General features: G+C 31.6%; 39 protein-coding genes and 1 pseudogene (1 of these 40 running past the window's edge). 37 read left to right on the top strand and 3 right to left on the bottom strand.

From position 1 onward, the window contains the following. The first annotated feature begins 409 nt into the window (after positions 1-409). From CN692_RS07295 to kynA, 8 genes and pseudogenes are all read left to right on the top strand, one after another. Complete coding sequence (locus CN692_RS07295; RefSeq protein ID WP_098118492.1) at positions 410-1354, top strand: nucleoside hydrolase; 945 nt, start codon at positions 410-412, stop codon at positions 1352-1354. Positions 1355-2609: 1255 nt separating this feature from the next. Then, positions 2610-3392 (top strand): hypothetical protein, encoded by a 783-nt coding sequence (locus CN692_RS07290; RefSeq protein ID WP_098118491.1) that lies wholly within the window; start codon positions 2610-2612, stop codon positions 3390-3392. A gap of 382 nt (positions 3393-3774) precedes the next feature. Then, a complete protein-coding gene (locus CN692_RS07285) occupies positions 3775-4878 on the top strand; it encodes a GerAB/ArcD/ProY family transporter (protein ID WP_098118490.1) in 1104 nt (367 codons plus the stop codon). Positions 4879-4892: 14 nt separating this feature from the next. Further along, positions 4893-5010, top strand: a pseudogene (locus CN692_RS26625) (DMT family transporter); the annotation flags it as partial. 347 nt (positions 5011-5357) lie between these two features. Further along, positions 5358-5696 carry a hypothetical protein gene (locus tag CN692_RS07280; protein WP_098118489.1) on the top strand — a complete coding sequence of 113 codons (339 nt, stop codon included), beginning with the start codon at positions 5358-5360 and terminating at the stop codon, positions 5694-5696. A 204-nt stretch (positions 5697-5900) separates the two neighbouring features. Continuing rightward, complete coding sequence (locus CN692_RS07275) at positions 5901-6197, top strand: hypothetical protein (RefSeq protein WP_098118488.1); 297 nt, start codon at positions 5901-5903, stop codon at positions 6195-6197. Between the two features lie 216 nt (positions 6198-6413). After that, on the top strand, positions 6414-6665 hold the full coding sequence (locus CN692_RS07270; RefSeq protein WP_098118487.1) for a hypothetical protein: 252 nt from the start codon (positions 6414-6416) through the stop codon (positions 6663-6665). Between the two features lie 587 nt (positions 6666-7252). Further along, complete coding sequence (gene kynA, locus CN692_RS07265; protein ID WP_098118486.1) at positions 7253-8092, top strand: tryptophan 2,3-dioxygenase; 840 nt, start codon at positions 7253-7255, stop codon at positions 8090-8092. A gap of 367 nt (positions 8093-8459) precedes the next feature. On the opposite strand, the gene CN692_RS07260 is transcribed toward kynA, so the two are convergent. Next, on the bottom strand, positions 8460-8939 hold the full coding sequence (locus CN692_RS07260; protein ID WP_098118485.1) for a DinB family protein: 480 nt from the start codon (positions 8937-8939) through the stop codon (positions 8460-8462). A gap of 632 nt (positions 8940-9571) precedes the next feature. Between CN692_RS07260 and CN692_RS07250 the strand changes: the two genes are divergently transcribed. The 4 genes from CN692_RS07250 (at position 9572) to CN692_RS07230 (ending at position 11583) form a co-directional block, all read left to right on the top strand. Continuing rightward, on the top strand, positions 9572-9853 hold the full coding sequence (locus CN692_RS07250) for a hypothetical protein (RefSeq protein WP_098118483.1): 282 nt from the start codon (positions 9572-9574) through the stop codon (positions 9851-9853). 169 nt (positions 9854-10022) lie between these two features. Then, positions 10023-10259 (top strand): hypothetical protein, encoded by a 237-nt coding sequence (locus tag CN692_RS07245; RefSeq protein ID WP_098118482.1) that lies wholly within the window; start codon positions 10023-10025, stop codon positions 10257-10259. 109 nt (positions 10260-10368) lie between these two features. Next, positions 10369-10518 (top strand): YxiJ family protein, encoded by a 150-nt coding sequence (locus CN692_RS27125; RefSeq protein WP_098118508.1) that lies wholly within the window; start codon positions 10369-10371, stop codon positions 10516-10518. Between the two features lie 384 nt (positions 10519-10902). Further along, positions 10903-11583, top strand: coding sequence for a hypothetical protein (locus CN692_RS07230; RefSeq protein ID WP_257143981.1), 681 nt, complete (start codon positions 10903-10905; stop codon positions 11581-11583). 179 nt (positions 11584-11762) lie between these two features. Here the strand turns inward: CN692_RS07230 and CN692_RS07225 are convergent, their stop codons facing one another. Continuing rightward, on the bottom strand, positions 11763-12179 hold the full coding sequence (locus tag CN692_RS07225) for a hypothetical protein (RefSeq protein WP_098118479.1): 417 nt from the start codon (positions 12177-12179) through the stop codon (positions 11763-11765). A gap of 96 nt (positions 12180-12275) precedes the next feature. Further along, entirely contained in the window at positions 12276-12743 is a 468-nt protein-coding gene (locus tag CN692_RS07220; RefSeq protein WP_098118478.1) for a UPF0158 family protein, read from the bottom strand. Positions 12744-13106: 363 nt separating this feature from the next. Between CN692_RS07220 and CN692_RS07215 the strand changes: the two genes are divergently transcribed. From CN692_RS07215 to CN692_RS07095, 25 genes are all read left to right on the top strand, one after another. Beyond that, complete coding sequence (locus CN692_RS07215; protein WP_098118477.1) at positions 13107-13868, top strand: DUF2750 domain-containing protein; 762 nt, start codon at positions 13107-13109, stop codon at positions 13866-13868. A 255-nt stretch (positions 13869-14123) separates the two neighbouring features. Then, positions 14124-14591, top strand: coding sequence for a hypothetical protein (locus CN692_RS07210; protein ID WP_098118476.1), 468 nt, complete (start codon positions 14124-14126; stop codon positions 14589-14591). Positions 14592-14812: 221 nt separating this feature from the next. Next, the gene (locus tag CN692_RS07205) at positions 14813-15187 is read left to right on the top strand and encodes a DnaJ family domain-containing protein (protein ID WP_098118475.1); all 375 of its coding nucleotides are present in this window, start codon (positions 14813-14815) and stop codon (positions 15185-15187) included. Positions 15188-15375: 188 nt separating this feature from the next. Beyond that, positions 15376-16239 (top strand): helix-turn-helix transcriptional regulator, encoded by an 864-nt coding sequence (locus tag CN692_RS07200; RefSeq protein ID WP_098118474.1) that lies wholly within the window; start codon positions 15376-15378, stop codon positions 16237-16239. A 76-nt stretch (positions 16240-16315) separates the two neighbouring features. Then, positions 16316-17392 carry a Gfo/Idh/MocA family protein gene (locus CN692_RS07195; protein ID WP_098118473.1) on the top strand — a complete coding sequence of 359 codons (1077 nt, stop codon included), beginning with the start codon at positions 16316-16318 and terminating at the stop codon, positions 17390-17392. 21 nt (positions 17393-17413) lie between these two features. After that, positions 17414-18160, top strand: coding sequence for a sugar phosphate isomerase/epimerase family protein (locus tag CN692_RS07190; RefSeq protein ID WP_098118472.1), 747 nt, complete (start codon positions 17414-17416; stop codon positions 18158-18160). 43 nt (positions 18161-18203) lie between these two features. After that, a complete protein-coding gene (locus CN692_RS07185; protein ID WP_098118471.1) occupies positions 18204-18923 on the top strand; it encodes a ThuA domain-containing protein in 720 nt (239 codons plus the stop codon). Between the two features lie 20 nt (positions 18924-18943). Next, positions 18944-19912: a sugar phosphate isomerase/epimerase family protein gene (locus CN692_RS07180; protein ID WP_098118470.1), complete on the top strand. Its 969-nt coding sequence runs from the start codon at positions 18944-18946 to the stop codon at positions 19910-19912. A gap of 37 nt (positions 19913-19949) precedes the next feature. After that, positions 19950-20978, top strand: coding sequence for a Gfo/Idh/MocA family protein (locus CN692_RS07175; RefSeq protein ID WP_098118469.1), 1029 nt, complete (start codon positions 19950-19952; stop codon positions 20976-20978). Between the two features lie 269 nt (positions 20979-21247). After that, a complete protein-coding gene (gene bglX, locus CN692_RS07170; RefSeq protein WP_098118468.1) occupies positions 21248-23413 on the top strand; it encodes a beta-glucosidase BglX in 2166 nt (721 codons plus the stop codon). A gap of 48 nt (positions 23414-23461) precedes the next feature. Continuing rightward, positions 23462-26803, top strand: a complete 3342-nt coding sequence (locus CN692_RS07165; protein WP_098118467.1) for a GH36-type glycosyl hydrolase domain-containing protein — start codon at positions 23462-23464, stop codon at positions 26801-26803. 228 nt (positions 26804-27031) lie between these two features. Beyond that, positions 27032-28012 (top strand): LCP family protein, encoded by a 981-nt coding sequence (locus CN692_RS07160; protein ID WP_098118466.1) that lies wholly within the window; start codon positions 27032-27034, stop codon positions 28010-28012. Between the two features lie 47 nt (positions 28013-28059). Then, the gene (locus CN692_RS07155; protein ID WP_098118465.1) at positions 28060-28845 is read left to right on the top strand and encodes a hypothetical protein; all 786 of its coding nucleotides are present in this window, start codon (positions 28060-28062) and stop codon (positions 28843-28845) included. Positions 28846-28986: 141 nt separating this feature from the next. Next, positions 28987-29640 carry a pyridoxine/pyridoxamine 5'-phosphate oxidase gene (locus CN692_RS07150; RefSeq protein ID WP_098118464.1) on the top strand — a complete coding sequence of 218 codons (654 nt, stop codon included), beginning with the start codon at positions 28987-28989 and terminating at the stop codon, positions 29638-29640. Between the two features lie 119 nt (positions 29641-29759). Then, positions 29760-30599: an SPFH domain-containing protein gene (locus tag CN692_RS07145; protein WP_098118463.1), complete on the top strand. Its 840-nt coding sequence runs from the start codon at positions 29760-29762 to the stop codon at positions 30597-30599. A gap of 179 nt (positions 30600-30778) precedes the next feature. Beyond that, on the top strand, positions 30779-31519 hold the full coding sequence (locus CN692_RS07140; RefSeq protein WP_098118462.1) for a DUF5694 domain-containing protein: 741 nt from the start codon (positions 30779-30781) through the stop codon (positions 31517-31519). 272 nt (positions 31520-31791) lie between these two features. Beyond that, positions 31792-32991 (top strand): hypothetical protein, encoded by a 1200-nt coding sequence (locus CN692_RS07135; RefSeq protein ID WP_098118461.1) that lies wholly within the window; start codon positions 31792-31794, stop codon positions 32989-32991. Positions 32992-33267: 276 nt separating this feature from the next. Next, entirely contained in the window at positions 33268-34632 is a 1365-nt protein-coding gene (locus CN692_RS07130; protein ID WP_098118460.1) for an ABC transporter substrate-binding protein, read from the top strand. A gap of 108 nt (positions 34633-34740) precedes the next feature. After that, entirely contained in the window at positions 34741-37152 is a 2412-nt protein-coding gene (locus tag CN692_RS07125; RefSeq protein ID WP_098118459.1) for a beta-galactosidase, read from the top strand. A gap of 88 nt (positions 37153-37240) precedes the next feature. Then, positions 37241-39610 carry a beta-galactosidase gene (locus tag CN692_RS07120; RefSeq protein WP_098118458.1) on the top strand — a complete coding sequence of 790 codons (2370 nt, stop codon included), beginning with the start codon at positions 37241-37243 and terminating at the stop codon, positions 39608-39610. Positions 39611-39825: 215 nt separating this feature from the next. Continuing rightward, positions 39826-41181, top strand: a complete 1356-nt coding sequence (locus tag CN692_RS07115; RefSeq protein WP_098118457.1) for an ABC transporter substrate-binding protein — start codon at positions 39826-39828, stop codon at positions 41179-41181. 25 nt (positions 41182-41206) lie between these two features. Then, positions 41207-44185: an extracellular solute-binding protein gene (locus tag CN692_RS07110; protein WP_098118456.1), complete on the top strand. Its 2979-nt coding sequence runs from the start codon at positions 41207-41209 to the stop codon at positions 44183-44185. Next, positions 44178-45068 carry a carbohydrate ABC transporter permease gene (locus CN692_RS07105; protein WP_098118455.1) on the top strand — a complete coding sequence of 297 codons (891 nt, stop codon included), beginning with the start codon at positions 44178-44180 and terminating at the stop codon, positions 45066-45068. The genes CN692_RS07110 and CN692_RS07105 overlap by 8 nt, the downstream gene beginning before the upstream one ends. 28 nt (positions 45069-45096) lie before the next feature. Next, on the top strand, positions 45097-45972 hold the full coding sequence (locus CN692_RS07100) for a carbohydrate ABC transporter permease (protein WP_098118454.1): 876 nt from the start codon (positions 45097-45099) through the stop codon (positions 45970-45972). A 21-nt stretch (positions 45973-45993) separates the two neighbouring features. Next, positions 45994-47644: the 5' portion of a YIP1 family protein gene (locus CN692_RS07095; protein ID WP_098118453.1), read on the top strand. It continues 374 nt past the right edge of the window; the window shows 1651 of its 2025 coding nt (coding positions 1-1651); its start codon is at positions 45994-45996; the stop codon falls past the right edge of the window.

Below are 47644 nucleotides of genomic sequence, written 5' to 3'. Positions count from 1 at the left end.
TGGTATTTAAAAAAACTATTAATGATACTACTTTTCTTGGGGTTATGTATATTTTGTTTGTGTTATTTTATTTATGAGTAACGGATTGTTTTAGGGTGTTATATAAAAAAAGATTACTCAATCTTATACAACTAAAGCATGCGTTAGTTGAACGAAGTGATCGAACATTTCGTTGGTATTTTTTTGTAGTACCATGACATTGTAGTTAAATTAAATATGATAAAATATTTTTTGAATTGTTATGAAAAAAGTTCCGAAAATCACCTTATAATAAAGTGAAGAAACATCCTGTAGTGAAAAATAGGATGTTTTTTTTATACTTTTCAAATAGAAAACAACATACCATTATATCAAAGGAATAAATAATAAAGAATTGTTTTGAAGCTTTGTTATAAAGGGAGCGAAGCCAGTGGGGAAGAAAGTGTTATTCTTCGGCGATGTTGGAATTGATGATGCAATCGCTTTGGTTTATGCACGTTTAACAGAAGATATTGATATAATTGGGATTGTGGCGGATTATGGGAACGTATCTAAAAAAGAAACAACTAGGAATGTTCGGTTTTTACTTAAAAGGTCAGGGAAAGAATATGTTAAAGTCTTTGGGGGTGCCGAGAATCCAATGACGGGAGAGATCCCAACCTATTACCTTGATATACATGGCCCGTTTGGTTTAGGTCCAATCGATCCAGGTTTAGAGTTTGAGAACTTAGAAAACTTTTGTGAAGTTATTAATTTGATAGAACAATACAAGCATGAACTAATTATTGTGAATACAGGAAGGTTAACTTCGCTAGCCACTCTGTTTATCTTATACGGAGATCTGATGAAAAGTGTGAATTCTTACTATATTATGGGTGGGGCCTTTCTATATCCTGGAAATGTTACTCCAATTGCAGAAGCGAATTTTCATGGAGATCCGATAGCGGCTAATATCGTTATGAAATATGTAAAAGATGCATATATTTTTCCATTAAATGTAACGCAAAATGCCTTAGTTACCCCTTCAATGGTCAATTATATTCATAATAAAGGGAAAACTGATCTTATAAAACCACTATTAGATTACTATTATTTTAAATTTTATCAAAAGAAGGTACCGGGCATACAGGGAAGTCCAGTTCATGATGCTGTAACTCTCATGGCAGTCATACGTAGCGATCTATTTACATTTTATCAATCTGCTGTTGTAATTGATTCAACCGATGTGGCTAGAGGTCAAAGTATTGCAGATTTTCGAGTAACAGATACTCCTGAGAAATTTGATGGGAGACCTTTACAACATATTGCAGTAGGCTTAAATTATGAAGGGTTTTATCAGGATTTTATGTCAGTTATGACTGGAGAGAAATTCTAGATTAAACTTTAACAGAAAGATGTAATATTTATTGGAATCGAATTAAGTAAAGAACCACTAAGATTTTCATAAATAAAATTCAACCAATGCATGCGATTCTTCAATAACGAAGGATCGCTTTTTTATGCAGTTAAATGGCAGTTTTGTTGTAATAGAATAGTTTTTATTGCTTAAAAGTAAGTAACTAGTGAAAAAATACAAACCATTAGCTATTGAATTAATAAATTATATTAAGAAGTTTGTTTGCCATTGCTCAATAATATCACCTAAAAAAAGAGAATCCGGTTTCTCTTTTTTTATTTTAATTTATCTATTTTTTGAATTAGCTGGTGAAATTTATATTCTTGGGGTGTTAGGGATAGTATAAAGTTAGGTGATTCGAATTGTTTAGAAAGATATGGCCAACAGTAATATTATTAATAAGTACTTGTTTTGTATTATTGGAAAGGTATTCCTTTTGTTCTAAGTTTTAAATAGCAAAAGGTCTCTGTAATAGAGTCTTCGTTTTTATGTCGTTTCTACTTTCAATTAACGCATGCATTAGTTGAACAACTTTTAAGCTGCTTCGGTAGCTTTTTTCTTATTCAAGATAATGGCAGTTTAGTTGAATAAGAATGTCTGAAATTTAATGTAAAAAGGGAAAATTTTCTCAAGTTACCTCCTCCCTATTATTGGTATGATAAAAATATCATGAATCCAAACAGAAGGAGGGTTCAAATTGACCCGCAAAAAATGGCTAGTGTGCGTTATTTATATTATCAACATTAACTGCATGCCGTGTACTATACATCAAATTACATTCGACGCCTTCACTAGCAATTCGAACAAAATTGTTTTTCACGCTTCACCCAAATAGTGCGTTGAAGTCGAAGATTTCGCTACATGTAGAAGCCAACAAAGGTTTTCAACCGTATTTACATCTCCACAACGCGAAGGCGTATCGGATTAATCATCCGATAGTAACGCCGAATCCGATGAATGATAAGACGGATTTCATCGTGTATAGGAAAGGATCTTTCTATTCAGCGGAGTATTTAGATTCCGAAATATCCGAAATCGAGGGATGGTAAGCTAAATAAAAGGGTTATTAAACAATAAACCTTATGCGACTAACGCATGCTTTAGTTTGAAAACAAAAAAGGATTATCATTAATCAATCATTCTCTGTTTCACTTGTATGGAAGTTTAAATGAATTGGAAGAAGAATTTCTAGGGGGATCATGAATATTGAGATGAATAAGTTTTGGAGGTATAAGTGGGTAAACTTTATGATTATTACAAGGAGAAGTTATTAAGATTGTTTGGAGCAACACCTAAAAATATAGGATGGACTTCATATGCTACGTTAACTATTGAACCAGAATATCCAGTTGACTTAGAAAATTTAAGTTTCAAAAATATAGATTGGCTAGAACTTTATGAAAATCTTGAAGTAGTTGGAGATTATGATGAGGTCAGCACGGATTTTAGAATTAGAGAATTTATATCAAGTAAAAACCATGAGCCTCACTTTTCATTAATAACAGAATTTTATTTAATGTTAGGTAATCAATTTGAAAACGGTGAAATTTCCATTTTTGTTAATAATAAGTTGGATAAAAAGCTGATATCCGAAGTTATTTTACATTTTAATAATTGTAGAGTTGTATATGAAAATGATTTACCGACTGAGGTAATATTATCTAATCCTAAAAAGGTGTCTTTAAATGAGGTTCATAAACAAGGGATAAATCCTATTATTAGCGATCTTTATGGTAATGTTAGTGAAAGTGAACCAGAATGGAGTCCATCGTTAAGTTACAAAGTAGTTCCAGAAAAAATAGAAAAATACGAAGATCAAAATTTTGATCTATTATTCGAATATCTAATTAGTGCAAAAAAAGATAAACACTTTTTATCATTTTCGTGGTTAAGTCTTGTTTTAGATGAAACTTTAATAGAATCCGTAGCGATTAGATATTTCGCTCACAAATGTAAGAATATGTATTTATGGGTAAATAGAGAGAAAAAAATAACAATGATTCAATTAGAAATTTAAGTAAGATTTTTATTTTTAAAATACTTCTGCTTCAACTAACGCATGCAATAGTTGAACAATAAGATCGGCTTTTTAGCCGGTTTTTTTATTCAACAAAATGGCAGTTTTGTGCAATAAGGATTATCCGAAAATCAATGTGGAAAAGGCTGGATTCCCTCAAGTTACAGTTAGTGGAGATACAATTTTAAATTATAGATAATAACGCTGCGTATCTTAATCTAGGTAAATAGCATTATTTTTCTTTGTATATTAATATTTCTGTATCCAGTATCGATACAGGGTATTTTTGTTATATAAATAATAATTTAGATTCTAAATGGTGAAAATAAACATATTTAAAAAAAGAAAATAGAGGAAATAAATATTAAATGAAGGTACTATCATGAATCGTAAATTAAAAGTAAGTGGTTTTCAATTATTATGTATGATTTTTATGTTTATTAATGGTACATCGCCTCCAATTGAAATCTATTCTTTAGCCAAGCAAGATGCATGGATGAGTTTATTATTAGGACTTACTGTGGGGTGTCTATTATTTCTTGTATATATAAAGTTATATTCATTTTTTCCTGATGTACCATTTACAAAATATATACAAAATATTTTAGGTAAATATGTTGGAAAACTGTTAGCACTAATCTATATATTATATTTTATTTATATAGGTGCACGAGTTTTGCGAAATTTTGAGGAGTTAATGGTTATTACTCTTTACAATGCTTCATCACAAATTTCAATTGGAATATTAATGATGATTGTTGTAATATATGCATGTCATAAAGGATTTGAAATATTTGCACGTGCAAATGAATTTATTTTTTTATTTATAATGTTTATTAGTTTTATAATTATTGGATTAGAGATTATTTCTGGCTTAATCAATATTGATAATTTAAGACCTGTATTAGAAAGTGGATGGAAACCAGTGTTAAAGGCAACTCCGATATTAATTTCAAATCCTTTTGGTGAGATATTTACATTTTCTATGATTTTGCCATATTTAAATAAACAAAAGAAAGCAATAAATGTAGGAATAACATCATTACTATTTTCTGGGCTTATATTGACTTTATTTTCAATGTTAAATACTTCCATAATGGGTGTTTCTGAAATAGAAAGAACCATATATCCACTTCTAACAGCTGTTAGTTATATTAGTATTGCTGATTTTGTTCAAAGATTAGATACCTTTATTATAGTGATTTCGGTATGTAATTATTTCGTGAAGATTACTATATATTTCTATTGTGCGGTGTCAGGAGCAGCAGATTTATTTGGCATTAAGGAAAGTAAGCAGTTAGTTTATCCTACTTCGGTTATAATGTTAGTTTGTTCAATGTGGATGACAACGAATTATGTTGCATTACGTAATGAAGCAAGTGAAGTTGTTCCCTTTTTACTACAAATACCTCTTCAAATTATTATCCCAATTTGTTTAATACTAATAGTGCTAATAAAAAGGAAACTAAAATACCCAGCCTTTTAAAAGAAAATCCCTGAATGTTCGCCCTTTTCTCGGCAATTGGTGGAGTGGCCTCTGTTTTAATTGGTGAGTCTGATCCATCAGTGTTAGTTTGCTGGTTGCTTTTTTTGCTGTATTGGAGCAACGATTGCTTAAGGTTTTGGAACGAGAAATCAGAATATGAAATTGCCTATACAAGGCTAACTAAGGCTTTTCTTTTGTAAATAACGCAATGCTTTATTTATATAACAATGGAAAAGATTTCCATTAAGAAAGACGAATAACTAATACCATTAATAATAATTTTTATATAATAAAGTACAGTTACATTTTTCTAATTTACCAATATCACCTATTTTTTAGGGAAACTCTTTATCCTGTGAGTTTCTCTTTTTTTATTCTTGTTGAACTAAATGGCAGTTTAGTTCAATAAGGAAAAGGAAACCTATGATATAATTTTTCAAGATGTAAATTCCGTTTTTTCATGAAAGGTGGAATTATAAATGGATACAAATGAACTAAGAAAATGGGCAGAAAAACATTCTATTGAAAATTATACAATTGAAAGTTTTTGGGAAACGTTTGAATATTATCAACAGGAAGAAAATGATGAATTTCAGGAAAATTTTGGCGAGGGTTTTGATAAAGAGCAGTTGTTTATTAATATGGAAGGACTAGGTCTTTTTATAGATGCTTGGAATAAAGATGCATATATGCAGTACGGTTTTGATTACGTTACTTCTTATGTTCCAATCGTTTATAAAGATAAGAAAATTGGAGTCTATAAAATGCTTTTCAAGCTAAATGGCGAATGTTTTGATGACTTTTTTATTATTGATTAGTTAGTACTTATAGAACTAACGCACTGCAAAAGTTGAAAAAGATGGGTTGCTTCGGCAGCTCTTTTTTCATTCAACTATATGGCAGTTTAGTTACATAAGAATAATTTGAAATTCTAAGTAAAAAAGGTGAAAATCCCCCAAATTATAATACTTACTTTGATGTTAAAATCAAATTAGTATTATAAAAGATAGGGGGATAAAAAATTGACTACCAGAGAATTTATTAAAGAACAAACTTTCAACGTAACATTTAATATAACATTAATAATTTCACTTATATTGAGATACACAGGTGTATTAGAGAGAAGAGAGAACAAATCTTTAGTGATTGTTTTAATTATCTTTTTAGTCTTTTTCATAATAGCTAAGTTAATAAATAAATTATTATTAAAACTAAATCTATTAGAAGATGTATTAGAGCAAAAAAGAAAAAGAAAATATTTGCGATTAATAAATTGCTCTTATATTTTTATAGTCGTTATTGTAATATTTGGAAGGTAAATCAACTAACTCATGCGTTAGTTGAACAACCTAAAAGCTACTTCGGTAGCTTTTTCTTATTAAAGTAAATGGCAGTATAGTTGAATAAGGTGAAAAATAAAAAATGATATATTTTTGCAAAATTAGAATTATATCAATTTACCATATAATAATAATAATTAAGAGTTTGCATTTCAGCTCTTCAATAAGAAAAAGATTTTATTTAGGAGGAGTATTTTGAAATTAGGTAGACTAATTGGAATAAGCCTAACAATCCTGTTAGTTGAAATTGAAGGATTTATTAAAGATAAATTGCATTATCATTTCCAATCCGAAAATGTATTCTATCCTATAATTCTAGGTGTTTTGGCGGGATTAACTATATTTAAAATAGAAAAGATAAACCCAACTATTTCTAATGAAAAGATTAACGGCATCATTAGTACTTGTGTTTTGTTTTTTTATTATCATAGTTCCATTTTTACTTAACTTTATGTAACTAACTACTGCATTAGTTGAACAAGGAAATGTAGATATAAGAAATAGAATTAAACCCAGTATTTAAAAGCACTTTATATTGAGCAAATAGGAAGCGGAAAATTGGTCTTTATGGTACAGAAATTAAATATAAAGGTTCTTATACAATTGTAGACCGTATAGAAGGTTTAGACGTTAGACTGTATGTTCAAGAAGAAGATGGAGGTCTATCAAACTATAATAAGATACCGCTTCAAGACCTTCTTACATATTTAAATTGATTTATCCAATTGTACTTTCGATAATCCGTCAAAATTCGTAGTAAACGCTCCTTTTAAACATTACAAAGAGATCAATATTCTTACGTAACTAGCGGATGCGTCAGTTGGACATCATTTTTATTATCACTAATATAAAGCCACTTATCTGCTATAAATTTGTAAAAATAAAAGAGACTTTAAAAACAGATTTGAGATCCATAAAATTAATAATTGAGTTGTCGTTTTGTACATACAATTTTAAAAAAAGTGATTTATTTTAACTAAGCAATAAGAAAATGTATTAAAATAAAATAGATTGATTATGAGGGGGCTTATAGAATGGGAAACATAGATAATAAAAATCTCGAAAATAGTATTCAATTAGACTTTCAAAAAGAAATGTCATACGGTGATTATCTCAGCCTTGATCAGATTTTATCAAGCCAACATCGACTTTCGAACCACCATGATGAGATGCTTTTTATCATCATTCATCAAACAAGCGAGCTTTGGATGAAGCTAATTTTACATGAAATGAATTCGGCGATTGCTTGTATTCGCCGCAATGATTTAGAACCATCAATTAAAATGCTGGCACGTGTTTCCCGCATTCAACAACAGTTAATCCAGTCATGGAGCGTCCTTTCGACGTTGACACCATCTGAATATATGCAATTCCGTGACAAACTGGGCCATTCCTCTGGATTCCAATCCTATCAGAATCGCTTGATTGAATTTGCGCTAGGAAACAAAAATGCACATACGCTGGCTGTTTATCAACATCAGAAGGAGTTACATTCGATGTTGCTAAATGCTCTTCATGAACCGAGTATTTATGATGCTGCCATATCTGCACTTGTGGCGCATGGTTTATCGGTTGATAAAGAAGCTCTTGAACGTGACTGGTCACAAAGCTATGAACCAAATGAGAGTGTTGAAAATGCATGGCTGACAGTCTATCGCAATCCCGAACAATATTGGGATCTATATGAGTTGGCAGAGAAGCTAGTCGATATTGGCAACCAGCAGCAGCTGTGGCGCTTTAATCACATGTCGACGGTTGAAAGAATTATCGGCAATAAGATGGGAACAGGCGGATCTTCAGGAGTTAGTTATTTAAAAAGAGTTCTAGATCAACAATTTTTCCCGGAGCTTTTGAGTTTGCGTACAAAGCTTTAGTAGAAAAGAGGCTGACTCAGGGGAACTGAAGATGGATCAAAGTGATTAAATATAAATTTTTAATAATACTGGCACCAAATTTATGCTTCTTTCGAATTTGATTACGTTGAAAAGAAAGTAATTAAATTTGATGTGAATCTAAAAATTGGAAGGGCATATGTAGAACGTGTGAAGTGTTTATCAAAACAATTTCTAGCAAAAGGTAACTTCCTTAAAGAAGTTGCCTTTTTGAGTTTCTTGTAACGAATTTTAGGTTCGTATAGCAAATAAAGGATTCTTCTTGTTCAACTAACTAATGTTTTAGTTGAATAAAAAAAGAAAACCACCTCTTTTAAATATGGTTAAAATTCCTCTGAAAGTCCAATTGTTAAATATCGAATAAACTCCTACCAATCAAGTTTGCAGTAACTGGCTTTTTTCCAATTTCTCGTGACCATATAGATAATTGACCAATGTGGTGGATCTCATGGACGATAACATGCCGCATTACTTCACCGTATCTATGTGCTTCCTGTTTACCATCATCCAAGATATCAATCATTATGTGATCTTCAAGGCCATCGTTCCAATCGTAGATAAATGGAGCAAGTTCCACGTGACGACTGTTGGAAAAATCCTTTATTTTTTGTAGGCTGGCCACTTCCTCGAACAAAGGGATATTAATCGATTTTTCTAGAATCCCACCACATATCCAACCATACTCGACTGCCACAATGTGATAGAGCGTTGGAAGGATGTACCCTACACCACCATTGTGTCTTTTCATCAACTCTTCTACGCTCACATTTTCACACCAGTCGAACCAGTCATTGCGGACTTGCCAGTTATATTCGAATAGTTTCAACATTGTTGTTACCTCCTATAACGTTAACTTTGTCTATTTCAACTATAATTCGTCATATTAACCTGTTGATACTCCCCGTTAGCTTAACAGGGAGTATCAACACTTAGCGTGATTCTATAATTTTAAAAAGTTATGCAACTAACGGGTGCGATTCTTCAATAACGAAGTATCGTTTTTCTTATGCAGCTAATGGCAGTTTAGTTGAACAAGGAAAGGACTATTTATCATTAATATAGAATAAATAATGGTAGTTAAATATAGATAAATTGTATGAAAAGTGTGATTCAAAAAGGGGTGATATATTTGCCAACAAGCGATTCTTTTTATTTAATTTTATTAATAATTTCATTCATAATTTCATTTATTACAATTTTCACTTCTTATAAAAACAAACTAAAGAAAAATTTTATTGCTGGGATTATTCTTTCGACAATAACTGGTGGATTTTTGATATTAATTTTATTTCTAACTATTTTTGACAAATAAAAAAGAATTTGTTTCTCTATTTAAACTAGAAATTAAATTAGTACTCAATTAATCATTATCGTTTTACAACTAACGCTCTGCGATAGTTCAACTGAATAAATAAATTCAGTTATAAACATGAATTAAACCCTTCGAAGGCGAGTGGTCCTATGAATGTAATATGGATTAACGGTAGCTACAAAGAAGATAATTATATTTTCGAAACACATCGGCAAGCAGAAATGTGGGCTGATGCATTATATCCAGATTTTGGTCTGTATTTACGTTCTAATACAAATGTGGGATACTCTACACCTGATGAAAAGGTGGTAAAGTGTTTGGCAAATCTTTTACCTGAATGGTTAATGCACAATAATACAAAAGGCAGAATTTGTTTACAAGAAGAAAAAATTAACGGAAAAATGATATATAAAATATGGGTAGAAAAGTAATGGATGTTTTGCAACTAATGCAGTGCATGAGTTGAATAAAAGCTGCCAATTCAGGTGGCTTTTTCTTATTCGACAAAATGGCAGATAGTTAAATAAAAGTATGTGTAAAGGAATCCCTCATAGTAATATGAATATAATTAGTTATGGAGTTTTATATGGGGGAGAAACCATGTGGGTAGGGGGCATTTTATTAGTATTGATTATAGGGCTTATTTCAATTGTTCAATTAATATTAAATAGAAAATGGGAATTAATATATACAGCGTACGGATATGAAGACTATTTTAAGACCATTTCTAAATTGAAAGATGAAGGTGTAAAGTATAAAGTAGAATTACCAGTAAATGCTCGAAGTGATCGATTTAACGATAATACCCAATACGATATTTATGTTAAAAGGAAATAGCAAAAGTTTTGATAAAATTTTCATATGCAACTAAAGCATTGCATTAATATGCGAAAATCAACATTTTGGTTTAACATAGCCATTTAATAGTTCCTATGGATCAGGTGTAATTTTACACTTTTCATTCTTTGAGCGGTTTGCACAATATAAATTTATTGAATTTAAGATTGGTGACTATAAAAAGTTTAGCCGAGAGTTTAATGACTTTGAAGAAGTAAGGTGTTTGTTGTTGGAGTTAATTAACATTTATAGGAATTAACTAAAATAATTTTCTACTAACCTAAACATCTCCTTTCAAAAACAAGCTAACTGTTGTTATTTCTTGGGAAAAATAATATAATTATATAAAATAATAATTAAACTTAGATCCTTTGTGAAAGGGTGTTAAACAATGAATTTCACTATTTACTTTGGGAATCATGAAGATAAAGAAGTACATACAATGGATTGTTATGTAGATGTTGAGGAAGAAACTGTTTCTTAAGAAATCGATCAAATAAGCGTAATTTCAAGGATGCGAAAAATTTCGTATCCTTTTTTCATTTTTAAGATTTACATTTTAAATTATATTGTGTATGATTAAAATATAAAACACGAACTAATGTTCTACTATATATATTTTAGTATGAAAGGAACTTGCATGATGAAAAAAACTGGAGCAACTAAAAGGAATTCTAAAACGCCTATTATATCCAATACAGGTTTTATCGGGGCAAGTTTCATTGATACGGAAGAATTGCAAGAAAATACATATTATTTCACAAGGAAACATCCATTAATTATACATGAAGTATTAAACGGCCTATTACAAGCAGCGTGTACATTGTTTCAAAAGCAAAATATTCCAGCATATATAACTTGTGAATATTTACGTACGGAAAAGAAAATTGGATTAATTTTATCAAAAAAGCCATTCGAGAAAGAAGAGGGCATTCGTTATTTTATTGAATATCTTCGTGAAATTGGCCATTTGAAAAATGAAAAAACAGTAAGGGCTGAAATTTCTAATACAGGATTTATTGGGGTAATATTCGTGGATCTATCTTATGTTACAAGGTTTACATTCGAGACGGAAATGAAAATGCTTTCTGCGTTCGCTATTAATTTCATGGAGCCGTTAAAAGAAATTTATCATCAACATAAAATACATTTATACTTGTCTGGTGTGGAACTTCAAAAGGAAGATAAACTAGGATTTGTATTATCTAAGAACCCTTATGATGAGCGAAAAGAAGCGAGCTTGTACTTTAAGGAGTATTTGAGAGAAAGAGGAATGTTAAAAAATTATAAAGAAAATGTGTTTATTCAAAGACACCGAGCTTAAATATTAATCATACATATTTCAACGATCAATATTGATTTATATAATCGAATTATCGAAAAGTGAAACTGGTGGTTTTAACGGTATCTCTTTTCTTTAATTTATAAACTAAAAAAGAGGCTATCAAATTAGACAGCCCTTAATTTTAAAGAACAAAAGTATGATTTTATTCAATAAGAATTTCATGTGGATTTTTTTAGTCTAGTTCCAATAAACGTTGTAATGAATAAAGAAACAGGATAGAAAATTAAAAAGAACAACAGTATTAATCCAGCTCCGAAATTATCATCATTTAGATCATTATTTGGAAATAAAAAACCTGTTAATATAATAAACAAAACGAAATATGGAAGCCATATAACAGAAGAAAATAAAGACCAAAGTCTAGATTCTAACCATTTTTTTGTTAGCAAAGGAACTATAATAAACGATACAATCAAGAATATTAATGCTACTCCTAATAAAATGTTCCATATTAAATTTGAATTCAATCCTGTTAAATCATGGATTTGTTCGCTGCTGAATAGTGAATAAATAAATAGGCACACAAGTAACCCATAAAGAGCACTCACTGCGTTAAGTTTCAAAAAGTAATTCAAAAAATACAGCTCCAATACTAAAAGTAATTTATTTTCCAGTAATCCCATCGTCCTATTAAATTAGTACTACCTGTAACTTTTCATCTCGAACCCAAGCTACTCTATGTATTCAACTTCATTATTTTGACACCACGCTATCGCTAACTCTTTATAGCGATTGTCACGATATTTATACCAATCCATTTCAATTTCAAAATCTTTGATCGTATCTTTAAATCTTCTAAACGCTCCTTTTCCGCCGATTGTTCTTAGTAGTATTCTTTGAATTTTCTCATCAGGAATCGTCAAACAAAAATCTTCTATTATTTGATATTCATTAATTTCATATTTTGTTGGCAGTTCCTTGTAATCCTCAAAATTTTCAACAATTTCATTCGCAATTTCTAAATTTTCTATTTGCCAATCATGTAAATTATTTATTGGTTTTTCATCTTCAGCATCTATAAGATCATCTTCAGATACTGAAATTACTTCTCCAGTTCTTATATTAACGAAAGAACGATAACCATCATTTTGCATTTCCATTTCTTCAATAATATCTTTAATCTTTGCTTTATTTGCCATTTTAGAATCACCTTCTTTTTTTATATTAAGCTTTCAAATGTGTTAGATAGTTACAATCTTTCTACTATCATTTACTTTATAATTCTAATAATGGAAGCTCCATTCCTTCAATATTTTAATTTTTATCTAAACAGGTATCACATTCAGCTTCACTTATTATAACAATCACTTATGCACTTAAACTGCCATTTACTTTTTAAAAAATGTGCGACTTAATTGATGATCATGTTGTACAACTAATGCCTGCGTTTGTTGTAGAATAAATACAGGATGAATCTTCTTTTTTCGTTTGTCACAGTCGAAGAAGGTTTAAGGTGATAAATTAACGAATTTACCAATAAAAATAAAAAGGGTAAAGATGCTATGAAAAATATACAATCCCCGCGTACAGGTTTAAGAGTTAGATGCGAAAAAGGCGTAGAACCAAGTGTTAGACAATCTTGTTTAGATTTTGCTGCGTGGTTACGTTTAAAAATGAAATTTCCGATTAGAGTTGTTGTTTATCTGAAAAAAGCTTATCAAATAAAAGCAATTGATAAAGAAATGGTTAGTGCAACTTTTTTTGGACCGTATGATAAAAATGTAGAACCATTTATAAGAGTTGCAACAGGAGACTATGAAGAACTAGTTTTAGAAATTGGAGAAGAGAATGCTATTTATGCAATTCTAAATTGTATGGCTCACGAAATTATTCACTATCTACAATGGCTTAAAGATCCTAACTTTGATGTTGAAATGGCAGAAGTTGAAGCTGATAGCGGTAGTATAAAATTAGTGGATGAGTTTTATGGTTATGACTTCATAAACGAGATAATTGAACGGCAAAAAGTATGGACGATTCAAAACAATGAAGGTATTCCGACCACTTCAAGTGACAGGGAAGAATCAATGCCGTTTTGGTCGTCAAAATTAAGAACTGAGAATGTTATTAAAAGTGTACCCGTATATCATGATTATCAAGTTCTAGAGATGTCTTTCGAAACTTTCAAAAATGTTTGGTTACCTCGCCTTGATAAAGATGGACTATATATTGCAGCCAATTTAAGTGGGGAAAGTTTAGTTGGGAATGACTGGAGACCTGAGGAGTTGCTTGAACAAATACAATTTAAACTTGATGATGACTGAATGCATTTGTTCAAATTGGGATGATTTTGAAGGAGAAATAATAGAATTTAACTGAAGAATTTATCTCTAACAGAGGGTTTCATACATAAATGAGAATTGAGTATTCCTAGTAGTACAATTTTTACATAAGGATAAAGGTTTAACTATACCTAGAAAACAATTAATAATATCAAATATTCAACCATTTTCTCCTATATATTATTTTAGTTCCTTCTCGTAAGATAAAACTAGAGAATTAAATTAGGAGTGTTCATTTTGAAAGTATTATTAAAGAAAGTGTCTGCTGCAATTAGTTTTACAATGCTAGTTCCAAGTCCCATTATCTTTCCAATGTTGTTTTTTTTATTTGTGATGTCTACTGACTCCGATGGTACCGGTGCTGGTGGAGAATTATCAGGATCTTTTTACTTTACAATGTATTTATTAGGCTATTTTGTTTCGATCTTATTGATTATTTGTATTATTACAAGAATCATAATCAATAAAAGTACAAATTTTAAGCTTATTAGCTGTATTGGAGTGTTTTTTTTATACGTAATTTTACAGAAAATCCCTTACACTAGTACGTATAGTTTCTTATTAATTCCATTTGGAGTTTTCTTATTAATGACTATAGCAATCTATGACAAGCTTGATTCGTGGAAAAAGCCTTTTATATGGTTTTTAATACTCTTTCCTTATATTATTTTCGCACTTATGCTTTTTGGTAGCTTAAGTATTTAAGAGATATGAATTACATATAAACGAATTCAAATAAACCTCTTCCGTAATATGGTCGAGGTTTATTTTCTATATCCATAGTGAACAAATTATTTAAAAAAGTTCACAATTTGGTTAAAGTTATACTCTTACATAAATCATTCCAATGCATAAGATAAAGAAAGGAAATTGTTAAAAATTAACGAATTAAGTAGTGTAGGACAAACTAAAAAGGTGGCAAAAATATGACGAATAATGGAAAATATGTAGATTGGTTAAGCGAAATTGTTAAACGTCATGAAGAAGAAGGTGGGTTTGAAGATTTACCTGGATTAGGTAAGCCGTTACCTAAAGAGCTACTAAAAGATGATTTATTAACAACAGTCATTAAAAAGTCGGGTTATAAACCAGATTGGGTAGATCAGCAGAAGAAAATATATAAGAAGCTACAATCTATTTTAGAAAAATTAAAAACAGATTCTAAAAGTAAAGATGTAACAAAAATGATTTCAGAAGTAAATGATGATATTAAAAAATATAACTTAGGCTGTCCTTTTTCAATGCAAAAAAATTATATTAATAAGGATAATATAGAGAAACAATTGATTTTTTGGAATTAAGTTTGTGAAAATATGAACGATTATGTTTGATGTTTGTACTAATAGAATAGTATAAACATCTTTTATTTTTTGCCGGATAGCAATATGAATCGAATGCATGAAGATGTTAAATCTAGGAAAAAAATTTAAATTAGTGTTAATGTAAAATAAAGTACAAAAGAACTAATAGTTGTATTGGGGGAATAGATATGGGAGCTACTCTTGAAATCCGACGATTAGATCGGAATTTTCCTTTTTGTTTATTTTCAAATGACGGAGCTACTTTAGTCAGTCATCATTGGCATAAAGAGGTAGAAATTATTTATGTTCAAAAAGGTATTTTAAAAATTGGAGTAAATGATGAATTGCTTCATTTAGAAGAAGGGGAATTTTACATTATTAATAGTGGAGACATTCATTATTTTTTATCTTCACCAAATAGTATGAGATTAGTCGTGCAATTTGATTTTACAATTTTCGAAGATGTACAGTTTTTAAAGAAACATAATTTAGAATTAATTGAACTGTTTAATTGCATTCAAAAATCTAGTGTACTTTGGAATGAAGAAGTTAAACAGAAAATGATTATATATCTTAATGAACTTGAGAGTGAATTTATCACTAAAAATGAAGGTTATGAATTAGCGATTAGAGCTAGACTTTATGATATTTTACTACTAATCTATCGCGAACTACCTCATACAGAAAACAATAAGCTGAACTATCCTAATAAGAAAGCTAGTTTATTAAAATTAGAAAAAATATTTCATTATATAGAAGAAAATTATATGAATGACATTACTCTAAATGATATTGCAAATTATATTGGGTTTACGAATACGTATTTTGCTAAGTTTTTTAAAAAATACACAGGTTCGACTTTTTGTCATTTTGTTAATCAATACAGAATTACGAAAGCACAATGGTATTTATTTAATGAAGATCTGCCAATTACTGAAATTGCGTATAATGTTGGTTTCATGAATGTGAAAACGTTTAACAGATTATTTAAAAATGAGGTTGGTTTATCTCCGACTCAATATAAAAAAAAGACAATATTTGAGAAGTTTTAGGCAAGGAGTATGGAAGATTCGAACGGAATTTTTCTATAAACTGGAAATGTAAATAACATTTCTGGAGGTTTTCATATTGAAATTAAAAGTTGGAATTATCGGTTGTGGCGGAATTGCAAATGGTAAACATATGCCAAGTTTAGCAGCATTAGATAATGTAGAAATGGTAGCTTTTTGTGACATTATTGAAGAACGCGCTATTAAAGCGAAGAAGCAATTTGGTACTGAAGAAGCTAAAACTTATACAGATTATAAGGAATTATTAAAAGATCAATCGATTGATGTAATTCACGTTTGTACACCAAATAAATCTCATTCTTTTATTACAATTGATTCTTTAGAAGCAGATAAACATGTCATGTGTGAAAAGCCGATGGCAAAAACCTCTGCAGAAGCAAAAGCAATGGTAGAAGCTTCAAAACGCACTGGTAAAAAATTAACGATTGGATATCAAAATCGTTTTCGAAGCGATTCACAGTATTTAAGTCAAGTTTGCCAAAGTAATGAATTAGGTGAAATATACTTTGCGAAAGCACACGCAATTAGAAGAAGAGCGGTTCCAACTTGGGGAGTATTTTTAAATGAGGATGAACAAGGTGGAGGTCCATTAATTGATATAGGTACACATGCATTAGATTTAACGTTATGGTTAATGGATAATTATAAACCTAAATTTGTTGTTGGAAACGTTTACCATGAATTATCGCAAAATGAAAATGCTGCGAATGCATTTGGACCATGGGATCCAAAGGAGTTTAAAGTGGAAGACTCTGCTTTTGGATTTGTTACGATGGAGAATGGTGCAACCGTTTTCCTAGAATCAAGCTGGGCATTAAATACTCTTGAAGTTGGAGAAGCTCAAGCTACGCTTTGTGGAACTGAAGGTGGAGCTGATATGAAAGATGGCCTTCGAATTAATGGAGAAGCTTATGGAAGACTATATGATAAAAAAGTTGATATACATACGGGCGGCGTAGCTTTTTATGAAGGCGCAACAGATACTGCTGAAGTACTGGAAGCAAGACAATGGATTGACTGTATTATTAATGATACGGAACCGGTTGTTAAACCTGAGCAAGCATTAGTTGTAACTCAAATTTTAGAAGCAATCTACGAATCTTCAAAATCAAAGAAACCAGTATTCTTTAACTAATTAGAATTGGAGATGAAATAAATGACTCTACCAATTGCACTACAATTATGGAGTGTGAAAGAAGACGCAGAATTAGACTTTTTCGGTACATTAGAAAAAGTAGCAAAAATGGGATACGACGGTGTTGAATTTGCTGGATATTATGGTAAAAGTGCATCTGAAATAAAAGCTGTATTAAATAAGTTAGGATTAAAAGCTGCCGGAGCTCATGTAAGTGCAGATCAGATCCTTCATCAGATTGATGATGTAATCGCTTTTGAAACAGAATTAGGAAATAAATATATAGTTTGTCCATGGGCAAATTTTAATAGTTTAGAAGAATGGAAGGAATTTGCAGAACAATTACAACATTCTGGTAAGAAACTTTCGGAAGCTGGACTATCATTAGTTTATCACAATCACGCTCATGAATTAGTTGCTGTAGAGAATGAATATATTCTCGATATTCTGTTAAACGCTGTACCAAGTAATCTCTTAAAAGCAGAATTGGATACTTATTGGTTAGAATTTGCAGGTGTTGATGCCGTTGAATTTATGAGTAAGTATAAGGGAAGAACGCCATTAATTCATGTGAAGGATATGGCTCAATCCAAAGAGGAAAGTACTGAAATAGGAAATGGAATCATGAATATAAAAGGCATTGTACAACAAGCAAAGCTAAATTCAGTCGAATGGTTAATTGTTGAGCAAGAAGCGTTTACGAAACCGCAATTGGTAAGTGTTGAAATCGGATTGAATAACTTAAAGAAAATTTTAGCTGAAGCTTAAGTTGCTAGTAAAATAAGAAAATTTATCGAGATGGGTGAGTCATATGGTAAAAGTAACGGTTTGGAATGAAAATAGACATGAACAAAAAAATCCAGTTGTAAAAAGTATTTATCCAAACGGTATACACTCAACAATTGCGAGTTTTTTAGAAGGAGCAGGATATGACACATTAACTGCTACATTAGAACAACCTGAACATGGTTTAACATACGAAGTGTTAGAAAATACGGATGTATTAATTTGGTGGGGGCATCTTGCTCATAACGAAGTAGAAGATGAAATTGTTCAAAAAGTTTATGAAAAAGTATTGCAAGGCATGGGGTTAATTGTTCTTCATTCCGGACATTTTTCGAAGATTTTCAAAAAGTTAATGGGCACTAGCTGTGATTTAAAATGGCGTGAAGCAGCGGAAACCGAGAGACTTTGGGTTGTAGATCCAACTCATCCAATAGTAGAGGGAATTGGTGAATATATTGAAATTGATCAAGAAGAAATGTATGGTGAACATTTTGATATACCAACACCAGATGAACTAGTACTTGTAAGTTGGTTTAAAGGCGGAGAGGTATTTAGAAGTGGTTGTACATTTAAAAGAGGAAACGGGAAAATCTTTTACTTTAGACCAGGCCATGAAACTTATCCAACATATCATCAAAAAGAGGTTCAAAAAATCATTACAAATGCCGTAAGTTGGGCAAACAGATCCAAACGAAATTATCCTTCATATGGACATCATGAGCCAATTGAGTCATTAAAAGATTAATAGATTGGGGCGGAAAAACGATGAAACTAGGCGTATTTACAGTATTATTTGCAGAAAAATCGTTTGAAGAAATGCTTGATAAAGTTGCAGACGCGGGATTAAAGGCTGTAGAAATCGGAACAGGCTGTTATCCTGGTAATGCTCATTGTCCTTTAGATGATTTATTAGAAAATGAGCAACTTAGAAAAGAATATATTGAAAAAGTTGAAAAACGTGGATTAATCATTAGTGCGTTTAGCTGTCACGGAAACCCAATTTCACCTGATAAAGCATTTGCGAAAGAATCTCATGATGTTCTTGCTAAAACAATTAAACTGGCATCGCTATTAGAAGTTCCAGTTGTAAACTGCTTTTCTGGTACAAGTGGTGACCATGAGGGCGCTAAATATCCTAGTTGGCCTGTAACTGCTTGGCCAAATGAATATGGAGATGTACTGAACTGGCAATGGGAAGAAAAGCTAATACCTTATTGGAAAGAAATGGGTAAATTTGCAAAAGACCATCACGTAAAAATTGGCATAGAGCTGCATGGAGGATTTTTAGTTCATACACCTTATACATTATTAAAGTTACGCAATGAAACATGTGATGCGATTGGCGCGAACTTAGATCCTAGCCATCTTTGGTGGCAAGGTATCGATCCGGTAGCTGCTATTAAAATACTTGGTAAAGAAAATGCAATCCATCATTTCCATGCGAAGGATACATATATCGATCAAGATAATGTAAATATGTATGGTTTAACCGATATGCAGCCATATGGTGAAGTTCAAACTAGAGCGTGGACATTCCGTTCTGTAGGCTGTGGTCATAGTTTAAAAGAGTGGTCAGATATGATGAGCGCACTTCGTACTTTTGGATATGATTATGTCGTTAGTATTGAGCATGAAGATCCAATCATGTCAATTGAAGAAGGATTTACTCGTGCCGTTAGGAATTTACAGACTGTATTGATAAATGAAGAACCATCGCAAATGTGGTGGACTTAATAGTTAGCTAAACAATCCAAAAAAAGTTGGTGTAAAAATGAGGAAATTAAGAGTTGCGATTATTGGCTGCGGAAATATTTTCTTAATGCACGCCCAACCTGCTTTTATAAGAGAAAATGTAGAATTGGTTGCGGTTTGTGATAATAAGGAAGAAAGAGCAAAAGAGAAGGCTGGACAATTCAATTGCGCTTATTATATGAATTATCTTGAACTATTTGAGAAAGAAAATTTAGATGTAATCCATATATGTTTACCGCATTATCTACATGCACCTGTTGCAATCGAAGCGGCTAAACGAAAAATACATGTTCTTACTGAAAAGCCAATGTCTATTCATTATTCTGATGCACAAGAAATGGTGGAAACGGCTAAAAACAATGGAGTGGCATTAGGTGTCATTTTCCAAAATAGGTATAATCCAGGATCGGTATTAATTAAAGAAATGCTACAAAATGGTACGTTAGGTAAAGTGAAATCTGGAAAACTTTCAGTTACTTGGGACCGTTCGGATGAGTACTATTTGAAAAGTGATTGGAAAGGTACATGGGAAAAAGAAGGCGGCGGTGTAGTCATCGACCAGGCGATACATACGATGGATTTAATGCGTTGGTTTGTTGACGATGAGATTGAATACGTTGACGCTACGATAAGCAATCGAGCGCATGAAATCATTGAAGTGGAGGATTGTGCTGAAGGCGTTATTAAATATAGAAATGGAGTAGTAACAGCATTTCATACAATAAATTATTATTCTTATGATGCACCAGTTACGATTGAACTTCATTGTGAAAATGGCATTGCTAAAATGATCGCTGACCGTGGTATTGTTATCTTAAATGATGGTAGAGAGTTTACTGCTGATAACAACCCAAATGAAACTTTTGACTACGGAAATGGAGCAAAAGGGTACTGGGGTGTAAGCCATGTTAAACAGATTAATAATTTCTACGAAGCATTAGAAAATAAATGTGAGATTCATATAACTGGTGAAGAAGCGATGAAGACTCAAAAAATGATTTGTGCTGTATATGATTCAGGTAAGAAAAAAGAGAGAATTTATTTATAATTGATTAAATTTCCCCAAAAATTTAATCATTAGACTTATTAAAAAGTAAATGACGTGGAGCTAAATGTTCCATGTTGTTTACTTTTTTTATTTTCTTAGAGTAATCACTGACTAATTTGAAATATTAGAAGAATTTAATTTTATAGATGAAATTGGTTGACCCTCAATATGAAAACGCATATAATTTTAAATATAATCAGGTGAAACGTTTCGATAAGTGTTTTTATGCTATTTTAATTGACCAAATAGAATTCGGGGAGGAAATCACAATGGATATTGCTCAAATGGAGTCCATCATTAAAGAAATGACTTTAGATGAAAAAATATCACAATTAATGCAGTTAGCAGGAAATTTCTATTACGGATTAGCAGGTGAAATTACTGGTCCATTCGCAGAGATGGGTATTAGTGAAAATGTAATAAATAATAGTGGTTCTGTACTAGGTGTATCTGGTGCAGAGGATGTTATCAAAATCCAAAAAGAGTACTTAAAAAACAATCGCCATGGAATTCCTTTAGTTTTTATGGCAGATGTCGTCCACGGATATAAAACGATTTTCCCAATTCCATTAGCAATTGGATGCTCATGGGACATGGAATTGGCAGAAAAAAGTGCAGAAGTCGCTGCCAGGGAAGCTTCAGTTTCAGGTGTTCATGTTACTTTTGCTCCGATGGTTGATTTAGTACGCGATCCGAGATGGGGACGCGTTTTAGAGACTACTGGTGAAGATCCTTATTTAAATAGTTTGTTTGCGAAAGCTTTTGTGCGTGGATTCCAGGGAAATGACTTAACGAATGATTTGGAAAGAGTTGCAGCATGCGTTAAGCACTTTGCAGCATATGGTGCTCCTGAAGGTGGACGAGATTATAACACTGTAAATATGTCGGAACGTCAACTTCGAGAATCGTATCTTCCAGCTTATAAAGCAGCATTGGATGAAGGTTGTGAGATGGTGATGACTTCCTTTAATACGATTGACGGCATTCCAGCTACAGGGAATAAATGGCTAATGAGAGATGTGCTTCGAAACGAATGGGGTTTTGAAGGAGTACTTATATCCGATTGGGGTTCTGTGAAAGAAATGATTCCTCATGGAGTTGCCGAGGATGAAGCAGAAGCAGCTTTAAAGGCCATTCATGCTGGAGTAGATTTAGAAATGATGACTCCATGTTATGTTCATGAATTAAAATCTTTAGTAGAAAATCGAGAAGTACAGGAAGCTTTAATTGATGAGGCTGTACTTCGAATATTAAAACTAAAATCTAAGCTAGGATTATTTGAAAACCCTTACCGTGGTGCGGATGTTCAGAAAGAGAAAAAAGTGATTCTTTCAGAGGATCATAGAACGGTCTCTAGAAAACTAGCAGAAAAATCTTGCGTTTTACTAAAAAATGAAAATGTTCTTCCTCTTGATGCTAATCAAAAAATTGCATTAATTGGTCCCCTCGCTCAAAGTGGTGACTTGTTAGGTGCCTGGTCATGGAAAGGACAAATAGAAAATACAGTGCATTTATACGATGCAATGAAGTTAAAAACTCCAAATCTAACGGTTGCAAAAGGTAGTGATATTGAAGAAATTACTGAAGATCAAATTACTGAAGCGATAAAAACTGCCGAAAACTCGGATGTTGTTGTGTTAGCAGTTGGTGAATACGCTTCAATGAGTGGAGAAGCTTGTTGCCGTTCAGACATTCATTTGCCAAAAGCTCAGTTAGAATTAATTTCGCATATTAAGAAATTAAATAAACCTTTAGTAGTTGTTTTATTTAATGGTCGTCCACTTGATTTACATGGGGTGCTAGATGAAGCGGATGCTGTATTAGAAGCATGGTTTCCAGGGACAGAAGGGGCTGCTGCAGTTTCAAATATTCTTTTCGGAGAAGTCAATCCTTCTGGAAAACTGACAATGTCTTTCCCATATTCAGTTGGTCAAATACCAATCTATTACAATTCATTTAATACAGGTCGCCCATTTAATGAGTTTAGTCCTGATCATTATGTTTCTAAATATTTAGATATTCCTAATGAAGCGCTTTTACCATTTGGCTTTGGATTAAGCTACACAAACTTCTACTATAGTGAGATGAATCTATCATCCGAATGCATGACGACAGAAAATCCAATAGAAATTTCAATAAATGTAAAGAATACAGGGAAATTTACTGGTGATGAGACTGTACAACTTTACGTTCGTGATCTTGCTGGTGATGTTGTTCGTCCTGTAAAAGAATTAAAAGACTTCCAGAAAGTAAGATTAGAAGCAGGTGAAACAAAGAAAGTTACGTTTATTTTAAAGGAAGAACAATTACGTTACTATCATTCAAATTTAGAATTTGAAAGTGATAAAGGTTCTTTTGAAATATACGTTGGAACAAATAGTGTTGAAGTATTAACATCGAAATTTCATTTACTGAAAGAAGATTCGAAAATCTAAATGGTAATAAAATGAGTAAGTTTAGCTCTAAATAGAGGAGGATCCAACATGCTTAATTTGAAAAATAAAGAAAAGTATTATTTGAAATCTGGTCAAACAACAGTGACTTTTTTAAACTCTGGTGATTTGTATGAACTGACACATGGCACAACGATGATTAATCAACTTCGAGCAAATCCGATTGATGGAGCACTTAGTAATTTATACCTACGTATTTTTACGAAGGAAGGTAAAGAAGTATATCCATTATTAGGAATTCAATCGAATAGTAAAGTTAAATTTTCCAAAACTCAAGTTATTTGGGAAGGTAAAGTAGCAAATATTGACTATACAGTTACTTTCACATTAACAACTCAATCAGTTTGGTTTTGGGATATATCCTTTGAAGGTCCACAAGTTGAGTTTGATGTTATTTACGGTCAAGATATTGGACTAGCTAATCGAGGGATGATCCAATCGAATGAGGCTTATGTTAGTCAGTATATAGATCATGCAGTATTTGAGACTGAAGATATGGGATACATTGTATGTTCAAGGCAAAATCAGCCACAAGATGGAAAGTTCCCGTACTTACAACTGGGATCACTTTCTAAAGTAAGAAGTTTTTCTACTGATGGATATCAATTTTTTGGATTATCTTATAAGGAAACAGATTTACCTGAAGCTCTATTTACAGAAACACTTGCAAATGAAGTATATCAGTATGAATTTGCTTATATTGGATTGCAATCCGAGAAAATGCTATTAAATAAAAAAGTAAATCTAGTATTTTATGGTTTATCAAAGGAAAATCACGAAGCTTCTATAACGGAGCTAGAATATAAGAATGAAATTTATGAGGCTTGGAATGAAGTTATAAATTCGAATGAATTCGATGAAGTTGAAAAATTAAGTAAAAATCCAAAACTTAGCACTCCACTTCAAACATTATCAATGAGTAAAGAAGAGATAGATCAATACTTTCCAAACCGATGTCATGAAGAATTAGAAGACGATACATTACTATCATTTTTTACAGATACACATGAGCACATCGTTTTAAAGGAAAAAGAAAGATTAGTAGAAAGATCACATGGTCATATTATTTTAAGTGGCGAAAATTTAAAAATTAATGAAGAAATTATTACGTCAACATCGTATATGTATGGATTATTTAATGCGCAAGTTGTAGTAGGTAATACATCAATGAATAAAATGATGTCAAATGCCAGAAATAGTTTAAACATAATGAAAACGTCTGGACAGCGTATTTATGTTGAAATTGATGATCAATACCATTTACTCACAATGCCATCGATGTATGAAATGGGTTTTAATTATGCACGTTGGTACTATAAAACGGATGATGAACTATTTATCATTTCAAACTTCACGACAACAGAACTGCCAGAAATTCGTCTACATGCACAAACTGCAAGTGGAAAAAAATATCGATTCATTGTTACAAATCAAATTACAATGAACGGAAATGAATATGAAGTCCCATTTGGAATGAAACAAGAAGGACAATTATTATCGTTCTATGTAGACGAATCTTGTTTTGTAGCGAATACTTATCCAAATCTTTGTTACCATATGGATCTCGAAGGAGCAAAAATGGTCGTAACTGATGAACGTATGCTCATTAATGGTGCCGCGCCTTTACCTGCTTCATTAGTAGTACTAGATTTGGAAGAAACGAACGAATTTACAATAACAATACAAGGTCATATTAATGGTGGAGAATTCATTCAAGCTGATCGAAAACTAGAAGCGGAGATTAGTAAGTACCGAAATTTCTATCATAATGTAATGAATGGTTTTAAACTTTCAATAAATAACAATATTCCAACAGAATTAGGTAAATTAAACACATTAACTTGGTGGTATACTCACAATATGCTTATTCATTATCTAGTACCACATGGATTAGAACAATATGGTGGTGCGGCCTGGGGGACACGAGATGTTTGCCAAGGTCCAACAGAATACTTTATGGCTACAGGTAAATATGGAATAGTAAGACAGATCTTACTGACTGTATTCTCTCATCAATATGAAGATGATGGAAATTGGCCACAATGGTTTATGTTTGATAAATATTTTAGTATTCAAGCTAGTGAAAGCCACGGAGATATCATTGTTTGGCCATTAAAAGCATTGAGTGATTATCTACTAGCTACGAAGGATTTTAGCATTTTAAATGAAGAAATTTCATTTACCGAACGTGATTCATTTAGGTTAACTGAAAGAAAAACTAGCTTACTAGAACATGTAAAGAAAGAAATAAACTATATAAAAGATCATTTCTTACATGATACGTTCTTATCTTCATATGGTGATGGGGATTGGGATGATACGCTACAGCCAGCAAACGCCCAATTAAAAAAATATATGGTAAGTAGCTGGACCGTTGCTCTTACGTACCAAACATTAAAACAGTTCGCAGCTGTTATAAAAGAAATTGATGAAACAGAGTTTGAAGAGATAACTCATTTAGTAAATGGAATCGCAGCGGACTTTAAAACATTTATATTAAATACTGAAGTGATTCCTGGTTTTATCTATTTAGAGGATCCAAATAGTGCAGAGATGATGATTCATCCATCAGACCAAAAAACTGGCATTCAATATCGATTATTGCCAATGACGCGCAGTATGATTGCAGAATTATTTACATTAGAAGAAGCAAATTATCATTATGAAATTATTAAAGAGCATTTACAGCATCCAGATGGTGTCCGTCTTATGAATAAACCTGCAACTTATGCTGGTGGAGTGAGTAAAAACTTTAAACGTGCAGAGCAAGCTTCAAACTTCGGACGAGAAATCGGATTACAATATGTTCATGCACATATCAGGTTCATTGAAGCCATGGCAAAATTGGGGAAAGAAAATGAAGTATGGCACGCGCTTTCTGTCATTAATCCAATTAATCTAAAAGAAGTAGTTCCGAATGCTGAATACCGCCAAAGTAATACTTATTTTAGTAGTTCCGATGGTAAATTTAATAATCGTTATGAAGCGCAAGAGCAATTTACAAGTCTGAAAAATGGAACAGTTGCTGTTAAAGGTGGATGGCGAATTTATTCTAGCGGACCTGGCATTTATTTAAATCAACTAATTTCTAATAGCTTAGGTATTCGCCGTTTTGATAAGAATTTAGTGATTGATCCAGTGCTCCCTAATGAACTAAATGGTCTCCAATTTGAATTTGAAATAGATGGCTATAAAATAACCTTTAATTATTTTATAAATGATCAAGTTGAGAAAAAGGTAGTAATAAATAATAAGTTAGTAGATTTTAAAAGAACGGGGAATCGATACCGTGAAGGTGGGTTTGTCATTCAGTTGGATGATCTAATTCCGCATTTACATGATGGTATAAACAATATTGATATTTATATTTAATTTTAATCGGATGATGGGCAGCATGTATAATTGCCCATCATCCGATTTGTTTTTTATTTTCCATTTAATTTCTTATTTACTTAAATGGCAGATTTATTAAATCGGTATTGTAGCGGAATATTTAAAATATAGGAAATTCTCTTAAAAATATTGTATAATTTTGCTAGATAATCTTTGGGCTAATTAATGCAATTTAATCTAATTTGTAGAACATAAGGAGAAAGTAAAATGGAAAAACCAAAAAACTACAAAAAAACTAAAAAGAAAAGACTGCTGAAGTATCTTTCCTTATTATTTATTATTGTTCTTTGTATAGTTATTGGGTACAAAGGATTCGTTACTTATTCTGAATTACATAAGATGACTAATGGTGTTGAAATTGAATCAAAACTTAGAACTACTAAAGTTGAAATCCAAAAAGATCCGGTGTCTATTCTATTTTTAGGACTTGAAGATTATGCTACAAAAGGAGTTAATGGACGAACTGATGCGATTATCCTTGTAACATATAATCCTAAAGATAAATCGTTTAAAACTTTAAGTATCCCAAGAGATACATATGTAAATATCGCTAATTTTAATGTTACTTCCAAAATTAATGGTGCATATGCTCGAGGAGGAATTCAAACTACGATCCAAACTGTTGAAAATTTCTTGAAAGTTCCAATTGATTATTATGTAACTGTAAATTTTGATGGATTTAAAAATATAGTCGATGAAGTTGGTGGAGTGAATGTCAATGTTCCTTTCGATTTTTGGGAAAACACTGATACTAAACCAAGAAAAAAGATCTATTTTACTAAAGGGGAACAACACTTAAATGGTTTAGAGGCACTTGCATATTCACGTATGAGAAAGCGAGATATTAACAATGATTTCGGGCGACAAGAACGACAAAGACAGGTTCTTACCGCAATTATAAAAGAATTAAAATCTCCAAAGTCGATTTTAAAAACTGATACATATGCGAAAGAGTTCAGTAAAAACATTCATACAAATATAGGAATCAGAGATGCTCTTTCATTATATAGTAGCTTGCCAAAAGATATAACTTCTCATATTGAGCCATTAAATTATGATGGTGAAAATGAAAAAATTAATGGAATCTATTATTATGTAGCTGAGCCAAAAAGCGTAGAAGATATTTCATCAGCAATTAGAAATCACCTTGGTTTGAAAGTAGATCAAGTAGGAAAAGTAACTCAATAAATTAACCAATTTTATATTTTTAAGCAACTAAGATATAATCATTATGTATGTCAAAAGGTATAAATGAAATAGATGAAAATTTAATAAAGTGGCGAAATGGAACTGGAGTTGTAATTTTGAGAAAGCTAAAATCAATAATTTTGTGGATTCTTTCAATTATCTTTATAGTCATTTTAACGATTGGAATTTTTATATTAATAAGTGTTCTTCAAGAAAAGTTATTAGTGCCGAAAGATTATATAATGTGGATATTTAGATATCCTGTATCAAGGCTAATTTTTATTTATGAGTTTTTTATAATTTTAGGTTTTCTATCAATTTTTAGTAAGAATTTAAGGGAAACGAAAGAAATAAAGGATACGAGTAAAAATAATAGTTTCTTGAAATGGAATAAAAAATTAGTTCTCATTACTTTCGTGACCTTCAATATAGTACTGCTTTATACCATCATTACTGCTGTTACAGTAATCACAAATAATAAAATTATAAACTATTCATTTCTTTATCCTAATGGTAAGGAATATAGTTACAATGACATTGCAAAGATTCAAACAGGAGTGTACGGTAAAAAACGAAATATCCTATTTAGACATACGAAAGGTGATTTTTTTTACATATTAGAATTAAAAAATGGAACTAAAATAGATTTAACAGACGTTGGCGGAGTTAAAAATGATATTGACGAGCGTTTTATTATAGAGAAAATTGATATTAAATTAGTGCACATGGGCATTCCTAAAGAATCAAGCATGCAAAATTTTAAATACTGCACTGAAGATCTAGATAAAATATATACAGATAAAATAAAAAACATTATAAAAAATACTAGATAAAAGAGTTTATATAAAGAAGGTATACTAATCTATTAGAACTGGGAGCTGTTAATCGGCTCTTTTTTTAATTCTAGCAGGTTAGTTAAAAAAAATGGAGAATGTCTTAATTATACTATTTGATTAATTATTCGGAGGAATTAGATGGACGACACTAGGAAAGCGATAAGAAAAAGTAAAACACTTAATGGCCCCTTTCCTGAGTTTAATATTTACAATGTGTCAGAATATCCAAATGAGCTTTTTTTAGAATGGTTCCAAGAAGCAATTGATTATGGTGTACATGAACCACACTCAATGACTCTTTCAACAACTGATCATAATGGATTTCCTGATGCTAGGGTTCTAATTATTAAAGATGTGGATCAGCATGGGTGGTATTTTGCAACAAGTTCACAAAGTGAAAAAGGTAAACAGATCGATTTTAATCCCAATGTTGCTATGACTTTTTATTGGTCACTAATCGGAAGACAAGTCAGAATACGTGGTAGAGCAATAAAAATGGAAAAAGAATTAAGTGCCCAAGACTTTTTAGCCAGAGGTACCGAAGCGCGGGCAGTAGCGTTGATTGGCAAACAAAGTTCAATTTTAAAGGTGCATTCTGAGTTCGATGAGGCGCTAAATAAACAAATTGAAATTTTACAACAAAATCCAAATTTAGTGTTTCCATCGTGGACTTTGTATCGAGTAGCTGCAAAAGAAGTGGAGTTTTGGCAGGCTGATGAAAATCGAAGGCATATACGATTAAAATATTGCTTTGAAGGAGATAGATGGTTAAAAAAACTTTTATGGCCGTAGTTTAATTTTAATTGATTAATCTTTTAATAAGGTTAAATATCCTTTTAATAAATTTCTACTTTAGGGATAAATGAATAATTAATTTAGCGAAGTTATTTACTTCAGAAGAGGAGAAAAATATGAAAAAAGAAGCATTTCGAATTAACGGTTACATCGTTTTGGCATTAATAATATTATTATTACTAATTAGCGCAGTTACTTCATTAGCTAGTGATAATCTATTTTTCATAATTGCTTCATTTTTATTCGTCTGTTTGATTTCAACTGGATTTGTCATTAATCAACCTAATGTAGCAGTTGCTATGGTATTTATGGGGAAATATTTAGGGACAATCTATGAAGATGGATTCTATTGTACGATTCCATTTACAAGTAAATCAAAAGTTAATCTAAAAGCTGTTAACTTCAATAGCGATGTATTGAAAGTTAATGATATCGACGGGAATCCGATTGAGATTGCTGCAGTTGTAGTATACAGTGTAGTTGATGTTGAAAAAGCCATGTTTGAAGTTACAGATTATCAAAAATTTGTAATGATTCAAAGCGAAACAGCAATCCGTCATATTGCAACGAAGTACGCTTATGACACAACAAATAAAGATGAATTTTCTTTAAGAGGGAATGCAGAAGAGATAGCTGATGAATTACAAATTGAGCTACAGGACCGACTTCAAAAAAGTGGTGTAAAAGTTCATGAAGCTCGATTAAGTCATCTTGCTTATGCACCTGAGATAGCAAGTAGTATGTTACAAAGACAACAAGCGAAAGCAGTTGTTCAAGCTAAAAGAGAAATTGTAGAAGGCGCAGTCGGTATGGTAGAAGATGCTTTAAAAATGCTCGAAGAAAAAGGATTATTAACCGCAACAGAAAGTCAAAAAGCTGATATGGTTACTAGTTTACTTGTAACCATTATTTCTGAAAAAGGTGCCCAACCTGTTATAAGTGCAATGAAAAAATAGGGGTATTGACCAGTTAAATTTAATTAAGAAAAAATTGAATTATTTTAGAATCTAATCGGCTGTTTAGTCGATTTTTTTGTTGAACTATATTCAGTATGCTTAGAGATTTAATGATAGAAAAGGATAATATGGAGTTTAGTAGAATCTATTTAAGTAAATAGAATTGAGGGGAAATAACAATGGTCAAACCGAGTATTCTTGTTCTAGGAACTGCACATTTAAATAATCCTGATAATGGAGATCTATTTAAAATAAAAACAGATGATATTCTGAGTGAACATAAGCAATTAGAAATAAAAGGAGTAGTTGATTCTTTAAAGAAGTTTGAACCAACAAAGATTGCACTAGAAATCTTAACAGATGATCATGTATATACAAATAAAACTTATAATGACTTTTTAGTAGGAGAATACGAATTAACTAGAAATGAATATCATCAAATTGGTTTTCGACTAGCAAAAGAAATGAATCACAAAGAAGTATTTTGTGTTGATTGGAATAACTCTGAGCCGGATATTCCTGATATAGAATTATGGACTAAAGAGCACGCTTCAGAAAAGTATAATGACATTGCAAAAGAATTGGAAAATACAATTGCAAAAACAGAAGATTTTTTACGTAGCCATTCAATTAGAGATTTCTTACTATATTTGAATCATAATGATTTCAATAAGGCAAACCAAAAATTTTATATGAATTTTGCTCTTATGGGTAATAAAAGCAATCCAGTTGGTGCTATGTGGACAGCTAAATATTGGTATTATAGAAATTTACTTATCTATAAGAACATAGTTGAACTAATCGAGTCAGATGCTGAAAGAATTTTTGTTTTATACGGTGCAGGACATATTCATTTACTTAATCAATTTATAAATGAAAGTGAACTTTTTGAAGTTCATAAGGTTATAGATTATATATAACAATTGAAAAAAGTTATGTAGCCCTATAATTTTGATTGGAGCAGTCAGAAAACAAATAAAACGTTATTACTTTTAAGTTTATATTCCAATTATGCTAAAATTTCAATTGTACTAAGCGATGCTTTAAGTGGGAAGCTGGATGCAAGTAAATCTAATACAACCAAACTGCCTTGAAGTTGATAGATAAATAGCATAAGTCCGTCTAAAAAAGGAATTTTTTATTTTAAAGAGAATCTAATTACAATGGATTTTTAATAAAAAGGATGAAGCAGATGAGTAAAAATTTTAATGAAATTGCCCAAGACCTATTAAATACAAATTTTAATAATTATTGGCCAGGTTTTGAATCAGTTGCATACGCATTATATGATAAAAGTTATGTATATCTTTTCAATCATCCTAGAATGACGAAAACAGAGCAAAATCAATATCAAATTTTACAGCGGGACGATCAATTTAATGGTTGTACACTTATTCTTTATGATGAGTATCCAACAGCAATCGTAGATCTCGAATTTTACGAGGATTATGGAAGTTTATTTTCGATTCTTGTACACGAATTATTTCACGGTTTTCAATATATTAAGGGTGAAAAAAGGTTTGCGAATGAAACGATGGGAATTACATATCCCTTATTAAAAGAAAATGTGGAATTAAGAAAACAGGAAAGAGCTAGCCTTTTTAGTGCAGTGTTAGAAAACAATGTTCTTAAAAAGAAACAATATCTTAATAGTTTCATAGCACTTAGAGAAAAAAGAGCTTCTATAATAAAGGAACATTTAGTGTACGAACATTTAATTGAAACGATTGAAGGGCCGGCATGGTTTGTTGAACTAAATGCTTATTCGGAAAAAAGCTCAAATTCATATAATTCGATTATAGAAAAATATGGACAACAACTTATGGACAATTACGAATCCACCTCAGATATTCGAAAGAGTTGTTATAGTTCTGGTTTGTTTATGTGTTTATTACTTGATGAGTTTTCACCTAGTTGGAAAGAAAGCTTTTTAGAAAAAGAAGAAACACTTTATGAGTTAATAAAAAAGCTTTCCGATGGAACGAAAGAAGTAAGTAATCTTGAAATAACTCCTGAAACAGATGCTGTAATAAATTATGTATCTCAAAATAGAAAAAATACAGTTGAAGAATTTGAGCAACAAAAAGGAATTCATCTATTTATTGAAGGTGAAATAACTTCAAAATCCTTTGATCCGATGAATGTCATTCCATATCAAGATAAACTTTTACACAAAAACTTTTTAAAAGTAAGAATGAATAATGAAGACTACCTTATTCAGCAACCTGTTATTACCAATTGGAAAGATAGAATTCAAAATATTGTTAGATTACATCTAATAGTAAAAGATAGTCCCATTGTAAAAACGGATTCTATTGCAGTCGAGGGTATAGGAGAGATAAAGGGAAATTTAAATATAAATGAAAATGCTATTTATTTATATTTAAATTAATAAAAAATACCTGAAGGTTGTCTAATTAATTAGACAGCTTCTTTTTTATTTAAAAATCAATATTTAGTTTAGCAGTATCATAATCTAAGAAAATTTTAAAACTTTAAATAAATCTCGACAAAAAAGATATTAAATTCTTTTTGAAAAAGTATTGAAAACGCATACATAAGTGTGTACAATTTTACTTATAAAAACGTTTCGATTAAGATGCACTTATATTTTTTTGCTAAGTGAAACGTTTCGAAAAGGTAATTAATAATATGAGGAGGTAGATTTATGAGCAAGTTTATGAAAGTTGCAATGGCTACAACTCTAGTGTTTACTTTAGCAGCGTGCGGGAAAGAAAAATCATCTGGTACAGCAAAAAACAAAGAAAAGATTATTATTAAATACGCGAACTGGAATAACGGTCCAGAGAATGAAAAAAATCTTGAACGAATGATGATCAGTGCATACGAGAAAAAACATAAGAATGTTGATATTCAAGTTGATGTACTAGACGGTGATTGGAACCAGGCATTAGGTACATTAGCAAGTGCTGGAAAATTACCAGATGTATTCATGCAAAATAATATTCCAACTGGTTTAGGAAATAACTGGCTATTAGATATTTCTAAATATGCTAATGAAGACGTAGAATTTTCTAAGATTACTGATACAGTACGAAATGCTTCCACAGTAGAGGGGAAAGTATTTGGAATTCCATTTGCTCAATTTTTTATGGGCTACTTTGTGAATAAGAATATTCTTGATAGTTTAAATTTAGACATACCAAAAAGTGGCTATTCAATTGACAATTTTTTAAATATCGCAAAAAAGGCAACGAATCTTGAAAACAAAACAGTCGGTATTGATAGTACTCAAGGTTTAGTAGAGTGGTACCCTGGTGCTGCAAATCCAAAACTAGGATGGTATACTTATGCAGATGGTTCATTTCATTTAGATTCAAAAGAAATGATTGATGGAATGAATAAAATGAAAGAGTTAGCATCAAATGGATATGCATACTCTCAATTAAATAAGGATCAGCAAGAAGGACTAAGTGGAGAAGATGCGGGACTAGCATTTGAATCTGGACAAATTGCACTCTACTATAGTAGTACATACAATATTCCTAATTTTATGAAAAAATTAAACTTTGATTGGGATTATATCGGAATTCCAGGCGGAAGAGCAGCGATTGTTAATGACTTTTTAGGGATTTCTAAAAATACGAAACATCCTAAAGAAGCGTATGATTTTGCAAAGTTTATGTCATTTGGTAAAGAGGGCTTCAAAGAACGTATGAATTTAAGTGTAAAAAATGGACAAGATTTAACAACATTACCTATTTCTTCTGACAAAGAAATATTAGATAAGTACTGGGAAATTTATAGCATTCCTGGTATTCAAGATACTTACAATCACTTAAATAATGCATTAGTAGATCCAATGAAAACATTACCTGGATATATACCAGCCCGTTGGGAAGCTAAAATTGGTGTGAAAATCGCTGATAAAGACGATCCAAATGTGTGGGACTTATTCAATTTCGCATCACAAGGTTTAGTGCAATATCAAGATTATGCGAAGCAATTAAATGAACTGGCTAATAAAAGCCATAAAGATGCAGTAGATGTGATTACGAAAGCAATTAAATAATAGTTAAAATCTAGTAAACTGTTTTTATCAAAAAAATTTTACTAAAAATCGAAACGTTTCTAGAAAGGTGGTTCATTCGCCTTTTTAGAATTTTTAAGGAGTGATTAGATGGTAGATGTACAAAATAAACAAATTCTAATTGATGGAAAGCCAGTCATCATATCTTGTGGAGAAATACATTATTATCGATTGGATAAAGAAGATTGGCAAGATCGAATTGATAAATTAAAGCAAACTGGTTGTAATGCAGTAGCATCATATGTACCTTGGATTTGTCACGAGCCCATAGAGGGAGAATTCGATGTTGATGGGAGAACTCGCCCTGAATTGAACATCGGTGCATTCATTGATTTGTGTCAGGAAAACGATTTGTATTTTTTTGTTCGTCCGGGTCCATTCATAATGGCGGAAATGAAAAATGAAGGGATTCCTTTTTGGGTATACGAGAAATATCCTGAAGTGATACCAGTTGGATGGGACAATAAACCGGCAGAAACGAAAACATTGGATTATTTAGCTCCTAATTTCCTTCTTGCAACTAAGAAATGGTATGAAGTAATTATGAAAGAAGTTAAGCCGCGTCTACAAACAAATGGCGGGAATATTATCGGGGTTCAGCTTGATAATGAAATTGGTATGTTGTCTTGGGTTTCAAATACACCAGATTTAACTGATGGTTTAATAGAAGATTTTGTTAAGTGGTTAAAAGAAAAATACGACGATAAAACATTAACTAATCGTTATCCGTTTGATTTTGAAGATTATCATAATCGAACTCAGTTTATACGTTCTCCAAAAGAAGAATACGCTAGTGAACTGCATTTTGATTTAGGCTATTATATGAGAAATCGTTTTGCAAGATATGTTCATGAATTACGTAGTTATTGTGAAGAATTCGGAGTAAAGGATATTCCATTTGTTGTTAATATACATGGTACTGGTGGCGGTCGTGGATTTACTTATCCAATTGGTATTAGTCAATTATATGAAACTTATACTCAAGCACCTGGTTATATTTCTGGTTCAGATATTTATTTCGGCAATTTAAATATGGATAGTTTCCAAGATTTGTATTTAATTAATGGGTTTATGGATGCGGTCCATAACGAAGATCAACCACTTACATCAGTTGAATTTGCTTGTGGTGACGCAAACTATGGTGAGACATTTGGAGGACGATTAGATGTTTCAGCTGCGGACTTTAAACATAGAATGTGCATTGCTCAAGGAAATAGACTAATCAACTATTACTTAATGACAGGTGGTAGGAACTATCGATTAGATCAAAAAGTGAATGATGGAAACGATCGAGTTGCATTTACAGGTGAAAGACATGGATTTGCTGCACCAATTAGTCCTGAAGGCGAACTAAATTATACGTACCCTCGTATGTCTAGAGGAATCAAGACGGTAATGGCAGTTGCAGATAAAGTGGCAACGATGAATGAAGAACTAGATAATGTAGCTTTTGCTTTCATTCCAGATTATTACATGACAGAGTCTCGTTATCCTAATAGTGAAAAGATGAAAGAAATCTATTCAAATATTGAAATGAACCGTTCATATGGTGCATGGGAAATAATGGGTAGAGCAATGTTATTAGCTGGTTACCGATTCGGTTCAATTGACATTCAAAATAGGTCAATAAATCCAGAAAAAATTAATGTGATTGTACTACCATCTGCTAAATATTTACACAAGCATATTCAACAGAAATTAGCCGATTATGTAAAAGCTGGTGGTTCATTACTTATTTATGGTCAACTACCTTTATTCGATATTGAAGGTAATGAATGTACGATATTAATTGATGCTTTAGAAACAGAGCCTAATGGTGATGTTTATGAAGAACGATATCATTATCTATCAATCTATCCGAATAATTGGGCAAAGCCTCGACCAGAAGTTCGTTCAAATAGAGCACAAACTTTTAAACTGACTAAAGGACAACCAGTGTTTCATGTATACGGAACAGATGCAGTCTGTGGCTTTGACGTAAATGTTGGTAAAGGTAGAGTAATAGCTTTTACAATGTCCTATCGATGTGATATTGACTTGTTTAAAACTGCACTTGAAGAACTTGGATCGTCGCCTAAACTTACGCATGACTTTGTACATCACGGGATTTTTATGACGTCAACTGCTAATGAAGAAAGTGAACGATTTATTCATATTCTAAACTTGGATGATTTTGATAAACAATTCCATATAAACGATCATGATACACAGTTATTCGACGGTCGACTATTTACTCTTAATAGTAAAGACGGTGTGATGCTTCCAATTAATGTAAAGATAAATGGTCTACTTATTGAGTATTCGACTGCAGAAATTCAAAGCATTGAAGATCAATCAATATTATTCCGATTAACACAAGCGGAAGATGTCATTAAACTTAGTACAAAAAAAGAAATTTTACCAAGTGATGAATATGAATTAGAAAAACAAGGGGAATCAATTCTAATTAAATCTAAAAAACACGGTAAGGTAGATGATCAATTAAAAATTTATTTTCAATAAGCAAAAGAAACAGGACTTCTCTAGAAATTCCTGTTTCTTCTATTAATAAGGCAAAATTTAACCTATTAAAGTGGAGCTGACTTATAAAATGATAGAAATTAAAAATGAAAAAGTCATAATAAATGGAAAAGAAGTCATTTTATTTGGTGGGGAGTTGCATTATTTTCGACTACCAAAAAGCGAATGGAAAAATCGAATTAAACAAATAAAAGCAGCCGGAGCAAATATGGTAAGTACATATATTCCTTGGCAGTTTCATGAAAAAACAGAAGGTGAAATTGATTTAACTGGAAAATCAAGGCCTGAAAAAGATATAAGAGCTTTTCTTCAAATGATACAAGATGAAAATATGTACTGTTTAGTTCGACCAGGTCCATATGTAATGGCGGAAATAGTTGATCATGGTGTACCGTCATGGCTGATTGACAATTATGATGAAGCATTAGCTAAAAATGAAAAAGGAGAAAGTCATCCAGTACGTTTAGTCAGCTATATGCACCCTATTTATTTAGAAAAAACACAAAAATGGTATAAACATGTATGTGAAATTATAGCCCCACTTCAAGTGACGAATGGTGGTCCGGTTACCATGTTCCAGCTTGATAATGAAGTAGGAATGTTCCACTGGGTTACAAATCAAGGTGACTATAATGATGTAACTCTTAAATACTTTCAAGAGTATTTAGAACAAAAATACACTTTAAATGAGTTTCAAAAAATATTAACTGATGAAGTGTTGAGTATCGAAGAATTTGTACAGAAAAAGGTTAAAAAAGTTGAAGAAGGTTTTTCATTCGCTTTACAAAATGAATATAGCTTATTTATGCGCGAACATTATCGTACATATATTGAAAAATTAAAGGAAATTGCTGAGAAAAATCATATTTCCGTTCCGTTTGTTGTTAATATCCATGGATTTGATACAGTTGGCGGTATTTTAAAGCGCGGAATGAAATATCCAATTGGCATATCACAATTAATTGAGACGACAAAAATAGAAAATGTAATAATTGCCGGAGATTACTATATTGGTAACTTAGAATACGATAATTATTCAGATGTTATAATAGCAAATGCATTTACAAGATCAGTTCAAACGAAGGATCAGCCATTATTTTCAGCAGAGTTCCAAGGTGGTTGTATTACTGATAAACCAAGGCTACAACCATCAGCATTTGATTTAATTACAAGACTCAGTTTTGCCAATGGTATGAATGCTGTTAATTATTATATGTTTGTAAGTGGTGAAAATTATGAAGAGATAGGATTGTTTGGAAAAAGGCATGAATGGCAGGCACCACTTTCAGCAAATGGAAAAGAGAGAGCACATTATAAGCCAATTCAACATTTAGGGAAAATGTTTCAAGTATTTAATGATGAACTTTTAAAGACAAAACCTGAATATAATACCCACTTAGCGTTTTATCCAGATTATTTTATGACAGAATTTCATAATGAGTATACAGAAGGAATGATGAGAGAAATAGAGCAATGGAGAGAAGCGTTTTTATTTAATGGAATTGCTAAAGGTTTAACTATAAACAATATTGCATATAATGGCTATAATTTACTTGAAACTAGTGAAATTGAAGTGATAAAAATCCCATCATTGTGGGTATTTTCTACAAAGTGGATGGATGCTAATATCCAGCAAAAACTAGTAAACTATGTTAATAATGGTGGAAATCTAATTATTTTTCCAACTATACCGACTGAAACTATGAAACGTATTCCATGTACGATTTTGAAAGATTTTATAGAAGTAGAACAAAGAGAAATCAAACATGGTTTTGCTATTGTTGAAGATATGGAAAACATTGCAGCAATGATGCAGACCTATGGCCAAACTGAGGGAGCGTTTGCTTGGACAGAGGATGGTGAAAAAGATGTAGTTGCCTTTGAAAAAGATTATGGTAACGGTAAAGTTGTTGTGATTGGATTAGGTATGGAATTACAGTTTGATTATCAATTAAAGGCTATTAAAAAGATTGCAAATAAGCTAGGGATCTATAGTAACTTTGAATTTGATGAAAAGATAGAAGCTGTAGACGCATTTGCTCGTATTTCAGAAAAAAATGGCAAATTCATATTTTTGCACAACTTTGATGAATATGAAAAAGAGACAAGTATTTCATTTGAAGATAAATTGTTATTCAAAGGTAAGAAGCTTACGATTCCGCCTAGAAGTGGATTAATGCTTCCAATTCAAGTCAAACTTACAGATGATATTTTTATAGAATACGGATCTGGTGAAATCTTTGAAATTGAAAAACGAGAAAATGAGATTAAAGTAAATGTAAAAGTTATACAAGATGAAGAATTTTTATTTACCTCGTCTAAATGGGCTCCACAAGAAAGTAATTGTATTAAAGTAGAAAAAATTGATGAAATCCAATACATTGTAAACATAAACAAGGCAGAAAAAGTTGCAGAATTAAAATTCGTTAATTGTATGTAGTATAAAGAAACCATTTGAGAGCCCCAGTTCAAGTGGTTTCTTTTATATAAAAATAAAGTTATTAATAAATTGTTAAAAAAATTCGACAATATTAAAAAATATTTACAAAAAATATGAAATTCGATTGAAAGCGATTACTGTATTATGTATAATAATTTCATAGAAACGTTTCGATAACCCTGATTATATGACTAGATTTAGGAGGAAATAGAAAAATGAAAAAAATTCTGAAAATTGTCGCCGCAACGTCAGTCGCATTAACGATGGCAGCCTGTAACAATAAAACTTCTTCAACCTCAGCAGATAAAAAAATAGTTTTAAATTATGCAAACTGGAATCTTGGTACTGAATCTGAAAAAAATCTAGAACGTTTAATGATCGAAGCTTATGAAAAAACACACAAAAACATCGATATAAAAATTGATGAGAATATTACAACCGACGATTGGAAGGGCTCGTTATCAACAGCTGCAAGTGCTGGTAAACTGCCGGATGTGTTTATGTTATCAGATATTCCATCTGGTGTAACAAATGATTGGTTGCTTGATTTATCTGATTTAGTAAATAAAGATAAAGAGTTTACTAGTTTACCAGAATCAATTAAAGAATCAACGAAAAGCAGTGACAAAACGTTTGCAATTCCATTTGCACAACATTTTATGGGGTATTACGTAAACAAAGATATTTTTAATAATGCAAACATAGACGCACCAGAATATGGCATTTCTTTACCTGATTTTATTAATGGGGTAAAAGAAACAACTGACTTAGGTAAAGGAATTGTAGGGATCAATTCAACGACAGAATTCGTTGATTGGTTCTCAGGAGCTAAAAATCAAAACGTAAATTGGTTTACATATGGAAATGGTAAATATCACTTAGATTCACCTGAAATGTTTGAAGGTGTAAAATTAGCAAAAGATTTAGGAACAAATGGTTATGCATATGAAGGTTTAAACAAAGAACAAAAAGATCAATTAAGTGGCGATGATATGGGGGCCGCTTTTAAAGCAGGACAACTAGCTTATTTTTGGAATGGCACATGGATGAATAGTGATTTTTCAAAAAATGTAGATTTTGATTGGGATTTTGTTGGGATTCCCGGTGGTAGAACTGCGATTGCTGTTGACTACTTAGGTGTAGCTAAGAGTACGAAACATACAAAAGAAGCTTATGATTTTGCCAAATTTATGTCATTTGGAAAAGAAGGTTTCTTAAAAAGAATGGATATAAGTAATGAAAGTGGTACAGAGATTAATACATTACCAATTACTACTGACTCAGAAGTTTTAGCAAAATACTGGGATATGATTAGTGTACCAGGAGTTCAAAAAGCATATGAAAATTTAGATCATGCAATGATTGATCCAATTAAAATCGTACCAGGCTACGCAGCATCACGTTGGGAAGCAGCAACAGGAATTAAAATTGGAGACAATGATAATGCAAAAATTGTTGATTTGTTAAAGGATAGTGTTTACGGATCAGTTAATTATCAAGACTATGCGAAGCAATTAAATAATTTAGCACAACAACAATACGATGATGCAGTTAATGCAATGAAAAAATAATTGCATAAATAGCTTGGAAGGATCGATGACATTGGTATCTAAACTAAGTAAATGGTTATCAGTTGTATTATTAGTTAGTAGTATCAATTTTTTATATGTTTCAACTGTTCGTGCAGAAGGAACAAAAAAAACCAATTCTGCTACTGATCTAAAATCAAGTGAACAGAATTTAGTAGAAAAACAATTTCATCAAGTCCTGAAAAAATGGGAGAAAAAAGTTAAAAACAGCACTTCATTTGAAAGTGCTGTTTCTCCTAATTTATTTAAAAATGTAAATGAGAGTGATTACATTTCAGCAAATAATAGTCGGGACTATAATGAAAGCGTTATTAATTTTTCGAATCACAAGTCGGTCAATATCGAGCTAAATATACCTAAAGATGCACTTTATGAAATTGGGTTCGATTATTATGGTTTAAGTAAGGAGATTGCGAATCCAGAACTTTCTATTAAAATAAATGGACAATTTCAATTTTATGAGAGTAGAAGGATAGTAGCCCCAATTAATTGGAAAGATAAAGATAAAAAATTTAAAAAAAACAACTATGGTAATGAACTCATTCCTGAGCAAGTTCAAATTAAGGAATGGAATCACATCATGGCTCAAGATCCTAGTAATTTACAACCAGAACCATTGCGTTTTCTTTTGAAAAAGGGAAAAAATGTTATAACGCTAACAAATACAAGTGGAAGTATGCTACTCGGGAGAGTTTACGTACAATCACCGAAAAAGTTATTTTCGTATGAAAAATATAAAGAAAAATATTTTAACGAAAAAGTACAATCAGATGTGATAACAATAGAGGCTGAGCATCCATACATTAAAAACACTTCAAGAATTCGGCCTGTTACAATCAAAAGTCCAGATGTAATACCATATAAAAGTAATGAATTGTTACTGAATTCACTATATGGAGGAGAATCTGCTGGAGAAAGTGTTACATGGAAAGTAAATGTGAAAAAAGACGGGAAATATGCACTTTCATTCAAAACATTACAAAATGCTAAATCCGGTTCACCGGTATTTAGAAGTGTATTAATAGACGGCAAAATTCCATTTAAAGAAGTAGAACATTACAAGTTTGATTTTTCAGAAAAGTGGCAAAACAAAACATTAACTGATGAGAAAAATAAACCATATAACTTCTTTTTAGATAAAGGAGAGCATGAGGTTACATTAGTAGCAGACGCATCTCCGGTTGAACCAGTAATACATAATTTAAAAGACATTATGGATGAAATAAATGATTTAAGCTTATCAATTAAAAAATTAACAGGTAATTCAACTGATAGTAATCGTGATTGGAAAATTACTGAATACTTACCAGATATAAAAGATCAATTAACTTCATGGACTAAAAAGTTAAATGAAAATAAAAAAGAGTTGCAAAAAATATACGGAGTTACAAATGATTCAAAATCATTAGAAGAAGTTGATTTGTATTTAATTATTTCAAAATTAAATAAACTGAAAAATGATCCAGATAAAATTCCAAAGCGGTTAACGGACTTAACAGACGGATCGAATTCAGCGACACAAATTTTAGGTAATATTCAAAGTTCGCTTCAAACACAACCATTATTAATTGATCGAGTATATGTAAACGGTGATACTAAACTACCTAAAGCTACTACTAGTTTTTTCAATAAATTTACAAGCAAAGTTAAGGAATTCTATTATTCTTTTACTAAAAAAACATACGACACTTCTTCAGTTGATAAAGATACCGTAGAGGTTTGGGTAAATCGGAATCAACAATATGTGGAATTAATGCAAAATATGGCTGATAGTACTTTTACAGCAGAAACCGGTATCAAAGTTAAGTTTTCAGTAATGCCAAACGAGCAAAAATTAATACTTGCGAATGCTGGAAATCTACAGCCTGATGTTGCATTAGGTATTAGTGTTGGGACTCCATATGAATTAGCGATGCGCGGGGCGGCAGCTGATTTGAGTAAATTCAAAGATTTTAAAGAGTATATCCAAAAGTTTTCTCCAGGTGCATTTATGCCTATGATGATTGACAACAAAGTATATGCTTTACCAGAAACACAGGATTTTTACGTACTATATTATCGCAAAGACATATTAAATAAACTAAATATTCCAATTCCAAATACGTGGACTGATGTGAAAGAAATGTTACCCGAATTACAAAGATATGGACTAAATTTCTTTGTTCCTTTATCAGGTACTTCGGCTAATAAAGCATTTATGTTTACTGCTCCATTTATTTATCAGCAAGGTGGAGATCTATATGCAAAGGATGGAATGAGTACAGCAATTGATTCGGAGGAATCGATTGAAGGTCTGAAATTAATGACCGATTTGTACACAATGTATAGCTTACCTCTACAAGTACCTAATTTTTATAATTCATTCCGTTATGGTTCAATACCGATTGGAATATCAAATTTTGAGACATATGTAAAATTAACATCTGCTGCTCCAGAAATTGCAGGCTCTTGGGATATTGCATTATACCCGGGTGTTGAGCAAAAAGATGGATCAGTTTCTAGATGGGCAACAGGGTCTGCTCAATCAGCAATGATGTTTGAAAAAAGCAAAAAACAAGAGCAATCTTGGAAACTTTTAAAATGGTGGATGTCTACAAAGACTCAGACCGATTTCGCAACGAACCTTCAAACAATTTATGGAACAGAATATATGTGGAATTCTGCTAATTTGGAAGCGTTTAAAAATGCTCCATTACCAGCAGGTCATAAAAAAGTCATTCTAGAGCAATGGAAATACTTAATGGAAGTTCCAAAAACACCTGGAGCATATATGATTGAACGCGAGATTAGTAATTCTTGGAATAAAGTGGTGTTTAACGGTGCAAATTTACGGGCTTCTATAGATGATTCCACCATCATCGTTGATCGGGAAATTAGAAGGAAAATGGAGGAGTTTGGCTATATGAAAGATGGTAAAGTTGTCAAACCATATATTCTTCCAAGATTAGAAACTGTCAAAAAATGGGTAGGTACGAATAATGAATAAGAAAAAAATTGATTATAACACATGGGTCTTTCTTGGCCCATATATTCTTCTATTTTTAATATTTATTATCGTGCCTGTTTTAATCGCCATTGGATTATCTTTTACTTATTTTAACTCGATCGAATTTCCAAAATTTATCGGATTAAAAAATTATGTAAGTTTATTAACGCAAGATGCGGTTTTTATGCAAAACGTAGTACCGAATACGCTTAAGTTTTCTCTAATTGTTGGTCCAGGAGGATATATTTTATCTTTTTTAATGGCGTGGATGCTAGCACAAATTCCGCATAAGCCTAGAACAGTTTTGGCGCTAATACTTTATTCACCGTCAATGACTGCCGGTGTTGCGATGACCGTTTTGTGGACAGTTATTTTTAGTGGAGATGCATCAGGCTATCTAAATGGAATACTACTAAACTTAAATTTAATAACTGAACCAATTCAATGGTTACAATCACCAGAGTATTTAATGACAATCATGATTATTGTAACGCTATGGACAAGTATGGGCGTAGGATTTTTAGCGATGTTGTCAGGAATCTTAAATATTAATCCTGAAATATATGAAGCAGGTTATATCGATGGGGTCAAAAACCGTTTTCAAGAAATAATCTACATCACAATCCCATCTATGAAACCTCAAATGTTATTTGGTGCTGTAATGGCAGTAGTTAATACATTTCAGGCAGGAGCAATCGGTGTCGCACTTTCAGGAACAAATCCAACACCTCAAAATGCAGGCCAGTTGATGGTCAATCATATTGATGACTATGGATTTATACGTTATGAAATGGGTTATGCTGCAGCAATTTCTGTTGTTTTATTATTAGTAGTTTACTTGTTTTCAAAGGTAGCAAGAAGATTATTTGAGGAGAGAGATTAATTAAACTACGTAGATAAGGAGGGATCAGATGGCTTCTTTTCAAGGGACACAAATTAATCCTAAGAAATTTCATAAAAGTCAAATAAAGTTTTATCTCATTTTAATTCCAATGGCAATTTTAATGGGTTCACCAATCGTTTATATAGTTAATCATGCGTTTAAACCAATCGATGAGTTATTTGCTTTTCCACCACGTTTTTTTGTACAAAAGCCAACAATGCAAAACTTCCTTAATTTATTAGATAGTGGAAATGTAGGTGGAACACCAATTACAAGATATTTATTTAATAGTATTGTCGTAACGATCGTAGTTGTAGTGCTAATTATCCTAATAAGCGCTATGGCTGGATATGCATTGTCAAAGAAACAATTCAAGCTGAAAAATACAATTTTCGAGGTTAATACATTAGCTCTTATGTTTGTTCCAGCAGCGGTGGCAATACCTCGATACATAATTATTGAAAAATTACATTTAATTAATACTTTTACGGTTCATATTCTACCATTACTTGCTCTGCCAGTAGGATTGTTTCTTGTAAAGCAATTTATCGATCAAATTCCAAATGAATTACTTGAAGCAGCAAGGATGGACGGTGCATCGGATTTTCAAATATTTTTTCGAATTATTATTCCAAATATTAAACCCGCAATTGCTACCGTTGCAATTTTAGCATTCCAAGTAGTGTGGAATAACATTGAAACGTCAGATCTATATGTAAATAATGAAGGAATTAAAACATTTGCATTTTATATGAGTTCGTTATCAACAGCTAGTGGGAATACAGTTGCCGGAACAGGTTTAACTGCAGCAGCGTCATTAATCATGTTTATTCCTAATTTAGTTATTTTTATATTTATGCAAAAACAAGTAATGGATACGATGGCTCATTCAGGTATTAAGTAAATGCTAGGAGCGAGATAGTAAATGAAAAATTATAAAAATCATTTTAAATTACTATTAATTATGATAGCGATGATCATGATGTTTCCAGCAAATACTTATGCAGCTGATGCCTATAAAACATATACAATCTCGATTGATGGAGAAGAAATTAAAACACAAACTGCGTATGAGGCTGTTGGAATCCTTTCGAATGATCAAATGATTAAACCAGAGAATCTATTTATTGATCTAAATGACAATATATATGTTGCAGATTCTGGAAGTAAAGAGATTATTGTATTTAACAAATATGGAAAATTAGTTAGAACGATTGGAAAAGGGATCTTAGAGAAGCCTGTTGGTATTTCAGTTGGAGTTGGCAATAAACTTTATGTTGCCGATGTAATTAAAGAAAAGGTTTATTGTTTTTCTTCAGAAGGTAAATTGCTTGCGGAGTATGGAAAACCTGATTCACCGCTATTTGGAAAAGGTCAACCTTTTAAACCACTAAAATTGTCTGTGGATGTTAGAGGCAATATGTATATTATTGGCGAAGGAGCTGCCAATGGGATTATTCAGCTAAATAAAGACGGTGAATTTCTAGGCTATTTTGGTGCAAATAGAGCCTCCACTTCTTTTTATCAAACTTTTAAAAATTACATTATGTCAAAAACTGGTGTAAGAAAAGGCTTTATGAATGTACCAATTGCTTCTACCGGTATTGACATTGATTCAAGAGGAATTGTTTATACCGTTACAAATGGTTTAGATAGTGAAGCAATAAAAAAGCTAAATGTAGCAGGTTCAAATATGCTTTCAGATGGTGTTTATGCATCAAATTCTGCAATTGATATAGTGGTAGGCAATCAAGGCAACTTTTACGTCCTGAGTTCAAATGGTTATATTTACGAATATGACAGCACAGGGAACTTGTTATTTAAATTCGGAAGTAAGGAATCAAACGCACAACGTCAAGGGATTTTTAAGCAGCCATCAGGAATTAGTGTTGATACAAAAGGTTATCTATATGTTGCTGATGCCGAGCAAGGGATCATTCACATATTTGAACCTACCGAATTTACTAATAAGTTACACCAAGGCTTATCTTACTTTGAAGAAGGTCTATATGTGAAAAGTCAAAAGTACTGGCAAGATGTACTTCAATTAAATTCATCATTTTCATTAGCACATATAGCGATGGGACAAGCTTATTATAAACAACAAGAGTATAGTGAATCGTTAAATGAGTTTAAATTAGCAAAAAATAAAGAAGGATATTCACAGTCATTCTGGGAGATTCGCCATAAACTTATGGAGAAACATACCGGTACATTATTAACCTTTGTCATTTTAGGTATTTTCGTATATTACATAGTTCGGTATTTAAATCGCAAAAAAGACTATTTTAAAGGAATTAAAATAGCATTTAATAGATTTAAAAATATCAAACTTGTAAGTGAATTATTTCTTCTATTTAAACTATTTAGACATCCTATCGACACATTTTATGAAATTAAAAAATTGAAAAAAGCTTCTGTAATTTCAGCTACAATTTTTTATTTACTATTCTTCATTGAATATTTAATTTCACTTAAATTTACTGGCTTCATTTTCAACACCGAACTATTAGAACGTTTTAGTTTATTTTTAATCATCTCGATTTTTTTCGGTGCACTGGCGCTATTCGTCATTA

Source organism: Bacillus sp. AFS002410 (genome assembly GCF_002556365.1).
In the GTDB taxonomy this organism is placed as follows: domain Bacteria; phylum Bacillota; class Bacilli; order Bacillales; family Bacillaceae_G; genus Gottfriedia.
Note: the sequence above shows the minus strand (reverse complement) of the source record. Positions and strands in the feature narration are given on the sequence as shown.

Bases quoted from the DNA above. Each gene is read 5' to 3' on its own strand.
- CN692_RS07285 (WP_098118490.1), top strand. From the start codon at position 3,775: ATGAATCGTAAATTAAAAGTAAGTGGTTTTCAATTATTATGTATGATT.
- CN692_RS07280 (WP_098118489.1), top strand. From the start codon at position 5,358: ATGGATACAAATGAACTAAGAAAATGGGCAGAAAAACATTCTATTGAA.
- kynA (WP_098118486.1), top strand. From the start codon at position 7,253: ATGGGAAACATAGATAATAAAAATCTCGAAAATAGTATTCAATTAGAC.
- CN692_RS07260 (WP_098118485.1), bottom strand. From the start codon at position 8,939: ATGTTGAAACTATTCGAATATAACTGGCAAGTCCGCAATGACTGGTTC.
- CN692_RS07250 (WP_098118483.1), top strand. From the start codon at position 9,572: ATGAATGTAATATGGATTAACGGTAGCTACAAAGAAGATAATTATATT.
- CN692_RS07245 (WP_098118482.1), top strand. From the start codon at position 10,023: ATGTGGGTAGGGGGCATTTTATTAGTATTGATTATAGGGCTTATTTCA.
- CN692_RS07230 (WP_257143981.1), top strand. From the start codon at position 10,903: ATGAAAAAAACTGGAGCAACTAAAAGGAATTCTAAAACGCCTATTATA.
- CN692_RS07220 (WP_098118478.1), bottom strand. From the start codon at position 12,743: ATGGCAAATAAAGCAAAGATTAAAGATATTATTGAAGAAATGGAAATG.
- CN692_RS07215 (WP_098118477.1), top strand. From the start codon at position 13,107: ATGAAAAATATACAATCCCCGCGTACAGGTTTAAGAGTTAGATGCGAA.
- CN692_RS07205 (WP_098118475.1), top strand. From the start codon at position 14,813: ATGACGAATAATGGAAAATATGTAGATTGGTTAAGCGAAATTGTTAAA.
- CN692_RS07200 (WP_098118474.1), top strand. From the start codon at position 15,376: ATGGGAGCTACTCTTGAAATCCGACGATTAGATCGGAATTTTCCTTTT.
- CN692_RS07190 (WP_098118472.1), top strand. From the start codon at position 17,414: ATGACTCTACCAATTGCACTACAATTATGGAGTGTGAAAGAAGACGCA.
- CN692_RS07185 (WP_098118471.1), top strand. From the start codon at position 18,204: ATGGTAAAAGTAACGGTTTGGAATGAAAATAGACATGAACAAAAAAAT.
- CN692_RS07180 (WP_098118470.1), top strand. From the start codon at position 18,944: ATGAAACTAGGCGTATTTACAGTATTATTTGCAGAAAAATCGTTTGAA.
- CN692_RS07175 (WP_098118469.1), top strand. From the start codon at position 19,950: ATGAGGAAATTAAGAGTTGCGATTATTGGCTGCGGAAATATTTTCTTA.
- bglX (WP_098118468.1), top strand. From the start codon at position 21,248: ATGGATATTGCTCAAATGGAGTCCATCATTAAAGAAATGACTTTAGAT.
- CN692_RS07165 (WP_098118467.1), top strand. From the start codon at position 23,462: ATGCTTAATTTGAAAAATAAAGAAAAGTATTATTTGAAATCTGGTCAA.
- CN692_RS07160 (WP_098118466.1), top strand. From the start codon at position 27,032: ATGGAAAAACCAAAAAACTACAAAAAAACTAAAAAGAAAAGACTGCTG.
- CN692_RS07155 (WP_098118465.1), top strand. From the start codon at position 28,060: ATGTCAAAAGGTATAAATGAAATAGATGAAAATTTAATAAAGTGGCGA.
- CN692_RS07150 (WP_098118464.1), top strand. From the start codon at position 28,987: ATGGACGACACTAGGAAAGCGATAAGAAAAAGTAAAACACTTAATGGC.
- CN692_RS07145 (WP_098118463.1), top strand. From the start codon at position 29,760: ATGAAAAAAGAAGCATTTCGAATTAACGGTTACATCGTTTTGGCATTA.
- CN692_RS07140 (WP_098118462.1), top strand. From the start codon at position 30,779: ATGGTCAAACCGAGTATTCTTGTTCTAGGAACTGCACATTTAAATAAT.
- CN692_RS07135 (WP_098118461.1), top strand. From the start codon at position 31,792: ATGAGTAAAAATTTTAATGAAATTGCCCAAGACCTATTAAATACAAAT.
- CN692_RS07130 (WP_098118460.1), top strand. From the start codon at position 33,268: ATGAGCAAGTTTATGAAAGTTGCAATGGCTACAACTCTAGTGTTTACT.
- CN692_RS07125 (WP_098118459.1), top strand. From the start codon at position 34,741: ATGGTAGATGTACAAAATAAACAAATTCTAATTGATGGAAAGCCAGTC.
- CN692_RS07120 (WP_098118458.1), top strand. From the start codon at position 37,241: ATGATAGAAATTAAAAATGAAAAAGTCATAATAAATGGAAAAGAAGTC.
- CN692_RS07115 (WP_098118457.1), top strand. From the start codon at position 39,826: ATGAAAAAAATTCTGAAAATTGTCGCCGCAACGTCAGTCGCATTAACG.
- CN692_RS07110 (WP_098118456.1), top strand. From the start codon at position 41,207: ATGACATTGGTATCTAAACTAAGTAAATGGTTATCAGTTGTATTATTA.
- CN692_RS07105 (WP_098118455.1), top strand. From the start codon at position 44,178: ATGAATAAGAAAAAAATTGATTATAACACATGGGTCTTTCTTGGCCCA.
- CN692_RS07100 (WP_098118454.1), top strand. From the start codon at position 45,097: ATGGCTTCTTTTCAAGGGACACAAATTAATCCTAAGAAATTTCATAAA.